General features: G+C 67.7%; 51 protein-coding genes, 3 tRNA genes and 1 pseudogene (1 of these 55 running past the window's edge). 14 read left to right on the plus strand and 41 right to left on the minus strand.

All coding sequences use genetic code 11. The features are described 5' to 3' along the window. Nucleotides 1-67: 67 nt before the first annotated feature. From MIAR_RS09765 to MIAR_RS09775, 3 genes are read left to right on the plus strand one after another with little or no spacing between them, the layout of a single operon-like run. The gene (locus MIAR_RS09765; protein ID WP_285634826.1) at nucleotides 68-1,378 is read left to right on the plus strand and encodes a UDP-glucose dehydrogenase family protein; all 1,311 of its coding nucleotides are present in this window, start codon (nucleotides 68-70) and stop codon (nucleotides 1,376-1,378) included. Continuing rightward, a complete protein-coding gene (locus MIAR_RS09770; protein ID WP_285634829.1) occupies nucleotides 1,378-2,478 on the plus strand; it encodes a glycosyltransferase in 1,101 nt (366 codons plus the stop codon). The genes MIAR_RS09765 and MIAR_RS09770 overlap by 1 nt, the downstream gene beginning before the upstream one ends. Further along, nucleotides 2,475-3,554: a glycosyltransferase family 4 protein gene (locus MIAR_RS09775; protein WP_285634832.1), complete on the plus strand. Its 1,080-nt coding sequence runs from the start codon at nucleotides 2,475-2,477 to the stop codon at nucleotides 3,552-3,554. The genes MIAR_RS09770 and MIAR_RS09775 overlap by 4 nt, the downstream gene beginning before the upstream one ends. Here the strand turns inward: MIAR_RS09775 and MIAR_RS09780 are convergent. The 6 genes from MIAR_RS09780 to MIAR_RS09805 form a co-directional block, all read right to left on the minus strand. Continuing rightward, a complete protein-coding gene (locus tag MIAR_RS09780; protein ID WP_285634835.1) occupies nucleotides 3,489-4,778 on the minus strand; it encodes a hypothetical protein in 1,290 nt (429 codons plus the stop codon). The two genes, MIAR_RS09775 and MIAR_RS09780, sit on opposite strands and share 66 nt — an antisense overlap. Beyond that, nucleotides 4,775-5,998, minus strand: a complete 1,224-nt coding sequence (locus MIAR_RS09785) for a polysaccharide biosynthesis protein (protein WP_285634838.1) — start codon at nucleotides 5,996-5,998, stop codon at nucleotides 4,775-4,777. Before MIAR_RS09785 ends, MIAR_RS09780 begins: the two co-directional genes overlap by 4 nt. Nucleotides 5,999-6,027: 29 nt before the next feature. Beyond that, the gene (locus tag MIAR_RS09790; RefSeq protein WP_285634841.1) at nucleotides 6,028-7,227 is read right to left on the minus strand and encodes a glycosyltransferase family 4 protein; all 1,200 of its coding nucleotides are present in this window, start codon (nucleotides 7,225-7,227) and stop codon (nucleotides 6,028-6,030) included. Beyond that, on the minus strand, nucleotides 7,224-8,096 hold the full coding sequence (locus MIAR_RS09795; RefSeq protein ID WP_285634843.1) for a glycosyltransferase family 4 protein: 873 nt from the start codon (nucleotides 8,094-8,096) through the stop codon (nucleotides 7,224-7,226). Before MIAR_RS09795 ends, MIAR_RS09790 begins: the two co-directional genes overlap by 4 nt. Before the next feature lie 197 nt (nucleotides 8,097-8,293). Further along, nucleotides 8,294-8,827, minus strand: a complete 534-nt coding sequence (locus MIAR_RS09800) for an acyltransferase (protein WP_344288875.1) — start codon at nucleotides 8,825-8,827, stop codon at nucleotides 8,294-8,296. A gap of 43 nt (nucleotides 8,828-8,870) precedes the next feature. Beyond that, nucleotides 8,871-9,788, minus strand: coding sequence for a glycosyltransferase family 2 protein (locus MIAR_RS09805; RefSeq protein WP_285634845.1), 918 nt, complete (start codon nucleotides 9,786-9,788; stop codon nucleotides 8,871-8,873). Nucleotides 9,789-9,975: 187 nt separating this feature from the next. Here MIAR_RS09805 and MIAR_RS09810 point away from each other — a divergent pair. The 4 genes and pseudogenes from MIAR_RS09810 to MIAR_RS09825 form a co-directional block, all read left to right on the plus strand. Further along, nucleotides 9,976-10,149 (plus strand): annotated as a pseudogene (locus MIAR_RS09810) (GDP-mannose 4,6-dehydratase); the annotation flags it as partial. A gap of 246 nt (nucleotides 10,150-10,395) precedes the next feature. Beyond that, a complete protein-coding gene (locus tag MIAR_RS09815) occupies nucleotides 10,396-11,862 on the plus strand; it encodes a sugar transferase (protein ID WP_285634848.1) in 1,467 nt (488 codons plus the stop codon). 299 nt (nucleotides 11,863-12,161) lie between these two features. Then, on the plus strand, nucleotides 12,162-12,599 hold the full coding sequence (locus tag MIAR_RS09820) for a hypothetical protein (RefSeq protein ID WP_285634851.1): 438 nt from the start codon (nucleotides 12,162-12,164) through the stop codon (nucleotides 12,597-12,599). Nucleotides 12,600-12,966: 367 nt separating this feature from the next. Further along, on the plus strand, nucleotides 12,967-13,884 hold the full coding sequence (locus tag MIAR_RS09825) for a glycosyltransferase family 2 protein (RefSeq protein ID WP_285635743.1): 918 nt from the start codon (nucleotides 12,967-12,969) through the stop codon (nucleotides 13,882-13,884). Nucleotides 13,885-13,903: 19 nt separating this feature from the next. Here MIAR_RS09825 and MIAR_RS09830 read toward each other — a convergent pair whose 3' ends face one another. Continuing rightward, nucleotides 13,904-14,635 (minus strand): alpha-1,2-fucosyltransferase, encoded by a 732-nt coding sequence (locus MIAR_RS09830; protein WP_285634854.1) that lies wholly within the window; start codon nucleotides 14,633-14,635, stop codon nucleotides 13,904-13,906. A gap of 104 nt (nucleotides 14,636-14,739) precedes the next feature. Then, the gene (locus tag MIAR_RS09835) at nucleotides 14,740-15,630 is read right to left on the minus strand and encodes a glycosyltransferase family protein (protein ID WP_285634857.1); all 891 of its coding nucleotides are present in this window, start codon (nucleotides 15,628-15,630) and stop codon (nucleotides 14,740-14,742) included. A 134-nt stretch (nucleotides 15,631-15,764) separates the two neighbouring features. Here MIAR_RS09835 and MIAR_RS09840 point away from each other — a divergent pair, with 134 nt between their 5' ends. After that, nucleotides 15,765-16,985, plus strand: coding sequence for a heparan-alpha-glucosaminide N-acetyltransferase domain-containing protein (locus MIAR_RS09840; RefSeq protein ID WP_285634860.1), 1,221 nt, complete (start codon nucleotides 15,765-15,767; stop codon nucleotides 16,983-16,985). A 6-nt stretch (nucleotides 16,986-16,991) separates the two neighbouring features. On the opposite strand, the gene MIAR_RS09845 is transcribed toward MIAR_RS09840, so the two are convergent. From MIAR_RS09845 to MIAR_RS09865, 5 genes are all read right to left on the minus strand, one after another. Further along, complete coding sequence (locus tag MIAR_RS09845) at nucleotides 16,992-17,663, minus strand: VanZ family protein (protein WP_285634863.1); 672 nt, start codon at nucleotides 17,661-17,663, stop codon at nucleotides 16,992-16,994. Between the two features lie 48 nt (nucleotides 17,664-17,711). Beyond that, on the minus strand, nucleotides 17,712-19,073 hold the full coding sequence (gene glmM, locus MIAR_RS09850; protein WP_285634865.1) for a phosphoglucosamine mutase: 1,362 nt from the start codon (nucleotides 19,071-19,073) through the stop codon (nucleotides 17,712-17,714). A gap of 17 nt (nucleotides 19,074-19,090) precedes the next feature. Continuing rightward, entirely contained in the window at nucleotides 19,091-19,576 is a 486-nt protein-coding gene (gene rpsI / locus MIAR_RS09855; RefSeq protein ID WP_285634868.1) for a 30S ribosomal protein S9, read from the minus strand. A 29-nt stretch (nucleotides 19,577-19,605) separates the two neighbouring features. Beyond that, entirely contained in the window at nucleotides 19,606-20,052 is a 447-nt protein-coding gene (gene rplM, locus MIAR_RS09860; protein ID WP_285634871.1) for a 50S ribosomal protein L13, read from the minus strand. Between the two features lie 184 nt (nucleotides 20,053-20,236). Then, nucleotides 20,237-22,177 (minus strand): DUF4012 domain-containing protein, encoded by a 1,941-nt coding sequence (locus MIAR_RS09865; RefSeq protein WP_285634874.1) that lies wholly within the window; start codon nucleotides 22,175-22,177, stop codon nucleotides 20,237-20,239. Between the two features lie 93 nt (nucleotides 22,178-22,270). On the opposite strand from MIAR_RS09865, the gene rfbA reads away from it, so the two are divergent. The 3 genes from rfbA to MIAR_RS09880 are packed head-to-tail and all read left to right on the plus strand — an operon-like array spanning nucleotide 22,271 to nucleotide 25,553. Continuing rightward, a complete protein-coding gene (gene rfbA / locus MIAR_RS09870) occupies nucleotides 22,271-23,140 on the plus strand; it encodes a glucose-1-phosphate thymidylyltransferase RfbA (protein WP_285634877.1) in 870 nt (289 codons plus the stop codon). Continuing rightward, nucleotides 23,140-24,138: a dTDP-glucose 4,6-dehydratase gene (gene rfbB / locus MIAR_RS09875; RefSeq protein WP_285634880.1), complete on the plus strand. Its 999-nt coding sequence runs from the start codon at nucleotides 23,140-23,142 to the stop codon at nucleotides 24,136-24,138. Before rfbA ends, rfbB begins: the two co-directional genes overlap by 1 nt. Further along, a complete protein-coding gene (locus MIAR_RS09880; RefSeq protein ID WP_285634883.1) occupies nucleotides 24,135-25,553 on the plus strand; it encodes a sugar nucleotide-binding protein in 1,419 nt (472 codons plus the stop codon). Before rfbB ends, MIAR_RS09880 begins: the two co-directional genes overlap by 4 nt. 20 nt (nucleotides 25,554-25,573) lie before the next feature. Here the strand turns inward: MIAR_RS09880 and MIAR_RS09885 are convergent, their stop codons facing one another. Continuing rightward, nucleotides 25,574-26,242: an endonuclease/exonuclease/phosphatase family protein gene (locus MIAR_RS09885; RefSeq protein ID WP_285634886.1), complete on the minus strand. Its 669-nt coding sequence runs from the start codon at nucleotides 26,240-26,242 to the stop codon at nucleotides 25,574-25,576. A gap of 120 nt (nucleotides 26,243-26,362) precedes the next feature. Further along, nucleotides 26,363-27,226 (minus strand): tRNA pseudouridine(38-40) synthase TruA, encoded by an 864-nt coding sequence (gene truA, locus MIAR_RS09890; protein ID WP_285634889.1) that lies wholly within the window; start codon nucleotides 27,224-27,226, stop codon nucleotides 26,363-26,365. A gap of 57 nt (nucleotides 27,227-27,283) precedes the next feature. On the opposite strand from truA, the gene MIAR_RS09895 reads away from it, so the two are divergent. Continuing rightward, nucleotides 27,284-29,122, plus strand: a complete 1,839-nt coding sequence (locus MIAR_RS09895; RefSeq protein ID WP_285634892.1) for an acyltransferase family protein — start codon at nucleotides 27,284-27,286, stop codon at nucleotides 29,120-29,122. Nucleotides 29,123-29,160: 38 nt separating this feature from the next. Here the strand turns inward: MIAR_RS09895 and MIAR_RS09900 are convergent, their stop codons facing one another. From MIAR_RS09900 to MIAR_RS10010, 23 genes are all read right to left on the minus strand, one after another. Beyond that, nucleotides 29,161-30,633, minus strand: coding sequence for a sodium/solute symporter (locus MIAR_RS09900; protein WP_285634895.1), 1,473 nt, complete (start codon nucleotides 30,631-30,633; stop codon nucleotides 29,161-29,163). Then, nucleotides 30,630-31,046 (minus strand): heavy metal transporter, encoded by a 417-nt coding sequence (locus tag MIAR_RS09905; RefSeq protein ID WP_285634896.1) that lies wholly within the window; start codon nucleotides 31,044-31,046, stop codon nucleotides 30,630-30,632. The genes MIAR_RS09900 and MIAR_RS09905 overlap by 4 nt, the downstream gene beginning before the upstream one ends. Beyond that, a complete protein-coding gene (locus MIAR_RS09910) occupies nucleotides 31,043-31,771 on the minus strand; it encodes a LytR/AlgR family response regulator transcription factor (protein ID WP_285634899.1) in 729 nt (242 codons plus the stop codon). Before MIAR_RS09910 ends, MIAR_RS09905 begins: the two co-directional genes overlap by 4 nt. After that, nucleotides 31,768-32,958 carry a sensor histidine kinase gene (locus MIAR_RS09915; protein ID WP_285634902.1) on the minus strand — a complete coding sequence of 397 codons (1,191 nt, stop codon included), beginning with the start codon at nucleotides 32,956-32,958 and terminating at the stop codon, nucleotides 31,768-31,770. Before MIAR_RS09915 ends, MIAR_RS09910 begins: the two co-directional genes overlap by 4 nt. 32 nt (nucleotides 32,959-32,990) lie before the next feature. Then, the gene (locus MIAR_RS09920) at nucleotides 32,991-33,227 is read right to left on the minus strand and encodes a YbdD/YjiX family protein (RefSeq protein ID WP_285634905.1); all 237 of its coding nucleotides are present in this window, start codon (nucleotides 33,225-33,227) and stop codon (nucleotides 32,991-32,993) included. Then, nucleotides 33,227-35,479: a carbon starvation CstA family protein gene (locus MIAR_RS09925; protein ID WP_285634907.1), complete on the minus strand. Its 2,253-nt coding sequence runs from the start codon at nucleotides 35,477-35,479 to the stop codon at nucleotides 33,227-33,229. The genes MIAR_RS09920 and MIAR_RS09925 overlap by 1 nt, the downstream gene beginning before the upstream one ends. Nucleotides 35,480-35,590: 111 nt before the next feature. After that, nucleotides 35,591-36,985, minus strand: a complete 1,395-nt coding sequence (locus MIAR_RS09930; protein WP_285634909.1) for an aminotransferase class V-fold PLP-dependent enzyme — start codon at nucleotides 36,983-36,985, stop codon at nucleotides 35,591-35,593. Between the two features lie 12 nt (nucleotides 36,986-36,997). Further along, a complete protein-coding gene (locus MIAR_RS09935; RefSeq protein ID WP_285634911.1) occupies nucleotides 36,998-37,522 on the minus strand; it encodes a RidA family protein in 525 nt (174 codons plus the stop codon). Between the two features lie 207 nt (nucleotides 37,523-37,729). Next, complete coding sequence (locus tag MIAR_RS09940) at nucleotides 37,730-41,074, minus strand: ATP-binding protein (RefSeq protein WP_285634913.1); 3,345 nt, start codon at nucleotides 41,072-41,074, stop codon at nucleotides 37,730-37,732. After that, a complete protein-coding gene (locus MIAR_RS09945) occupies nucleotides 41,071-41,901 on the minus strand; it encodes a DUF4194 domain-containing protein (protein WP_425561573.1) in 831 nt (276 codons plus the stop codon). The genes MIAR_RS09940 and MIAR_RS09945 overlap by 4 nt, the downstream gene beginning before the upstream one ends. After that, nucleotides 41,894-43,384 (minus strand): DUF3375 domain-containing protein, encoded by a 1,491-nt coding sequence (locus tag MIAR_RS09950; RefSeq protein ID WP_285634915.1) that lies wholly within the window; start codon nucleotides 43,382-43,384, stop codon nucleotides 41,894-41,896. The genes MIAR_RS09945 and MIAR_RS09950 overlap by 8 nt, the downstream gene beginning before the upstream one ends. A 50-nt stretch (nucleotides 43,385-43,434) precedes the next feature. Beyond that, the gene (locus MIAR_RS09955; RefSeq protein ID WP_285634918.1) at nucleotides 43,435-44,280 is read right to left on the minus strand and encodes an NAD-dependent epimerase/dehydratase family protein; all 846 of its coding nucleotides are present in this window, start codon (nucleotides 44,278-44,280) and stop codon (nucleotides 43,435-43,437) included. After that, a complete protein-coding gene (locus MIAR_RS09960; RefSeq protein WP_285634920.1) occupies nucleotides 44,277-44,603 on the minus strand; it encodes a nuclear transport factor 2 family protein in 327 nt (108 codons plus the stop codon). Before MIAR_RS09960 ends, MIAR_RS09955 begins: the two co-directional genes overlap by 4 nt. A gap of 43 nt (nucleotides 44,604-44,646) precedes the next feature. Next, nucleotides 44,647-45,390, minus strand: coding sequence for an SDR family oxidoreductase (locus MIAR_RS09965; protein WP_285634922.1), 744 nt, complete (start codon nucleotides 45,388-45,390; stop codon nucleotides 44,647-44,649). Between the two features lie 25 nt (nucleotides 45,391-45,415). Next, nucleotides 45,416-46,078, minus strand: coding sequence for a TetR/AcrR family transcriptional regulator (locus tag MIAR_RS09970; protein ID WP_285634925.1), 663 nt, complete (start codon nucleotides 46,076-46,078; stop codon nucleotides 45,416-45,418). Nucleotides 46,079-46,177: 99 nt separating this feature from the next. Beyond that, nucleotides 46,178-46,251, minus strand: a tRNA-Met gene (locus MIAR_RS09975). A gap of 33 nt (nucleotides 46,252-46,284) precedes the next feature. Further along, nucleotides 46,285-46,356: transfer RNA gene (locus tag MIAR_RS09980), tRNA-Thr, on the minus strand. A 112-nt stretch (nucleotides 46,357-46,468) separates the two neighbouring features. Beyond that, nucleotides 46,469-47,737 (minus strand): M23 family metallopeptidase, encoded by a 1,269-nt coding sequence (locus tag MIAR_RS09985; protein ID WP_285634928.1) that lies wholly within the window; start codon nucleotides 47,735-47,737, stop codon nucleotides 46,469-46,471. A 214-nt stretch (nucleotides 47,738-47,951) separates the two neighbouring features. Next, nucleotides 47,952-48,752: an inositol monophosphatase family protein gene (locus tag MIAR_RS09990; RefSeq protein WP_285634931.1), complete on the minus strand. Its 801-nt coding sequence runs from the start codon at nucleotides 48,750-48,752 to the stop codon at nucleotides 47,952-47,954. Further along, nucleotides 48,749-49,828: a hypothetical protein gene (locus MIAR_RS09995; RefSeq protein ID WP_285634934.1), complete on the minus strand. Its 1,080-nt coding sequence runs from the start codon at nucleotides 49,826-49,828 to the stop codon at nucleotides 48,749-48,751. The genes MIAR_RS09990 and MIAR_RS09995 overlap by 4 nt, the downstream gene beginning before the upstream one ends. An 85-nt stretch (nucleotides 49,829-49,913) precedes the next feature. After that, a complete protein-coding gene (locus MIAR_RS10000) occupies nucleotides 49,914-50,720 on the minus strand; it encodes an enoyl-CoA hydratase/isomerase family protein (RefSeq protein WP_285634936.1) in 807 nt (268 codons plus the stop codon). Nucleotides 50,721-50,785: 65 nt separating this feature from the next. Next, nucleotides 50,786-51,277: an FBP domain-containing protein gene (locus MIAR_RS10005; protein ID WP_285634939.1), complete on the minus strand. Its 492-nt coding sequence runs from the start codon at nucleotides 51,275-51,277 to the stop codon at nucleotides 50,786-50,788. Between the two features lie 104 nt (nucleotides 51,278-51,381). Next, a complete protein-coding gene (locus MIAR_RS10010) occupies nucleotides 51,382-52,083 on the minus strand; it encodes an ankyrin repeat domain-containing protein (RefSeq protein WP_285634942.1) in 702 nt (233 codons plus the stop codon). Between the two features lie 182 nt (nucleotides 52,084-52,265). Here MIAR_RS10010 and MIAR_RS10015 point away from each other — a divergent pair, with 182 nt between their 5' ends. Beyond that, complete coding sequence (locus MIAR_RS10015) at nucleotides 52,266-53,681, plus strand: hypothetical protein (RefSeq protein ID WP_285634945.1); 1,416 nt, start codon at nucleotides 52,266-52,268, stop codon at nucleotides 53,679-53,681. A 55-nt stretch (nucleotides 53,682-53,736) separates the two neighbouring features. Here the strand turns inward: MIAR_RS10015 and MIAR_RS10020 are convergent. After that, nucleotides 53,737-53,820: transfer RNA gene (locus MIAR_RS10020), tRNA-Tyr, on the minus strand. Nucleotides 53,821-53,950: 130 nt separating this feature from the next. Next, on the minus strand, nucleotides 53,951-54,871 hold the full coding sequence (locus tag MIAR_RS10025) for a carbohydrate kinase family protein (protein ID WP_285634948.1): 921 nt from the start codon (nucleotides 54,869-54,871) through the stop codon (nucleotides 53,951-53,953). Nucleotides 54,872-54,987: 116 nt separating this feature from the next. Here MIAR_RS10025 and MIAR_RS10030 point away from each other — a divergent pair, with 116 nt between their 5' ends. After that, a complete protein-coding gene (locus MIAR_RS10030) occupies nucleotides 54,988-55,596 on the plus strand; it encodes a hypothetical protein (RefSeq protein ID WP_285634954.1) in 609 nt (202 codons plus the stop codon). A 70-nt stretch (nucleotides 55,597-55,666) separates the two neighbouring features. Here MIAR_RS10030 and rpoC read toward each other — a convergent pair whose 3' ends face one another. After that, nucleotides 55,667-56,925: the 3' portion of a DNA-directed RNA polymerase subunit beta' gene (rpoC, locus tag MIAR_RS10035; RefSeq protein WP_285634956.1), read on the minus strand. 2,608 nt of this gene lie beyond the right edge of the window; the window shows 1,259 of its 3,867 coding nt (coding positions 2,609-3,867); its start codon lies beyond the right edge, outside the window; it ends in the stop codon at nucleotides 55,667-55,669.

Here is a 56,925-nt window from a genome sequence, read left to right on the forward strand (position 1 = left end):
CACGCGACAACGCCGGCCCCTCCGATAGGGGATGATGGAGGCGTTGCTTTCTGGGGAGGAAAAGTACATGCGTCTTTCTGTGTTCGGCTGCGGCTATCTCGGTGCGGTGCACGCGGCTGCGATGGCATCCATCGGCCATGAGGTGGTCGGTGTCGACGTCGATCCCCGCAAGATCGAGTCGCTCGCCAAGGGCGAGGCGCCGTTCTTCGAGCCCGGTCTGCAGCAGCTCCTCTCCGAGGGCATCGCGTCCGGCCGCCTGTCCTTCACGACGGACGCCTCCGCCGCCGCGGGCGCGAAGGTCCATTTCGTCGGAGTCGGCACCCCCCAGCAGGCCGGCGGCCACGCCGCCGACCTCACGTACGTGAACACCGCGATCGACGATCTGCTCCCCCACCTGTCCGCGGGCGACATCGTCGCCGGCAAGTCGACGGTGCCCGTCGGCACAGCGGCCGAGCTGGCGCCGCGCATCGCCGCCTCCGGCGCCGTGCTCGTGTGGAATCCGGAGTTCCTGCGGGAGGGGTGGGCGGTGCAGGACACCATCGACCCCGACCGCCTGGTCGCCGGCGTTCCCTCCGGTGAGGAGGGACAGCGCGCAGCAGAGGTGCTGCGCGAGGTCTACCACCCGGCCGTCACGAAGGGCACCCCGTTCATCGTCACCGACTACGCCACCGCAGAGCTGGTGAAGGTCTCGGCGAACGCGTTCCTCGCCACCAAGATCTCGTTCATCAACGCCATGGCCGAGATCGCCGAGGCGACCGGGGCGGACGTCACGCAGCTCGCCGACGCGATCGGCCACGACGCGCGGATCGGTCGCAAGTTCCTCGGCGCAGGCATCGGATTCGGCGGCGGATGCCTGCCGAAGGACATCCGTGCGTTCGCCGCGCGGGCCGAGGAGCTCGGGCGGGGCGAGTCGGTGAACTTCCTGCGCGAGGTCGATGCGATCAATCTGCGCCGCCGTGATCGAGCGGTCCAGCTCGTCGTCGACGGACTCGGCGGCAGCGTGTACGGCAAGAAGGTGGCCGTGCTGGGTGCCGCGTTCAAGCCGCACAGCGATGACGTGCGCGACTCCCCCGCCCTCGACGTGGCCGTCCGGCTCAACGGTCTGGGTGCGGATGTCGTCGTGACCGATCCGCAGGCGATCGAGAACGCGCGCCGACTGCACCCGCAGCTGACGTTCGAGGCGGACCGCGATGAGACGATCCGCGGCGCCGCGGCCGTGGTGATGGTGACCGAATGGGACGAGTACCGTCGTGAGCTGTCACCCGAGCACGCCGGGTCACTGACCGACGGACGCGTGGTGGTCGACGGTCGTAACGGTCTGGATGCCGCTGCATGGCGTGCCGCCGGCTGGTCGTACTTCGGGATGGGACGACCCTAGTGACAGGCCTGCTCGTCCACGAGTGGATCGAGTCCTCGGGCGGAGCGGAGAACGTGCTCGAGGCCATGGCGCGGGCCTTTCCCGACGCCGACATCCAGTGCCTGTGGGACGACGCTCCGCACCGTTTCGCCGATCGCACTGTTCGCGAGACGTGGCTGGCGCGCACACCGCTGCGTCGGCACAAGGCGCTGGCGCTGCCGTTCACCATCGGCGCCTGGCGAGGGCTGCCGGCATCGCGCGATTACGAGTGGATGCTGGTGAGTTCGCACCTGTTCGCCCACCACGCGACGCTCGCGGGCCGTGACGTGCCGAAATACGTCTACGCCCACACGCCGGCGAGGTACATCTGGAATCCCGAGCTCGATGAGCGCGGCAACAGCCTGGCCGTGAAGGCCGTGTCACCGCTGTTCCAGCGCATCGATCGCCGGCGCGCGCAGGAGGCCACCGCCATCGCGGCGAACAGTGCATTCGTGCGAGACCGGATCGCCCAGGCGTGGGGGCGTGAGGCTATCGTGATCCATCCTCCTGTCGCGGTCGAGCGCATCCTCTCGCAGAACGACTGGCGCACCCAGGTGACGGATGCCGATGAGCTGCGCCTGCTCGAGCAGCTGCCGACCCCGTTCATTCTCGGCGCCTCCCGGTTCATCCCCTATAAGCGACTGGACCTGGTGATCGCCGCCGGTGAGCGGACCGGTCTGCCCGTCGTGATCGCAGGTCGCGGCCCGGAGGAACAGCGCCTGCGCGCGATCGCCGCGACCGCGAAGGTGCCCGTGCGGATCGTCGTCTCTCCCTCGGATGCGCTGCTCTACGCGCTCATGCAGCTCGCCAGCGTGTTCGTCTTCCCTCCGGTGGAGGATTTCGGCATCGTCCCTGTCGAGGCGCAGGCCGCGGGCACACCGGTGGTGACCGGTCCGGTGGGTGGGCAGGTGGAGACGTTCGTGGACGGTGTGAGCGGGGTCGCAGCCGCATCGACGGATGCCGCGGACCTTGCGGATGCCGTGCGACGAGCGGCCTCCCTGCCGGCATTCGAGGCGCGGGATGCGACCGCACGATTCGACGAACCTGCGTTCCGCGAGCACATCGACCGGTTCGTCTCATGATCGCCGTCAACTGCCGGTTCCTCACTCAGGACCTCACAGGTGTCCAACGCTTCGCTGAGGAGATCACGGCGGAGCTCGCGAGGACTCGAGACGATGTGCGACTGTTCGCACCGCCGGGCGCTCTCCGTCACACGGCTCTCGGCGGACGCGAGGTCGAGCAGGTCGGAACAGCGAGCGGTCACAGGTGGGAGCAATGGGACCTGCCACGCCTGCTTCGCCGCGAGCACGGTTCGCCACTGCTCCTGTCGTTGATGAACACCGGCCCCGTGCTGTACCGGAACCAGGTCGTCACGCATCACGACGTGACATATGTCCGGTTCCCGCAGACGTACACGAAGCGATTCCGCATCGCGTATCGGATGCTTTCGTCGTTGACGCTTCACCACGCTCGCCAGGTCATCACGGTGAGCGAGTTCTCCCGCCGGGAGATCGTGGACGTGTACGGCATCGACTTGGAGAAGATCAGAGTCGTTCCGAATGCCGCTGGATCCGGGTTCCGCCGCCCGCATCTGGAAAGCGGACCCGCGTACTTCCTGGCCGTCGCCTCGTTCCTCCCGCACAAGAACATCGATCGGCTGGTGGATGCCTTCGAGCGATATCGGGCGGAGTCGGGAAGCACGACGGCACTGCGACTCGTCGGAAGTGCACGCCCGGCGTCGATGGCGCGATCGGATGGTTCTCCTCGTCCGACCCCCGGCGTGGAGCTCCTCGGTCGCGTAGACGATCAGCGGTTGCAGGAACTCTATGCAGGCGCCCGCGGGTTCATCTTCCCCTCCTTGTACGAGGGATTCGGCGTGCCGCCTCTTGAGGCGCAATCTGCGGGAGCACCGGTCGCGGCTGCTGACATCCCGCCCCTGCGAGAGGCGCTCGGGGAGTCCGCGCTGTTCTTCGATCCAGGTGACACGAAGTCCATGTCCGACGCGCTCCTGACACTCGACGCTGATGCCGATGCGCGCCAACGGCTCCGCGCCGCGGGACATTCGAACATCGAACGTCAAAGCTGGGAGCGCTCAGCGGGCGGCGTCTCCTCGCTCCTCGACGAGATGATCCGGAGCAATCGTTACGACCGCAATTGATCCCCCCCATTTGGCTGTCATAGCAACCAGAACCATCGCGTAACTGAAGTCCCAGGTCATCACGTCATAACTCGCCATGAACACGCACATTGCGAGCAGGACGAGCTTCCCCCCAGCGTCGACTCGAACAAACCCATTGACCAGGGCGATCGCAAGCAAGACGATGCCAATCACTCCCGCGAACGCAAGGATACGAACATATTCATTGTCGAAGAAGTAGTAGCCAGGATATCCTTGCATGGTACCCGAATTGAAGAGTTCACCACCCGACGCGACGCCCGAGCCGAACATTACTGACATCGGATCACGGTCCAGCAGTCGTGGAACCGAACCAATAACACCGCTCCTATGCAAATAGGACGACGTCTGCTGGACGCCGCCGAATCCTAGCAGTTCGAGGACATCGACAGTGGTGACGGCGACCCCGACTCCCAGAGCCACGACAATGCGAAGCAGCAGCGCCCTTCCCGGCATAAATGCAAACATTGCCGCGGCCACAAGAATCAACGCGACGGCTGCGCTTCTCGTCCCCGATAATGCGACGATCGGAGGTACGCAGAGCAGAAGTAGAAGATACCTCTTCTGCTTCGTGTTTCGATAGAGAATCATGCACCCGATGAAGGCAATAACTGCGAATGTGCCCAGCAGGATGGGATGCCCCATAGTCCCTAGCGAACGGCCAGCCAATTGAGGCACAAGCTCGTTCACACGCCGATGGATATCATCGAATCCGACGTCTCCACGCGGCCATGCGTTGGCCCATGAGAAGCGCTGTTCCGCCACCGTGATGATCAACTCGATCGGAAGCAACCATACGAGGGACTTGAAGACCGTGCTCCGACCCGCCGAATGGTCAGCGAATGCAGCCATTGCGAGCGTCAGGAAGAACGCGAGGCGGACCCATTCACTGATGATGTGTCCAATACCCGAGCCCAGCGATTCAGAAATCGCGAGATAGACTGCGAAGATGACCGCGAATGCCGGGAGTGAAACCTTTACTCCCGGCGCAGAGGTTCCTCGTGCAAGCGAGATCAGAAGCACGAGCGTAAGCAACGCATTGATGGTAATGACGAGTTCTGCGCGAACACCAAAAGTGGGGATCAACACAATCGCTACGACCGCCACCGTCAGTGACGTCTCACGGACGCGATCCGCACGGGAGAAAAGTGCCCGCACAGCCAGCAACAGCACTACTCCAAAGATCAAGACCGCCAAAGGAGTCATGCAGAGCCCAACCGTCCATGAAGCAACATTTGCCTCCTACGAGTAGATACAACGCCGACGATCTGAACTGTCAGCACCACAAGTTCGGCGGAAAGCTCACCAATTGCTCCCCCAATCGGTCCGAGCAGGTGGGAGAAGACCAGGATCGACGGAACGCCCACTATCGCGCCCGCAATCGCGCTCCACATGATGATGCGCACTCGAGACAGGGCAACCAGAGCAAGATTCCCGGTCGCTCGAGAAGTGCTTACGATGACGATGACAAGCGCAAGTACCCAGGCAAGCTCGCTCGGGATGGTCGCGGAACCGGAAAACATCAGACTGGATGCGACCGGCGCAAGAAACCCGAAGCACGCTGCAGCCACCATTCCAAGTAGGACATTCAAAAATATCGCGCTTCGCACTCGACTCCAACGTCGCATTCGGTCCGGCTCCGAACCGACCCACCCCTGCATTCCGTTTGGAACCGATGCCATTGCGCCCAATCCGAGCCTCATCAGCCGCTCACCTGCCGCAAATACTGCAACGCTCGCCGGGCTCACGATGCTCACCAATGTCACCGGGAGCGCGATGTAGAGCGCACTCACGAGCCTTGCAGTAAAGGCACTCGACTGCGCGAATATCGCGCTGATGACCTGGCGCGGCCGATGCTGAACCCGAGGACGTGTCAATCCCGTGCGCGCGACCAGCAGGCCTAACACTGGACCGACCACGCAAGGCAGGAGAAGGCCGACAAGTGCGTACACCATCAACGGAGCCCCCACCAGGAGCAATCCAGCCGCGACGAGTACGCCGATCATGCGGGGAAGACCGTCGGTAACGATCGCGACCCACGGCCGCGATTTTCCCAGATAGAACCATACAGCGTTGAGACCGGCGGCCAGAGATGCGATGGCGATGACGGCGGACTCACTGCGGTATTCCGGCGAGAGAGTATATGCGCTGACTGCAACAATCACGGCCAACGGCGCGAAGACGACCAGTTTTGATTGAATGGACAGAACAAGTATCTGATACGAGTTGCCGGCGGCAGCCCGCGCCACGCGTTGAGGTCCGTTCAGCCCCCATCCCAATTCTCCAATCGCACTTGCCGCCATCCCGATGGACTGACCAATTGCTATTGCGGCCCATGCGGCCGCACCATATTTGAAAGTTACCGCGGGCAGAGCGATAAGGGGGCTAAGTAGCCCTGTGAACGGCAAAGCCAGGTAGCCTACCATCCGCCATCCGCGGACCTTTCGGGAGCTGGTCATTCTAGATATTGCCCATCAACATGGGGCGAAGCCTCCACCGCGCGCTGGAGGTCCTGCGCGACGGACACGGCGCTGAAATCATCGACCTGAATTGCCGCTCTTTGAGTTAAGGCCCTCATTTGCTCCGGGTCTTCGAGCATCTCTGAGACTACGTGCGCCAATGCGCGCTCGTCCGCTGGCGGTACGACCCTGGCGTCCACGCCGTCTTGGCAGAAGTCGTCAAAGCCGCTTCCACTTGTGACAACCAGCGGCGTGCGGCTCGCCTTGACTTCGAGGGCGATATTCCCGAACGCTTCCCAGAGCGAAGGGACCATACAGACTTCAGCCTGAGCCATGGCTCGATACAGGGCGTCGCCACGAACATTTCCAAGGAAGACGACTCGATCTCGAAGGTCAGAATCGATCAGGGACAGGACCCCGTCCGTGCCCCATTCTGGGAGGGTATGACCTCTCGCACCGGCGAACACGAGCTGTAAGCCAGGATGTTTCCGCGCTATGAGGTTGAAGGCGAGTGCTGATATATGTGCCCCTTTCCTCGCTTCCACCCTGCCAGCATGCATGAGTACCGTGCCTTGTGCTGGCCATCCATCCGGCAATGGAGCAGTCGAAGCCCCCGCCCTGACGCGCTCAACATCGATACAGTTGCGTACGACTTGCGCATCGTCCGGCATCTTGAATCTTGCCTTGTACCAGTTGGTGATGGCCACCGAACAACCAATGGTTCTTGACGAGCACCGGACTTGCCGCCGCTCGAGCGCACCCTGTATGCGCGTTTGAAGACTCCGTCGCCACGAACCCGCGACACCCGCAGAGTCTTCGACCTCTGTCATGAGTTCGATCCCGGTCACCAGATTTGTCACGAGCGGAATTCGCGATGGCGCGAACGCCGCGGCTCCCAGCCACTCGGGCGCGAAGATGAGGTCAGGGTTGATCTTGGCGGCCCGACGCCGAAACATGACGGCACGAAGAACTGGTCGAACAAAAGAAGGTAGCCAGGACCACCTACGGTCGACATCCAACTGAATTCCGGGGGGAAGCTCCGGGTTCTCGACCAGCCTCGTGTCGGGGTAGAGGGCAACGATCGGTTCGACTCCGAGGGCCGACAGTTCCGCCAGAACTGCTGCGTACCTGCGCCCTACTCCTCCGGTGAGTTCTGTGACGCCCGCCAACTCTGATAGTGGAATCAGCCACTTCATCGACTTCCCTCCCGTGCACGTGCGGAGCGCTGCACTGCGTCCTCGCAGATCTGAACAAACCTCTTCGCGTTGACCGCCTCCCCAAACTCCGAAACAGCGCGGGCGCGAGCACGTGCGCCGAAATGAACACGCTGCTCCGGCGATGCGAACTGCTTGATCACATTTACCAGTGCTTCGATATCCCGCGGAGGGACGATCAGCCCACCGTCGCCGAGTGCCCAACGCATCGGGCCCACGTCCGTCACCGCAATCGCACGACCAGCCATCATTGCGTCGATCAACTTGGCGGGCAACTGCCCTTCCGACCAGGGATCGGGATGGCTCGGCAACAAGACGACATCGCTACGGTTAACAATGCTCCGTCCCTCTTCGAACGTTGTCCGGCCACGCCATTCCTCCCAGACCCGAGCATCGTCAGGCGCAGTATCGGTGACGACGAGCCGCGTACCCAGGTTCTGAGTCGCTCGAACCGCCTCACGAACTTCGGGCAGACCCTTGTGCGGATGGTTAGTCCCCACGAACGCGATGACGGGAGCGGTCCGGGTATGCGCTTCACCCTGAATCTCTTCAGAGCGCGCGTGTGGAATGATCATGCCGCCGTGCCAGTTCTGGAGGACAGGATTGCTCACGATATGCGGATATCGATCGACAGCGAGTCGAATCTTCGTATCTGCCCAGTACTTGCGGGGTTTGAGGATCTGGCGGGCTGCGAGACGGATGAATGGCAGCGGAGGGAGATCCGGATCATCGATGTCTACGATGAGTGGCTTGTGAAGTCGACGCGCCAGGGGCTCCACAATTCCCATGGAGGCAGGCACCGGCTTGACTGCGATCACCAGGTCGGAACCAGCGATCGTCTTCTCAAGCAAGGCAGCACCGCCTGCTTCCCCAACTCCAACGCAGTCCGCAACCAGCTCCTCCTCAGCTAGGGGAGCCCAGATCTCTCCTCCTCCTGCTGACGCTACGACGACTTCCATCCCGCTGAGCCGCGCGAGACGCCATAGAACGTGGGTACGCCCGAGGGAATTGGATGAAAAGTTCGGCGTCACCAGTGTCACCCGACGGATCAACCGCGCCTCATTTCAGGACGGAATTGTGTTTCGCGGACAGAATCGACCTTCTCGTGGTAGGTGGAACCACGCTTGTCCGCCTCCGTCGGCCACTCCGCTACTCGGCCCATCAGATCATCCCGTGAAGCAACGATTCGGGCTGGGTTGCCTGCCACTACGGATCCAGGAGGAACGGACTTGGTGACGACCGAACCCGCGCCGACGATGCTTCCGCTTCCGATGCGGACGCCCGGCATGAGTATGGCTCGCGCGCCAATGAAGCAGTCGTCGCCAATTGCCACCGGCGCGTATCGATAACGTCGGCCTCGATCGTCCGAGTACAACCAGCCCGTTCCATCGTGTGTGAGTACAGTCACTCCAACGCTGACAGTTGTTCGATCGCCCACGCTCACCAGCCACGGTTCGCTCGCCGCGAGATTCGAATATATCCGACAGCCGACGCCGATCGTGACCCCTGCGTCTCGCGACGCAAACTCATCCCCCTTGAGCATCTTCAGTAGGCGATACCGAAGAAATTTCCAATCTGCCATCGTTCAGCCTCCGCCCATCCCCCAGTGATTCGAAGACGATCAGTCAGCGATCTCTCCCCTGAGCATCCGGCCTTCGTGTTGTTTCTCGCATCGCAGCGATCAGTCCATCCAGCCTACCCAGTGCCGACTGGACCCCGACTCGCCACCTCAGTTGACGCCGCAGCGACAGGATGATCGGTCCGATGATGGCGCGTATGCGACGCCCCACTGGGAAGCGCCAGTGTTGCAGTAAGTAGCCGTACCCGTATCCATAGCCTCGGGCTTTGCTTGCCTCTGCGCCTGGAGACAGCCCGTACCCTTGGGTCACTCCCATGACTCGGAGTTCTGGAAGCCACCGGACACTCAGTGGGCCTCGTTGCATCATTCGCAGAAGCAGATCCGTGCCTTCGCCGCTCTGCCGCTTGCCCGATGAGCCTGTGCCGATCATCTCGTCGAAACCTCCGACTTCAAGTAGCCGCCGCGCCGAGACAGTCATGCCAGCCTCGATGATCGAAAACACCTCGGCCAGTGTCAGCTCGGGTGGGCGAACAGCCGGTGCTGCATTCCTGACACCGAGACCATCCACGTAGCTCATCGCGCCGACATCAGCACCCCCCAAGTATTCACCGAGCCGCTCAAGAAGTCGCTCTGGGTAGGTCGAGGTGTCATTCGGGAACAAGTAGTGGGTGATATCTGACGGAGATGCATTGATCGCATCGTTACGCCCGGCGGAGAGCCCACGACTTTCCGTCCTGGTCAGGTGGATAGGCAACCGGGACTCGAACTCCCTAACAACATCGGCGACAAGGGTAGAAGTCCCCTGGTCTGCGATTCCAACCGCGTAAGGGGGTTCGGTCTGTGTAGCGAGGCTCTGAAGGAGCTCGCGAAGTTCCGGGCGCATACCCAGAGTCGAGATCATCACGCCGAATCGCGGACGCGAAGCTCCGTCGGTCTGTTCTTGTCTCGCCGCTTCCTGGTTCATAGCAATCGATCAGATCGTACCGACGTTCACCTCATTCAAACGTCTCGTGGCGCGATCTTGTCACGCTCAGACGCAAAACCAGTCGCTCGATTGCTCGCCCATCGCACTGCGCGGAGGAACTCAGCACCCTCAGCGACCTTGACTGATCCCCCATCCGGACAACGATCATCCTGTAGAGGAGCTATCAGTGGAACGCGCTCTCATCGCGAGCATCACTGGTCAAGACGGCGCGCCCGATGACGTTTACAACCTGGCCGTGCAGTCCCACGTTCGGGTCTCGTTCGGCGAGCCGGAGCACACTGCCAACACCGCCGGCACGGGAACCATCCGATTGCTCGAAGCAGTAAGACTCCCCGCGGTTGTTTCCCTGACTCTCAGTTGGGCCAACCTCATCTTGATCGAGTTTCTGAGGTGTGCGGCTGCAGAGCATGCTGTTGAGGAGATATGCATGCCGCCGACTCACGTGCGAGAATGAGCGCGATGCTGAGCGCACCCGTTGCGCGGCGTCATCGCGAGGCCGACCGAGGGGGTCGCCGCTTCGAACCACCGACGCGCGAGGGAAACGCGTTGTGCCTTGGGGACGGCTGAAGATGAGTGAGCACACAGTATGAGCGTCATGTCACACGCGGCATCCGCGACGACACGCGTGGAGCGACAGCAGCGCCGGTACAGCACCCGCCTTGCGATGACCGACACCGCGGTTGTGATTCTTGCAGTGTTCGGAGCGCACCTTCTGCGGTTCGGCTTCAACAACGAACCGCTGACGATCGGCGATCGCACCTTCGATGTCGAGATCGGCTACGTCGTCACCTCACTTCTGTTCGTACTCGGATGGCTGGTCGCGCTCCAAATGTTCGGCACGCGCGAGCCGTCCGTGCTCGACGGCGGCTCGACCGAGTATCGACGCATCGTCGACGCGACCATGAGAGTCTTCGGCGGGATCGCGATCCTGGCACTTCTTTTTCAAATCCAGTTCGGCCGGTTCTACCTGCTGATCGCGCTGCCGTCAGGCTTGCTACTGCTGATACTCACTCGATGGCTGTGGCGAAACTGGCTGCGTCATCAGCGGAATGCCGGTCACTTCCTTCAGCGCGCGATCGTGATCGGCGACCGCGAGAAGGCGACTCACATCGCCGACAAGATCGTCAGAGAGCCGCAGTCCGGCATACGCATCATCGGCGCCGTGACCACTCACGGCACCCAGGAGCCGCTTCTGAGGGACGTGCCCGTGCTCGGCGACTTCGATGAGGTTCTCGACATCATCGACTCTCACAACGTCGACTCAGTGATCCTCTCCACATCCGATGCGATCACTCCCAAGCGCACCCGCAAGTTCGGCTGGGCGCTCGATCAGAAGCGCATCGGCCTGATCGTCGCTCCGGCACTCACCGACATCGCCGGTCCTCGCATCCACACCCGACCGGTCGCCGGCCTCCCGCTGATCCATGTGGAGTACCCGCGCTTTGAGGGCCGCCAGCGCATCGCCAAGCGCACCTTCGACATCGTCGGCTCTCTCGGGCTGCTCGTCCTGTTCTCTCCTGTGATGATCGCCGTCGCCCTTGCCGTGAAGTTCACCAGCAAGGGCCCGATCTTCTACGCGCAGGAGCGGATCGGCCTCCATGGCAAACCGTTCAAGATGTTCAAGTTCCGTTCCATGGTCGTCGGCGCCGACGACCAACTGAAGTCGCTGCTCGATCAGCAGGGCACCTCCGACAAGCCGCTGTTCAAGGTCAACGACGACCCGCGCATCACGCCCGTCGGACGGTTCATCCGCCGGTACTCGCTCGACGAACTGCCGCAATTCGCGAACGCCCTGATCGGCACCATGAGCCTCGTCGGGCCACGCCCGCAGCGTGAGGCCGAGGTGGCTCTCTACGACGAGGACGCGCACCGCCGACTGTTCATGAAACCCGGCATCACCGGCCTCTGGCAGGTCAGCGGACGCTCGGACCTCTCCTGGGACGATGCGATCCGACTCGACCTCTACTACGTCGAGAACTGGTCGATCACCACCGATATCGTCGTCGTCGCGCGTACGGCGGCCGCCGTGGTCAAGCCCTCCGGGGCGCACTGAGGACCGGCAGCTCCCGCGAAGCGGAAAAGCGGGGCACCAGATCCCAGGGGGTGTGACCTGATGCCCCGCAGATGGTGCCCGCAGCGCAGAGCGCTCCCCACAGCAGCTCCGCCCGCTCCCGCTGGGAGGGAGCGATTCGCAGTCCCCCAACTGTCGGCCGTGGACACTCACCTCATGAGACGCCGACACCGCCGTTCCGTGACGCACGGTCGCAAAGGTCGCCCGATCCTGTCGCGAATCGAGCCCAACTCGCGATGGGCAGCGCGTGATGAAACGCTGTCAGCGCACTCTCTTAAGGCATGACCATCCTCGGCGAGCGCAGTGAGGCGCTCTCGCACGCCCAGACTCGCGCGTCCATCGCCGGCCACCGCGCGAGCTTCGACGCCAGCATTGAGCGCGAGCTGCGCCGCGGGGCGGCTCTGGGCATGAGTCTGCCCAGCCCGATGTGGGATGTGCTGAACGTGCTCGTGGAGCGCGAGCTGCGCCTTGCCACGACCACCACCGAGCAGACCCTGCTCACCGCGGTGCCGATCTTCGGCCTCTTCCGCAGCGCCCGCTGCGAACGACGTCTGAACTGGCTCATCCAGCGCGGCTTCGTGCGTCGCGAGCGCTCCGTGCTCCGCCCTACCGTGGCGGGCATCGCGGCGGTCCGGCCCATCTCATCTCTTCCGGGATCGCAGCGCCCCTCCATGGAGCTCTTGCGCGAACTGCGGCGCGGGGAGATCGGAACCGTCTGACCAGGAGAGACGGGGCGCCGATTGAGGGATCGGCGCCCCGTCGGGTGCTCCCCGCGGCGGAGTCCCCCAACTGGCCGCGGGGTCTCCCCTGGGACGGGAGTGGGCTCGATGCTCCCCCGAGCTACGAGCGCGCAGCACCCATGGAAGAGACCCGACGGGGCGTGATTCATTACGCGGGTCGCGGGAATCGGGTATCCGAGTGATGAAGTTCTCCCGTCTTCCCGCGCCCTCCGCCGCCCGCTAGCATGAACTCACTGGGTCGAGGGGACGTCCGCATGGGTTCTGTGGTTGAGCGCGCCTCCGCGCGAGACGGCCGCGCTCCCGCTCTCGACGCGCGCCGGCGACCGGTCGCGGAGGAGGTCACGTGATGCACGATGCAGATGCTGAGCCGAATACCGCGCCCGCGGTGTCCGTGATCATCACCTCCTACGACTCCGGCGACTTCCTGGCCCGGGCCGTTCGGTCCGTGCTCGCGCAGACCGTCGACGACTACGAGATCATCGTCATCGACGACGGCTCACGCGTCCCGCAGCCCGAGATCGCGCATCTCGACCCCCGTATCCGCTTCCATGCCCAGCGGAATCGCGGTGTGTCGGTCGCGCGCAATGTCGGCGTCTCACTGGCCAGAGCCGAGCTGATCGCATTCCTCGACCACGACGACATCTGGTATCCGACCAAGCTCGAACGCCAGCTGAGACAGGTCACGGAGTTCCCGGATGCCGCGTTCTGGTGCACGGGATTCGACTGGGTGCGCGGCGACTCGATCACGCCCAGCGGCATGGGAGAGCTCGACTACCCGGCCATGCTGCGAGGCACCACCATCCTGCCCAGCACGGTGATGATCCGCCGCAGCGACTACCTCGCGATCGGCGGCCACAACCCGCTGCTCACCCACGCCGAGGACGGCGACCTCTTCCTGCGCCTGGTCATGGACGGCGCTCGCCCCGCCGTCATCCCCGACTCGCTCGTCCGCTACGAACTGCACGAGGCCAATGCCTCTTCCGACTATCGCTCCATCGCCGACACCGCGTTCGATCTGCTGCGCCGGCACGGCGAGCGTGCCACGCGCCGCGGCGACGCCGACGTACTGCGGGCGGTCGCTGCAGGCCGTGCGCGCGCCCGGGAGCTGTACTCCTACCAAGCGATCGACGCCGCGCGCAGCGCGCACGGCGTCGATCGCCTCCACCACTTCGGCTTCGCGCTGCGGACGAGCCCGCGAGTCGCCGTGCACGCCCTGCGCAAGACGTTCCAGACCCGCCTTCTGCGTCTTCTCCGGCGCGGCTGATCCGCCACGTCGGTTCTGTTCAATGGAAGCCGTCCAGCGCCGTCCAGCCCGGATCCAGCTGGAACGCGTCGCTCTGCTGCGCCATGCGTGCATGGAAGCGGGGCATCACGATGCACACGTCGTCGTGCAGCGCATCGGCGATGTACGCGCCCCAGTAGGAAAAGGTCGAATTCGCGCCGATCAGCGTCCGGGCGCGCGCGAGCACGAGAAGGTTCTGAAGAGCATCCGGGGTGGCGTATTCGACCTCGCCGACGGAGTGACGAACCATCCGGTCCAGATGCTCTCGGCACCAAGCGGCATCGTCCGAGACGATCAGCGCCCCTGTCGCCGGTGGGATGCGCTGAAGCGCCTCCTCGAGGTAACACTCGATGTCGAACCCGTGCTTCGGCTCGAATTCGGTGCCGTAGAAGTCCCCGCGACGCACATTCACCACGAGCCGCTCCTCGCGAACGGAGCCGACCCGATCTGCGAACACATCACGTATGAACGCGTGCAGCTGATCCCGCGAATAGTCGACGCCGAACCGCTGGTAAAGCCAGTCGCCGTCCCACTCCCGCCGATCCGAGAACCGCACCTCTTGCGCCTGCGCGGTCAGCGGGCGCAGCGCGGGGAACGTCGCCCACCAGTCCGCCATTCCCTGCGACTCGCGCACCACGACGTCCGACCCGCCTGAACGCCGAAGGTGCGCCTGCAGCCACAGATACAGCAGATTCCCCAACCGCATACCGGCGGGCGGGGCATCCAGCAGCACACGATCTCCTCGCCGGAACGCGTCCACGGTCCGGCCGATACCGCTCTCCGCGACGTCGAGAGTGCGTCTGGCCAGTCGCCTCGCCGCCCGCAGCGGACTCGGCATCAGACGGTCTCGCCGTCGGCTATCACGCGGATCGGCTCGCCACCTGGTGGCTCCGGGATGCGCGAAAGACGGTAGCGTCCGTCGTCCCGCCGTCGCAGCGGCGTGGTCACGGCCGTGAGAAGCGGATGCCGGGTGCGCCACACCCAGCGGCGATACACCTCCGGGGGCTGCATGTGCTCGCTGTGCCCGGACCAGCCGAACTTGCGCTTGATCACGTCAGGCTCGCGCACCCAGGAGAAGTGCAGCACGCCCTTGTCCGGGGTGATCACGGCGTGCACCTCGGCATCCGGGGGCCGCCAGGGATCGGTGTTCCGCGGAGCGAAGTCCACGCGGAACAGATCGATATCGGCCTGTCTCGCGTGCCGCAGAGTGGTGCCTGCACGCACCGCGAGCGGCCCCGGGTAGGACGCGGCCACACCCCAGAAGCGTCGCGTGACCTCGAGATACCTCCCCGGACCCGTGCGCGTGTACAACCACCGGGAAGGAAAGTCCAGACCACGTGCACCGGCGCTCTCGGCTCTGTTCAGCATGTCGAAGAAGACGTCGGGCGAGACCATCACCTCATCGGTGTCGAGCTGCAGCACCCAATCGGATCCCTCGGACGCCTGGTCCAGCGCCACCTGACGCTGGTGAGTGTCGTTGGCGAGCCCGGTCTCCCCCGGCCTGGCGAAGTCCCCCGGGGCGAGGACCATCTTGCTATCCCTGTCGAGGTCGGATATCAAGCGCAGGCACTGCTGCAGCGGGAGCGGCGTGCCCGTCCAGGAGGTGTGGCTGCGGTCGTACGACACCACGATCCGGTCCACCCGGTCGTAATAGGCACCGATGCTCTCGCGCAGGTAGCTCGGATCGGCCAGCAGCACGTACGCCGTGCGCCTCGTGCGCGTCCCCATGGCTGCAATCCTAGCGAGCGGTACAGTGGCGCAGAAGCCGCCACACCCTGCATATGGACCGGCATCCATCGCCCCGTCTCCCCCATGGGAGTCACTGTACTGGTCGTCATCGGCTCGATGCGATGATGGGAGCCATGACGACCGCCGATGCTCTGCTCGCCCGGCGCCGCATCGTCGGCATCGACCTCGCCAGATTCGCGGCCATCCTCGGCATGATGGCCGCGCACCTCGTGCGCCCGGGCACCGGAGTCGGTGCGGTCGACGACGCAGTTTCCAGGCTGATCGGCGCCACCGTCAGCAGCACGTCGGCTACCACCTTCGCCGTGCTCGGCGGGTTCAGCCTGGTACTGCTGTTCCGTAGCATGCGCGGCAGATCCACGGGACGGATGCTGGTCAGCATCCTGCTCCGCGGTCTCCTCATCTCCCTGCTCGGGTTCGCCCTGGAACAGCTGAACGGTCCGATCAGCGTCGTGCTCACCGCCTACGGCGTGGCCATGATCCTCGCCGCCCCCGCGCTGCTGATGCCGTCGTGGGCCGTCGCCGGCATCGCCGGAACGCTCTGGCTGTTCGGCGGCGCGGTCAACGCCGGCATCCGATCCGGGCTGGCGCCACTTCCCGCCTCCCCCGGCCTCTCCGACGTCGTGCCGAGGTTCCTGCTCGATCTCGTGCTCACCGGGCACTATCCCGCCATCACCTGGGTCGCGTACATGCTCACCGGCATCCTGCTGGCCCGGCTGATGCTGTCGATCACCGACCGCGGCGCGCTGCGCCGCCTCTGCGTCCGGATGCTGGTGACGGGCGCGATCCTGTACATCGGGATCACGGTCGCGGGGCGCATCGTACGCATGCGCCCCGGCTGGTTCGGGCTTCCCGACCTCGGAGAGCGGATGCTGAGCTCGGGCTACGGCGCCCCGATCGGCACCGATTTCTGGATGTTCCTGATACCCACTCCGCACAGCGGGAACCCGGCCGACATGCTGCGCACGGTCGCCGGCGCCTGCCTGCTGATCGGACTGCTCGTGCTCCTGTTCGACGTGCTGGCCCTGCGCGGCGGCTTCGTGCTCGCCACCGTGCGCGCGGCCGGCGCGGCACCCCTCACGATCTACACCGCGCACGTCATCGTCACCGCGGCGCTGCAGGCACGAGCAGTTCAGGCGGTGTCGACGGGCGAGGCGACCTGGCCGGTCTGGTACGCGCAGGGGCTCGGCATCCTGCTCCTGCAGCTGGCCGGCGTGCTCACCATCGGCGCCGTGCTGACGCTGCTGCACCGACGCGGCCCGCTCGAAGCGCTACTGGGCTGGCTGAGCGGGTCCAGCAGGCGTCGGACGCCGCAGGTGTCACCCGCGGCGGTCTGACCTCGGTCAGTCCCCTGCATGGTCGGTGGGGCGCCGGCGCACCGCTTCGACCACGACCAGCACGATGAGGCCGAGAGCCGCACCGGAGACGTTCGCGAGGATGTCATAGAGACTCGGCGTGCGCTGGGCGAGGAAGATCGCCTGCCCCGACTCGATGGCCAGCGACACGAGCAGAGCCGCCGGCAGCACGAGATACCGCAGCTTCGGCAGCAGCAGTGCCAGTCCGACGCCGAACGGCACGAACAGCAGGATGTTCGATCCGAACTCGATGCGCGCGTACGTGAGGACCGGGAAGTGCGCGGTGACCCAGCGCAGGAACCCTCCGGAGCCCGAGTCGACAGGAACGGGCCAGAACGCGATCAGCGCCAGCACGACGCCGTACACGGCCACCCACGTGGAGATGCGGTGCCACAGCGGAGCCGGAGGGCGTGGGGCATCCGCGTCGACCACGGACATCCCCGTCAGCCCGAGGGCGACAAGATCGGCATCCAGCAGGGGCGAGCCGGCCTGCACGTCGTCAGGCCGTACCGCGGGCAGGGGCGGCCTCGGCGGAATCGCCATCGGATGCACAGGAGGCAGGCCCGCCGGACGGGGCGGCGCCGCGGGAGGCGGCGGCGGGAAGCCCGCGCCATCGAAAGGCGGTGCGACCATCAGCTCCCCCTCCCCCAGGTTCGTCATCCCCAGGATGAGCTTATGCGGCGGCCCTGTGAGCCGCCGCACAATGCGTCAGAGTGCCAGGTGCTTCCGCACCACGTCGGCGAGGTTCTCGGCGTGAGCGTTGGCGGTCTCGGCATCCGCTGCCTCGACCATCACACGCACAAGCGGCTCGGTGCCCGACTTGCGCAGCAGCACCCGGCCGGAATCGCCCAGCTCGGTCTCGACGGCCTTCACGGCGTCCTGCACACCCGCGTGATCCGAGACGGCGTCCTTGTCGACGCCCTTCACGTTGATCATCACCTGCGGGTAGACCGTCATGATCGATGCCAGCTCGGCCAGGGACTTCTTCTGGCGCGCCATCTCGGCCACCAGGTGCAGACCGGTCAGCACGCCGTCACCCGTGGTGGCGAACGCGCTCATGATCACGTGACCCGACTGCTCGCCGCCGAGCGCGAAGCCGTTGGCGTTCATGTCCTCGAGCACGTAGCGGTCGCCGACGCTGGTCTGGCGTACGGTGATGCCGTGCTCGCGCATGGCGATGTGCAGGCCGAGGTTGCTCATCACGGTCGCGACGAGGGTGTCGTCGGCGAGCTTGCCACGGCTCTTCATCGCCACCGCGAGGATCGCCATGATCTGGTCGCCGTCCACGACGTTGCCGTCGGCGTCGACCGCCAGGCAGCGGTCGGCGTCGCCGTCGTGCGCGATGCCCACGTCGGCCCCGACGCGCACGACCTCGGCGGCCAGCTTGTCGAGGTGAGTCGAACCCACGCCGTCGTTGATGTTGATGCCGTCGGGGTCGGCCCCGATGACCGTCACCTTCGCGCCGGCGGTGCGGAACGCCTCGGGCGACGCTCCGGATGCCGCGCCGTTGGCGCAGTCGAGCACCACGTGGATGCCGTCGAGCCGATGCGGCAGCGACGCCAGCAGGTGCAGGACGTAGCGGTCCTCAGCATCCGCGAACCGGCGCACGCGACCGACGTCACCGGCGGTCGGCTGCAGCATGGGACCGGCCATCGCCGCTTCGATGCGCTGCTCGACCTCATCGGGCAGCTTCACGCCGCCACGGGCGAAGATCTTGATGCCGTTGTCAGGAGCCGGATTGTGGGATGCCGAGATCATCACGCCGAAGTCGGCGTCGATGTCCGAGATCAGGAAGGCGGCCGCCGGAGTCGGCAGAGTTCCTGCATCCAGCACGTCCACGCCCGAGGAGGCGAGGCCCGCCTCGACAGCCGCGCTGAGGAAGTGGCCCGAGATCCGCGGGTCGCGAGCGACGACCGCGGTGAGACGCTTGCCTGCGGCCTTGCGAGCCTCGGCAATACGGCCCTGGCCCAGGACGACGGCAGTCGCCTGGGCCAGGGTGAGCGCAAGTCCGGCGGTGAGGGTCTCGCCGTTGGCGAGACCCCGCACGCCGTCCGTACCGAACAGTGCCATATGACGAACTGCGCGGATCAGCGCTTCGAGTACTGAGGAGCCTTGCGGGCCTTCTTGAGACCGGCCTTCTTGCGCTCGATGACGCGGGCGTCACGAGACAGGAAGCCTGCCTTCTTGAGGGTCGGGCGGTTGTTCTCGGCGTCGATGTTGTTCAGCGCGCGAGCGATGCCCAGGCGCAGGGCGCCGGCCTGGCCCGAGTCGCCGCCACCCGAGATACGGGCGATGACGTCGTACGCACCCACGAGGTTGAGGGCGGTGAACGGGTCGTTGATCAGCTGCTGGTGCAGCTTGTTCGGGAAGTAGTCCTCGATCGTGCGACCGTTGATCGTGATGGTGCCCGAACCGGGAACCAGACGCACGCGGGCGATGGCCTGCTTGCGACGGCCCACGGCAGCACCCGGCACGGAGAGCACGGGGCGGGGAGCGGACTCCACGACCTCGGTCTCGGGGGTCTCGGTCGAGAAGTTCTGCGGGAATTCGGTGGTGTCCTGGATTTCAGCCACGAGTATGTCCTTTGAAATCTAAGGGGCGCTTACTGCGCGACCTGGTCGAGGGTGTACGGCGTGGGCTGCTGAGCGGCGTGCGGGTGCTCGGCACCGACGTACACCTTCAGCTTCGAGAGCTGCTGGCGGCCCAGGGTGTTCTTCGGGAGCATGCCGCGGACGGCCTTCTCCACGGCGCGAACCGGGTTCTTCTCAAGGAGCTCGGCGTAGGAGGTTGCCGTCAGACCGCCCGGGTAACCCGAGTGGCGGTAGGCCTTCTTCTGCAGGAGCTTCTGACCGGTCAGGGCGACCTTGTCGGCGTTGACGATGACGACGAAGTCGCCGGTGTCGACGTGGGGAGCGAAGGTCGGCTTGTGCTTGCCACGCAGGATTGCGGCGGCGTGCGAAGCCAGGCGACCGAGAACGACGTCGGTGGCGTCGATGACGATCCAGTCACGCTGGACCTGCCCGGCCTTCGGGGTGTAAGTGCGCGTCACGATAGTGCTGCTTTCTTGAATCGAACGGAGAGGTTCGTGAATCCCACTCCGGGGTGGTTCCTGCCTCTGATCAAGACCGGGAACACGCCAGTGGAGGGCTCACGTTCGTCGTACCAGTGTCTCGGCGAGCCGAAGCACAGGCACCAAAGGGTTAGCTTACAGCATCCGCCGCTGCTCCCCCAATTCAGGATGCGGGGAACATCGTCCCGCAGGAGCCGTCGATGGTGACGGGCGTCTCGCCCACGGTCGGCGAGTACCGCACCTGCAGGGGCTTGGTCGCGTCATCCGGAACGGTCGACGTGAACGAGACCTTCTTCGAGCCGCCCATCGGCACGTTGACGAGCATGCTCTTCGCCTCGCGCCCCTTGTAGAGTCCGCTGCGCTCCTGATCCTTGCGCGCGCCCTTCTCGGGCGAGGAGCCGACGAGCTTGCCTCCCGGCAGGGCGATGCCCACGACGTCGAGCATCATCGTTGTGCGGGGCTGACCCCAGCGGCCGTTGCGAGCGCCCAGCGTGTAGTGGCTCAGGTCCGCGCGCGGGACGGCGTTGTGCAGCTCGATCGTCGTCGTCACCGTTCGCTTCTCCGCGGAGCAGGTCACCATGATCTTGCTGGACAGGTAGTACTCCAGTTTGGAGTGCGACGAGTCGTTCAGGTAGATGCCGGTCTGCGTCACCGTCTTGTTGTCGGTGGTGATCTTGCCGTCGATGCCCAGCTGCGTCGCCATCGCCTGCTGCTTCTCGTCGGCGAACCAGGCGTAGACGCGCTGCTCGCGCGTGGCCTTCTGCAGCTGCTCGACCATCTTCAGCGGATCCCATCCGCCGCTCATCACCTTGCTGAACACGGCGGCCGAGACCTTCGCGAAGTAGAGGTCAGCCAGGTCGCCCTTCGCGCCGAAGCGCTCGTAGGTATCACTGAGCAGCAGCTTCACCGCGTTGTCCGCGGTCACGGGCGTGGTCTCGTCCGGCACCTGCACGGGGCCGGCCACCTGGAGCATGTAGGAGAGCGTGATGGGGTCGATGGAGATGACTCCGTCCAGCTTGCCCCCGACCGTCTGATTCCACAGGCCGCCGACCAGGTGAGCGGTGTCGGCGAAGTCGGGCGTGCGGGTGTAGTTCTGCGAGTGCGACCAGGTGTCGCCCTCGAACAGCTTCTCCTCCGCAGGATCCGCGAGGTGCTGCGGGAATCGCCCCTTCGGGCCCAGCAGCACGAAGTTCAGAGCCGCCTGGTCCTGCCGCATCGTGACTTTGCCGTTGTCGACAGTGAGAACGGCGCCCGCGCCGGGGTTGCCGCCCGTCGCGCGGATCTCGGCGTTGTTCTGGAACAGCAGCGCGTAGTTGCGCGGGCCATCGGCACCGAGGGTCGACAGCAGCACGGGCAGGTTCTCCTGCGCGAACGAGAGAGTGGGTGCGGCCGTGTCGACGATGTCGACGATCTGACTGATGTTCGACTTGATGTACGGGTGGATCGCTTTCATGTCGATCCTGTCGATGTGCGTCTTCGCGTTGTCGAAGATCGCACTCAGCTGCGGCAGCTTCGGCTCGGCCTCGCGGAACGGTGCGAGGTTGATGCCGCCGCCCTCGACCTTGAAGTTCGCGGGGTCGGCAAGCGGGAGCAGCGAGGATGCCAGAGGCAGGGCGTCGCGCACCAGGATGTGCGTCGCCTTGGTGGTCTCGCTGACGGCGACGACGTTCGCGCCGACGCCCGGCACGATGCTCGCGATGTCCCACAGCGGACCGGCCACGATCTTGTCGGCGTCGCTGGTGAGCTTGAGCACCTGCTTGCTCAGTGCCTCGACGCCCGCGGTGTCGCCCTTCTTCATGAGCGGCACGACCGCCGAGATCTTGCCCTTCGCGGCCTGCAGGTCGTCCTTGACCTTCAACGCCTGGATCGCGAACACGCCGCCGACCACGACGATCGCGATCAGCAGTAGGAAGATGACCAGGACGATCCACGGCCAGACGCGCCGCTTGCGCGGGCCCTCGACGTACTCGTCGACCTCGAAGTCCGGGTCGAGGTCGCTGATGGACCCGTCGTAGCGTCGCTCCCGTCGGCTGCGTGGTGCGTTCGAATCGGTGATGGCAGCCCCCTCGGTCGCCTCGACGCGCGCCACCCAGTCGGCACGCACCCTCAGGATACTGAGTATGCCTGGGGCGCGCCCTGAGGACTTGCTCTCCGATGAGTCGCTGGAGGGTGGCCTCCGCTGTGCCACGATGGACGCATGAAGGGGATCATTCTCGCGGGCGGCTCGGGGACCCGTCTGCATCCGATCACGCTGGGCGTCTCCAAACAGCTGATACCGGTGTACGACAAGCCGATGGTGTACTACCCGCTGTCGACGCTGATGCTGGCGGGCATCGACGACATCCTCGTGATCACCACACCTCACGACGCTGCGCATTTCGAGCGCCTGCTCGGTGACGGGTCGCAGTTCGGCGTGCGGATCACGTTCGCCCAGCAGCAGTCGCCCGACGGTCTGGCACAGGCATTCACGATCGGCGCGGACTTCATCGGCGGCGACTCAGTCGCGTTGGTGCTCGGCGACAACCTGCTCTACGGCCCGGGATTGGGCACCCAGTTGAAGCGGTTCGCCGACGTGCAGGGCGGAGCAGTGTTCGCGTACTGGGTGTCGGAACCTTCCGCATATGGAGTCGTCGAGTTCGACTCTGAGGGCCGCGCTGTGTCGCTGGAGGAGAAGCCGGCGCGGCCGAAGAGCAACTACGCGGTTCCCGGACTGTACTTCTACGACAACGACGTGATTTCAATTGCACGTTCACTCCAGCCGTCAGGTCGCGGGGAGTATGAGATCACCGACGTGAATCGCGAGTACCTTCGGCGCGGCGAACTGCAGGTCGAAGTGCTGCCCCGCGGCACCGCCTGGCTCGATACCGGCACGTTCGATCAGATGACGGACGCCACCGACTACGTGCGCACGATGGAGCGCCGCACGGGCATGAAGATCGGTGCGCCGGAGGAGGTCGCCTGGCGGCAGGGATTCCTCTCGGACGCCGAATTGCGCGAGCGCGCCGAGAAGCTCGTCAAGTCGGGGTACGGGACGTACCTGCTCGAGATCCTGGAGAGGGGACGCTGATGTCGCGTCTGCTGGTCACCGGTGGCGCGGGATTCATCGGATCGAACTTCGTGCACCACGTGGTCGCGCATACCGATCACCACGTGACGGTGCTGGACAAGCTCACATACGCGGGCAACCGTGCGTCCTTGGAAGGGCTGCCCGCCGACCGTGTGGAGTTCGTGCACGGAGACATCGCGGATGCCGAGCTCGTGGACTCGCTCTTCGCCGGTACGGATGCCGTTGTGCACTACGCCGCCGAGTCGCACAATGACAACTCGCTGCACGACCCTCGGCCGTTCCTGGACACGAACATCATCGGCACCTACACGCTGCTGGAGGCCGCACGCCGCCACGGCACTCGACTGCATCACATCTCCACCGACGAGGTGTACGGCGACCTGGAGCTCGATGATCCGGAGCGGTTCACCGAGGACACCCCGTACAACCCGTCGTCGCCGTACTCGTCGACCAAGGCCGGCTCCGACCTGCTCGTCCGAGCCTGGGTGCGCTCCTTCGGGGTTCAGGCCACGATCTCGAACTGCTCCAACAACTACGGGCCGTACCAGCACGTGGAGAAGTTCATCCCCCGCCAGATCACGAACGTGATCCGCGGCATCCGGCCGAAGCTCTACGGCGCAGGGCGGAACGTGCGTGACTGGATCCACGCCGACGACCACTCCTCAGCCGTGCTCACCATCCTCGAGAAGGGCCGGATCGGCGAGACCTACCTCATCGGCGCCGACGGTGAGAAGGACAACAAGTCCGTCGTCGAGCTCATCCTGGAATTGATGGGCCAGGATCAGGCGGCGTATGACCACGTGGCCGACCGCGCCGGGCACGATCTGCGGTACGCGATCGATTCCACCAAGCTCCGCACCGAGCTCGGCTGGACGCCCCAGTTCGGCGACTTCGAAGCCGGTCTTGCCGCGACCATCGACTGGTACCGGGCGAATGAAGCCTGGTGGGCCCCGTCCAAAGACAGCACGGAGGCGTTCTACGCGGGCAAGGGACAATGAGCATCGAGTTCGGCAAGAAGCTGGCCCGCACGGAGACGACGATTCCTGGGCTCGTCGTCTTCGACCTGCCCGTGCACGGCGACAGTCGCGGGTGGTTCAAGGAGAACTGGCAGCGCGAGAAGATGATCGCCGCCGGACTCCCGGATCTCGGACCGGTGCAGAACAACATCTCCTTCAACGACGCAGTCGGAACCACGCGTGGCATTCACGCAGAGCCCTGGGACAAATTCGTCTCGCTCGCGACCGGACGCATCTTCGGCGCCTGGGTCGACCTGCGTGAGGGTCCCACCTTCGGTACGACGTTCACGACGGAACTCGACCCGTCGAAGGCGATCTTCGTCCCTCGGGGAGTGGGCAACGCCTATCAGACGCTCGAGGCGGGCACCGCTTACGTGTACCTCGTCAACGACCACTGGTCGCCTGACGCCGAGTACGCCTTCCTGAATCTCGCTGACGAGACGGCCGCGATCGACTGGCCCATCCCGCTCGCAGAGGCCGAGCTCTCCGACAAGGACCGCGCGCATCCCCGGCTCGAAGCTGTGACCCCGATCCTGCCGCGCAAGATTCTCGTCCTCGGTGCCGGCGGGCAGCTCGGCCGCGCCCTTCGCACTGTCTACGGCGACGCGCCCCACGTCGAATACGCCACCCGCACCGACCTCGACCTCACCTCGCCAGACCTCACGAACGCCCGGAGATGGCGCGACTACGGCACGATCATCAACGCCGCCGCCCACACCGCCGTCGACGCAGCAGAGACCACGCGGGGACGAGCTGACGCCTGGGCCGTCAACGTCACCGCCGTGTCCGCACTGGCCGGCATCGCGGCCGCCAACGGCATCACCCTCGTCCACGTCTCCAGCGACTACGTGTTCGACGGTTCCAAGGCGGAGGCGTACGCAGAGGAGGACGCGTTCAGTCCCCTCGGCGTCTACGGCCAGACCAAGGCCGCCGGCGACGCGATCGTCGCCGCCGTGCCCCGGCATTACATCGTGCGCACATCCTGGGTCATCGGTGACGGGTCGAACTTCGTTCGCACCATGGCATCCCTCGCCGACAGAGGCATCGACCCGAAGGTCGTCGACGACCAGACCGGCCGGCTCACCTTCACGGAGGACATCGCCCGCGGCATCCGCCATCTGCTCGAGTCGGAAGCCCGGTACGGGACATACAACCTCACCAGCAGCGGCCCCGCGCAGACCTGGGCCGACATCGCCCGGGACGTCTACCGCCTCACAGGTCACGACCCCGAGCGCATCACCCGAGTCACCACGGCCGAGTACTTCTCGTCGGTGTCAGGGTCCGTTGCACCGCGCCCAAGCAACAGCGTCCTCGATCTGAGGAAAGTCGAGCAGGTCGGGTTCATCCCTCGGGATGGCCCAGCGGGCCTGGCACAGTACCTAGGCTCACAGACCTGACGGGTTCGACGGCTCGATCGCTACGCGGCCTCGGCCGTGATCAGGATCGGACGGTGATCGCTGGTGCCCTGCGGGAGCGTCGTGATGTCGGCGATGTCGAAGCCGTTCGAGGTCGCGAAGTCGTAGTGCCCGCGGAAAACGCGGTACCGGGTGTAGGTGCGGTCGTCGCTGAGCGTCAGCCGGTAGCCGTGCTCGCGCACCGTCTGCCCGAGGTTCTCCTTGAACACGGGGTAGTTGTAGTCACCGACCATCAGCACCGGCTTGCCGGGAGCGAGCGCCTGCAGCGCGTCGAGACCGGCGCGGATCTGGTTGCGGCGCAGCGAGTTCAGCGCGGTCAACGGGGCTGCGTGGAAGGATGCCACGATCAACTGGCGTCCGCTGTCGATGTTCGTCAGCAGCGCCCCGAGCACTCGCTCCTCGGCGGGCTTGAGCACGCGATCGTGCAGGGACTTCTTCAGGCCGATCGTGCGCACCCGCTCCACCCGGAACTGATTGCTGCGCAGGTACATCGCCAGGCCGAGCCTGTTGCCGCTGGTGGCCCGCACCAGCGAGAGGCCGTCGATCGCCTCGGGCAGGGCGGCGGTGTCGCACTCCTGCAGGCACAGGATGTCGGGGTCATGTCGGCCGACCAGCGCCACCAGCTCGGATGCCGCCCGATGCTTGCGCAGGTTGTACGAGATGAGCCTCATGCGTTCACGTTACCGCCGCACGCTGAACGCGTCGTGGGGTTGAAATGGCGAGTGCGGCCCGTTATGCGTCCTCGTCGTCATCGCCCGAGATGTCACCCGGATGCGGGCATCCGTCGCGGCTCACGCCTCCTCTGCGTCATCACCGTCCCGGTCGCGGCGCGCGCGGGTCTGCTCGGCGCGCGCCGCCAGGAGCTCGTCAGCCGGATAGCCGACCTCGGCGAGCGTCAGGCCGCGCGCCGGGAGCACCTTGAACGCGCTCGTGCGGGTGAGCTCGTCGCGCAGCCGCACGACGTCGTCGACGGACAGCTTGCCCTCCCCCACGGCCGCGCAGGCGCCGACGAGGGCGCGCACCATGCTGTGGCAGAACGCGTCGGCCTTCACGTCGGCTACCAGCACGCCCTCGGCATCCCGCGCCCAGCGGTAGTCCAGCAGGGTCCGGATGGTCGTCGCCTCCTCGCGCGGCTTGCAGTACGCCGCGAAGTCGTGCAGGCCGATCAGGGTGCGGGCGGCGGCATCCATGGCATCCACGTCCAGCGCGGCGCGGATCGTGGTGGTGTCGTTGCGACGCATCGGGTCGTAGCCCACGGTCGTGTCGGCGAGCCGGTACCGATACCGGCGCCACACCGCCGAGAACCGGGCGTCGAAACCCTCGGGCGCGAGGCTCGTGCGGGTGACGGTCACGTCGGGGTACTGACCCAGGACCCCACGGATGCGACGCGCGAGCGAACCAGCCGGATCGGAGGCAGCCTGTCCGTGCCGGGCCGTGACCCGCGACCACTGCGCCTCGTCCAGATCGACATGGGCCACCTGGTCGGAGGCGTGCACACCGGCATCCGTCCTTCCGGCGACGACGAACTGCACGTCGGACCCGACGATGCGTGCCAGCGCGGTCTCGAGCACACCCTGCACGGTGCGCAGACCGGGCTGCTTCGCCCACCCGCGGAAATGGGTGCCGTCGTAGGCGATGTCCAGGCGAATGCGCACCGGTCCAGCCTAAACTGGAGCTTCCCCTCTCTTCGAAATGCGCCTTCTTCTGCTGTGATGTCTCCGTCTTCGCCCCACCTGCCGCGGTACGCGGGGCTCGACGGACTCCGCGCGATCGCCGTCGGGCTGGTGCTGATCTACCACCTCTTCCCCGGGCTCGGTCTGCCCAGCGGACTGGTCGGTGTGGACGTCTTCTTCGTGGTGAGCGGGTTCCTGATCACCTCGCTCATGCTGCGGCCGACGCGGCATCCGCTGCGGCACCGCCTGCTGGACTTCTGGCGTCGTCGGGCACGCAGGCTGCTGCCCGCGCTGGCCCTGATGCTCACCGTGTGCGCGACCGTCGCCTGGCTGATCGGCGGCGATGTGCTGGTCGGCATCGGCCGGCAGCTGCTGGGAGCCTCGACCTTCAGTTACAACTGGGTGGCCCTCGCGGGCGGATCGGACTATTTCGCCGCGACCGAGCCGGAGCTGTTCCGCAACGTGTGGTCGCTCGCCGTCGAGGAGCAGTTCTACCTGCTCTGGCCGCTGCTCCTCCCCCTGCTGCTCGTCGTGCTGCGCGTGCGCTGGGCGCTCGTCGCGTTCGCGGTGGCCGCGGCCGGTGCTTCCGCATGGTGGATGTCGGTGCTGGTCTCGACCGGCTCCGTCACGCGCGCGTACTTCGGCACCGACTCGCACGCGTTCGGGCTGCTGCTCGGCATCGCCCTGGCCTTCGGCATCCGGCGCATGCCCGAGCAGGAATGGATGCTGCGCCCCAGCGCCCGCGCCGGTGGTGTGCTGCTCGGCGTGCTCGGGGTCGGCGCCATCGTCGCGGCCGCGCTGAAGCCGTCGGAACACACGGGGGCAGGATTCCCGGGAACGCTGCTGCTGGCATCCGCGGGAACGGTGCTCGCGGTGTTCGCGGGCGTCATGCCCGGTTCCTGGTTCGGCCGCGCCATCGATGTGCAGCCGCTGCGATGGATCGGCGACCGCTCCTACGGCATCTACCTGTGGCACTGGCCGGTGCTCGTGCTCGTCTCCGCCGCGAGCGGCCTGGGTGTCTCCGCACAGGTCGCCGGAGTGCCGGTCTGGGCGGGCTGCACGGCCCTGGTGCTGTCTGTGGCGGCTGCGGCCGTGTCGTTCCGTGTCGTGGAGACGCCGCTGCGGCGGCTCGGATTCCGCCGCTCGCTGCGCGCCGTGCGGGTGCGCTTCGCACGCGGTCCGGTCAGCAGGCTCGCCATGGCGACGAGCGCCCTGGCGGCTGTGCTCGCGCTGGGCGGCACGACTGCCGCCGTCGCGAGCGCACCGCCGATGACGACTTCCGAGATGGCCATCCGCGCAGGTCAGGAGGCCCTGAAGAAGGTCGTGCCTACTCCCGCACCCACGACACCCGCAGCGATCTCAGGCACGGACGTCACCGCCGTCGGAGACTCGGTGATGCTGGCATCCGCTCCCGCCCTGCAGCAGCAGTTCCCCGGGATCGAGGTGGATGCCAAGGTGTCGCGCTCGGTCTGGGCCGGGCCGCGGATCATCGACGCGCTGGAGGACTCCGGGAATCTGCGCGAGCACGTCGTCGTGGCGCTCGGGACCAACGGCTCGGTCGACGAGGACGTGCTGCAGAAGATCGCCGACACGGTCGGTCGCAACCGTGATCTCGTGCTCGTGAACGCCTACGCCCCGCGCGACTGGATCCCCGGGGTGAACCGCGACCTGCAGTCGTTCGCCGCAGGGCGCCTCGGCGTGGTCGTCGCCGATTGGGCGGGCGCCATCGCCCCGCACGAGGATCTGCTCGCCGGCGACCGCATCCACCCCGGCGACGCCGGCGGGCGCATCTTCGCCGAGGTCGTCGAGAAGGGCATCCGCGACGCCGAGGCCGAGCGCGCCGCCCGCCCGCGCATCACGCCCGAGCCCGTCCAGTAACAGGGCGTGCCGGAGACCCGCCGAAGTACGAGCGACTCTCAGCCGGGGTCGCCGCTGCGCTCCGGCAGGTGCAGGCGTGTGAGATACCACTCCGCGCGGCCCGGGATCCGCCGCCGGTCCCACCGCGAGACCAGCACGATCACCACGACGACCAGCGGGATCGCCCACGCCGCGGGCTGCACGATCCAGGAAGCCGCGGCGCGCGCCTGCGGGTCGAGGGCGATCGACGCGATCAGCGACGCGCCCACCGTGAGCGCGCCCACCAGCATCCCCGCGAGCGCCCCTCGGGCGGTCAGACCGCGCCACCACACGCCGAGCAGGATGACCGGAGTCAGGCTGGTCGCCGCCACCAGGAACACCGTGCCGACGCTCGACACCAGGGCTTCCGGTCCGGTCAGCAGCGCCACGATCAGCGGTGCGACGACGCACAGCACGGCCGACAGACGGAACGACCGCACCGACCCGTCGAAGAGGTCCTGGCTGATCACGCCCGCAAGAGAGACCACCAGACCTGACGACGTCGCCAGGAACGCCGCGAAGGCGCCGGCGACGACGATCGCCGTGACGATGGTGCCGAGCGGCTCGGGCAGCAGCCGGGCGGGCAGCGCCAGAACGACCGTGTCGGCCACCCCCGGGAGCGCCAGATCGGGTGCGGCGACGCGCGCGATCAGCCCGAGCGTGCCCGACACCGCGTAGAACAGGCCGATCATCGCGACGACGAGCACCGTCGTCCGCCGCGCAGAGGCCCCGTCCGGGCTGGTGTAGAACCGCACCAGCACGTGCGGGAGGCCGATCGTGCCCAGCAGCAGCGCGATCATCAGGGATGCCGTCGAATAGGGATCCGCCGCCACCGGCCCCAGCTCCGCGGGGAAGGCGACCACCGGGTCGGACGACGGCTCCCGCCCCGACAGCACGATCAGCATGAGCACAGCCGGAATGGCCAGCGCGCTGAGCTTGACCCAGTAGTGCATGGCCTGCACGACCGTGATCGCGCGCATGCCACCGGCCGCCACGATGCCCGACACGACGACGGCGACGACGACCGCGCCGACCCAGGGCGGCAGATCCGCCACGACGCCCAGCGTCAGTGACGCCCCGTGCAGCTGCGGGACGATGTACAGCCAGCCGATCACCAGCACCAGCAGGCTCGTGACCCGGCGCACGGTGCGGGACTCCAGCCGAGCCTCCACGAAGTCGGGGATCGTGTACGCGCCGCTGCGTCGCAGCGGCGCAGCCACGAACAGCAGCAGCAGCAGATATCCGGCCGCGTACCCGATCGGGAACCAGAACCCGTCCGAGCCGACCAGCAGTACGAGCCCGGCGAGCCCCAGGAACGTGCCCGCGCTGAGATACTCGCCACTGATCGCGGAGGCGTTCCACACCGGTCGGGCGCTGCGGGACGCCACGAAGAAGTCGCTCGTGGTGCGGCTCATCCGCACGCCCATCACCGCCAGCACGACGGTGGCAACGAGTACGAGCACGAACGCCGAGAGATCGAGAACGACGCTCATCCGTCGGCACCGCCCTGCACGGAGTCCGCGTCCGCGAGCATCCGGAATCGGCGCTCGTTGCGCGCCGCGTTGCGGGCGAACACCACCGCGAAGCCCAGGATGATCGGATAGTACGCATACGCCTGCAGCAGCCACGACAGCGGCACCCCGAAGACCGGCAGGTCGATCGTGTTCGCGATGATCATGATCGCGACGGTCAGCGTGAGCGAGACCAGCACGAACCCGATCAGGCAGGCGCCGGCCAGGCGCAGCTGTGCGCGCATCAGATCGGTGAGGAACACCGACTCGACCTCGCGGACCGGCCGCACCGCAGGTGCGGCGCCGCTGGACGCCCGCGCTGCGTCGGCAGAACGGGCCGGAGACTGGAACGAGACCCGAACGCGCGCCGGACGACCGCCGTCGCCGTGACTCATCGGCTGTCCACCTTCACGAGTCGGCTCCGCACCGCGGGGATGAGGCGCCGGCTGACGGGCAGCTCGACCTCGGGCAGCTCCACCACCGGCAGCGGGCCGGTCAGCCGCACTCCCGTGATCGCGTCGGCCTGGACGAGGTACGAGCGGTGGATGCGCACGAAGCCCGCGGCCTCCCAGCGCTCCTCCAGTTCGGAGATCGGGATGCGCACGAGGTGCGTGTCGCCCGCCTCCGTCCACAGCCGCGAGTAGTCGCCCTCCGCCTTCACCCAGCGCACGTCGGCGCGGCGCACCAGCCGTACGGACTGCCCGACCGGAACGGCGACCGTCCCGGTGTCGACGTCGTCGGCGGCCTCCTTCGCCCGTGCGTCGGCGAACACCCGGTCGATCGCGCGACGCAGGCGCTCGGGACGGACGGGCTTGAGCACGTAGTCGAGCGCGTCCAGGTCGAAGGCCGTCACAGCTCCGGCGTCGTCGGCGGTGACGAACACGAGGGCCGGTCGCTGCGCGAATCGTCCCAGCGCCCGCGCGAGATCGAACCCGTCGACTCCGGGCATGTGGATGTCGAGGAAGACGGCCTCGACGGCCTCGCTCGAGAGCATCCGCAGCGCATCGGCGCCGGTGGACGCCGCGTGGATGGCGCCGATCCTGGCATCCGCCTCCAGCAGCGCGACGAGCTCGGCGAGCGCCGGCGGCTCGTCGTCCGCGACCAGCACGTCGATGATCATCGCTCCTCCGTCTCGTGCAGCGGCTGCGACTTCGGGATCCGCATCCGCACCAGCGTCCCCGCGTCGAGGTTCGTCTCGATGATCAGCCCGCCCTCGGGTCCGTACAGCCGGCGCAGACGCGTGTCGACGTTGCGCAGCCCGACGTGCGTGCCCTGCGCGCTCTCCTCGGCGAGCGCGCGCCGGACCGCAGCCGGATCCATGCCGGCTCCGTCGTCCTCGACCGAGACCTCGGTGTGCGTGCTCTCGTCGGCGGCGGCGATGATGATCCGGCCCCCGGATGCGAGAGGCTCGAGCCCGTGTCGGACCGCGTTCTCGACCAGCGGCTGCACCGACAGGAAGGGGATCACGGTCGAGAGGGTCTCGGGGGCGATGCGCAGCTGCACGTCCAGCCGGTCGCCGAACCGCGCCCGCTCCAGTTCGAGGTAGTTGCGGATGCTGCCCAGTTCCTGCGCGAGGGTGGCGAACTCGCCCTTCTTGCGGAACGAGTAACGGGTGAAGTCGGCGAAGTCGAGCACGAGCGTTCTGGCCCGCTCGGGATCCGTGGTGATGAACGAGGCGATCGCGGCCAGCGAGTTGTAGATGAAATGCGGGCTGATCTGCGCGCGCAAGGCCCGCAGCTCGGCCTCGGCGAGGCTGGCACGCGAGGCCTCCAGCTCCGTCAGCGCGATCTGAGCGGCGCACCACTCCGCGACCTGGCCGGTGGCGCGCACGAGCCGTCCGCGCACCTGGTCGGAGTAGGCGATCAGGATGCCGCGGCTCTCGCCGTCCACGGTCATCGGGGCGCCCACCGCCTCGAGGGTCGTCCGATCCTGGGCTCCGGTCCCGGGGAACACCTGCCTCCGGCCGGTCTCCTGCACGCGTGCGGCGATCTCCCGCGATGCCGTCTCCAGTCCTGCGACGGCGCCGTCGGTGGCGACGGAGCCGTCCGGCGCCACGAACGCGACGGCGTGCACACCGAGAAGATTCCGCAGATGCCGGGCTGCGCGCACGAGCTCAGGGCCCTGATCAGCACGGAGCTCGGCGGCGGCGAGGCCGGCGAGGTGGAGCGTGCGGCTCGTGGCCCGCTCGGCCTCTCCGCCGAGATCTCGGGATCCTCGCGCGAAGCGTCGCGCCCACAGCAGTACGAGTGTCAGCAGCCCCCCGATTGCCGCTCCCAGCCCGCCCGAAAGCAGTACCTGGTCGGTCATGCCTTCACCATACGGTCGCCAGCGGGGTCCTGTCAGCAGCACCGCGCCCCGGGGTTCGCATCCTGCGCCGCCATCCGGTCCCGCCAGAACTCGCGTTCGGTGGGGATCGCGGCATCCGGATGCTGTGCCCGGCAGTGCCCGACATAGACGTCGTACGCACGGTCACCCATCAGAGTCGTGAGATACCAGCGGATGCTGGAAGCCCAGCCCCGCACCCGCCGCCAGAAGGCGACGGGTGCGGGGACGGCGTCCACCGGGGACACGGCCATCAGCGGCCATGCCCGGCGCCGACGTCGCGCCACTGCGCTTCGAGCTCGCGCTCGGCGCGCGTGGTGATCAGACCCGCCGGCGCGAAACGGCGGGACGGCTGAGGAGCGTCCTCGCCGTCGTCTTCGGCGCCACGGCGGATCGCCGAGATCGCGACGACCGCAGCGACGATGATCACGACGATCGTGAGCACGACGAACACGATCGACAGCGTGCCCTGCACCGCGGTGTTGCGGATCACGGCCTCGATCACCTCAGGGGCGCCCAGCGCGTCGTCACCGGCGGCCTGCGCGGCTCGGTACTTCGCGTTGTTGGCCCAGTACCCGATGCTCGGCACCGGCGAGAAGATCTTGTACATCGAGGCCGTGATGGTGATCACCGCGGTGAAGACCAGCGGCACGCCGATGATCCACAGCCAGCGCACGTAGTCCCGCCCGCGCTTGGCGACGATGGCGAACACCACGGCGAGCGCGATCGCGGCCAGCAGCTGGTTGGCGATGCCGAACAGCGGGAAGAACGTGTTGATCCCGCCCAGCGGATCGGTGACTCCCAGGATCAGGATGTACCCCCACCCGGCGACCATGATCGCGGTGCAGATCCAGACGCCCGGGCGCCAGCTGTTGTCGCGGAACCTCGGCACCCAGGCGCCGATCGAGTCCTGCAGCATGAAGCGCGCGACACGGGTGCCGGCGTCGACGGCGGTGAGGATGAACAGCGCCTCGAACATGATGGCGAAGTGGTACCAGAAGCCCATCATCGCCGTGCCGCCGCCGATCTGGTGCATGATGTGCGCCAATCCGAGCGCGAGCGTCGGCGCCCCGCCGGTGCGGGAGATGATGCTCTCCTCGCCCACGGCCGCGGCCGTCGACGTGAGCACGTCCGGAGTCAGGCTCGGACCGGTCAGGCCCAGCGAGTTGACGAAGGCCACGGCGCTCTCGGCGGTGCCGCCGGTGAGTGCGGCCGGCGCGTTCATCGCGAAGTAGATCCCCTGGTCGATCGAGATCGCGGCCACCAGTGCCATGATCGCCACGAACGACTCCATCAGCATCCCGCCGTAGCCGATGAAGCGGGTCTGGCGCTCCTTCTCCACCAGTTTCGGGGTGGTGCCGGAGGAGATCAGCGCATGGAAGCCGGACAGCGCACCGCACGCGATCGTGACGAAGAGGAACGGGAACAGCGGTCCGGAGAACACCGGCCCGAGGCCGGTGAACGCGAAGTCCGTGAAGGCGGGGACCGTGATCTCGGGCCGGACCAGGACGATCGCTCCCGCGAGCATCACGATCACGCCGATCTTCATGAACGTGGACAGGTAGTCGCGGGGCGCGAGCAGCAGCCACACCGGGAGGATCGCGGCGATGAAGCCGTAGACGATGATGCCCCACGCGATCACGGAGCGGTCGAGGTGGAACATCGCCTGTCCCCACTCGGTGCCGGCCACCGCGCCTCCGCCGACGATCGCGGCGATCAGCAGCACGAAGCCGATCAGCGACACCTCGGTGATGCGCCCCGGGCGCAGGAACCGCAGGTAGAGGCCCATGAAGAGCGCGATGGGCAGGGTCATCGCGACGCTGAACACGCCCCACGGGCTCTCACCGAGGGCGTTGACGACCACCAGCGCGAGGATCGCGATGATGATGATCATGATGAGCAGCGAGGCGATGATGGCGGCCGTTCCGCCGATCCTGCCCAGTACGTCGCGCGCCATCTGTCCGATGGAGCGGCCACCGCGCCGCATGGAGAAGAACAGCACGGTGTAGTCCTGCACCGCGCCGGCGAGCACGACGCCGACGATGATCCAGATCGTGCCAGGCAGGAATCCCATCTGCGCGGCGAGCACGGGGCCGACCAGGGGGCCCGCCCCGGCGATGGCGGCGAAGTGGTGGCCGTAGAGCACGCGGCGGTCGGTCGGGACGTAGTCCTTGCCGTCCTCCCGGATCTCGGCGGGGGTGGCGCGACGGTCATCGGGTCGCAGCAGGTGCCTCTCGATCACCTTGGAGTAGAAGCGGTAGCCGATGAGGTACGTGCACACCGCGGCGAACACGAACCAGATGGCGTTGACGGTCTCGCCGCGCACGAACGCGAGCATCGTCCAGGCGACGGCGCCGAGCAGGGCGATCGCCACCCAGATCAGGATCTTGGGAAGGGTCCAGCGGGAGTCCCGCCGCCGGTCCTCCTCGGTGACGGCTGTGGGCGGTGTGTCGAGCGCCTGTGCGGCGGAGTGGGTGCCGTCGCCGGCTGCGGAAGGTGTGGTCATGGTCTCCTCCTTGAGACGCGGGCAGGTCGGGTGCGCTGCGAGTGCGCGAGGTCGGGCGACGTTCACGGCCGGCTCATCCGCTGGGCGGATGAGCCGGCCGCGTCGCCGAGGTCAGGCCATCCGCTTGGAGAGCTTCCAGGCGGCGTCGATCATGCGGTCGACGTGCTCCTGCTGATGGAACAGGTGCGTCGAGACGCGCACGGGACGGTGCAGGACGGAATCACCGATGATCGGCACCGCGGTGTTGCGGATCTCGACCCGGTACTCGTCCAGGAGCCGCGCGACGAACTCGGACGACTTGTTCGCGTCCTTCACATCGGCCGGGTTCTGGAACGGGTTGAACCCGGTCAGTGCGCAGGTGAGACGCTGGTCGGACTTCGCCGAGTACAGCGCGTCGATCCCCCACCGCTCGACGATCTGCTCCTTCGCGTAGTCGCCGAGGCCCACGACGTGATCGTGGATGCGCTGGCGCCCGATCTCGTTCCACACCTCGACCGCCTTCTGCACGCCGGCGTTGAGGGCCTTGGTGCCGTTGCCGACGGACTGGAGGTACTTGCCGATGTCCTGCGAGGGGTCGCGGTGCCGCAGGTCGACCGACCCGTTCGTCGGGTACCCCGACGATACGATCGGCCAGAACTCCGGGAGCGGATTCGGGTTCGCGGCCGTGATGCGGTTGCGGATGTAGAGGATGCCGGTGCCGCCGGGTGCGCACTGCCACTTCGCGGCGGATGCCGCGAGGAAGTCGACCCCGAGCTCGCGGAAGTCGTAGTTCATCATCCCGGGGATGTGCGCGCCGTCGACGAGGGTCGTGATCCCGTGCTCCTGCGCCAGCACCGCCAGCTCCCTGATCGGCAGCATCGTGCCGGTGAGGTAGGTGGGCGCGGAGAACATGATCAGCTTGGTGCGGCTGGTGATGCCGGCGCGGAAGAGCTCCACGTAGTCCTCGGCGGTCTGCTTGTCACCGATCGGCAGCTCCACCCGCTTGATGACGACGCCCTGGCGGTCCTGCAGCAGGGCCATCGGGGTGTTGCCGCCGCCGTGCTCGTGGTTGGTCGTCAGGATCTCGTCGCCCTCGCGCAGGTTCAGCCCGAGCAGTGCCTTGGACATGCCGTCCGAGGTGTTGTGCGTGATGACGATCTCATCCTTGTCGACGCCGTGCGCGGTGGCGATCACCTGGCGCACGTCCGCGAAGTCGCTGTACGAGGCCTCGGCATCGCGGGCGACCTGGCGGTGCACGGCATCCACGACGTCCAGCACCTGACGCGGCGGCGAGCCGACCGTGCCGACGTTCATGTAGAGGATCCTCTTGTCGAGCACGAACATCTGCTCGACCTTCCTCCAGAATCCCGCGTCGCCGGCAGCCGGGACGACCGCGGGAAGCGGCGCGGCGGCAGCAGGCTGCGCGAGTCCGAGCGCGCCGAGGCCCGCTGCGCCGACGCCGGCGCCGAACAGCCTGAGGGCACCGCGGCGCGAGAAACCGCTGATCTGCGTGTCATGCGTTTCCATGGTGTTCATCTCCTAGTGGACGGCGATCGCACTGATCTCGACCTTTGCGCCCTGAGGCAGCGCGGCGACCTGGACGGTCGCGCGAGCCGGCGCGGATTCGGTGCCGAAGTACTCGGCGTAGACCGTGTTGAAGGCGGCGAAGTCGTTCATGTCTGCGAGGTACACGGTCGTGCTCACGACGTCGTCGAGCGTCAGCCTCGCCTCTTTGAGCACCGCCCTGATGTTCTTCACCGACAGCGCGGTCTGCTCCGCGATCGACTGGGAGTTGTCGATCTTGCCGACGGTCGGGTCGATGGGCAGCTGCCCCGACACGTAGACCGTCCTGCCTGCGGCGATCCCCTGCGAGTAGGGACCGATGGCGGCCGGCGCGTCGATGGTGTGCAGCACCCGCTTCGAGGAGCTGGAGGAATGATCGGATGGGGACGATGCGCCCTGCGCGGCACCGGCCAGCAGGCTGGTGGACGCGAGGCCCGTGACGAGGATCGTCCCGGCGACCAGGAGGGCCGTTCTTCGGGACCGGGGGGCGAAGTTGAACATCTACTCTCCTTCGAGTCAGACGAGCACCCGGCGTTCTGTGCTCATGCGCGTCATCGCGTCCTGTCACGGTAGGGAGCAACGTCGTCGGGCGGGAGAGTCGCCGGCCGACTGTGCGCGTTCATGCGACGAACGGTGCGATCGGCGCGACCAACGGCAGAGGCCCGGGGGCGCTTCGCTCCCCCGGGCCTCCCCTGTCGCCGCTTCGCGTCAGCCCTCGACGGCCACCTTCGGCTTGGCCCAGGACCTGCCTCGGGTGTCCTTGAGGATCGTGTACTCCACGTCGACGTGCGGCTCGATCGCGCTGTACTTGTCGTTCGGGGCGCCGATCACCAGCTGGAAGCCCAGGCCCCGCCAGGCGCCGATCGCGCGCTTGGTGAAATGCGCGTCGGCCTTGATGAGGGCCTCGTCCATGAACACCGGCGCATAGCGCGGGCGCTCAGCCCCGGCATCCCCCAGCTGGTAGCGCAGCGCGGCGCCGACGATGAACGCGACCAGCTCCTGCGACTCGCCACCGGACTTCTCGCCGATGTGGTCGTACAGGGCGACGTGCTCGCCCGTCGCCGCGACGACGCGCTCCGCCGACACCCGCACGTGGTTGCGCACGTCGATCAGCTCGGCGAAGTCGGGCGCAGTGCGGCGCATGCGACCGATCAGCCTGCTCATGCGGCGGTACGCGTTCTCGCGCTCCTCGTCGGTGGAGGCCGCCTCGATCAGCCCGCGCACCTCGCGCAGGTCGCGGCGGAAGCGCTTGCGCGCTTCGGACTGGTTCTCCCGCGGCGAGATCTGCAGCCGATGATCGTCGTCGTAGAACGGCAGCTCGCGCATGATGCTGTTGATCGGCTCGATGCGCTCCCTGATCTCGCGCACCGACCGGCTCAGCGTCGAGTCCAGGCTGGTCAGATCGTTGCCGGACAGACCGAGCAGGCTGTCGCGCCATTCGCTCTCCAGCTCGTGCAGCCCGCTGGTCTTCAGCGCCTCCAGGATGCCCTCGAATTCGGCGACCGACTCGTCGGGGTCGGGCAGCAGGTTGAGGTTCGGCCAGCGCTCCAGGAAGGATGCCATCAGCTGCCGCATCCGCTCTCGCTGCTCCTCGTACGCCTCGGATGCTGCGCGCCGATCGCCCGCGAGCCGCGCCGCGGCCGTCTTCAGCGCGACGTCGAGTCGCGCGAGGCGGTCGCTGGCGGCATCCTCGGACTCATCGGCGAGGATGAACCGGTCGTCGAGGAACGCGGTCTGGCCGGCATCCAGCTCCATGCCCTCCGCGGCATCGATCACGCGCTGGCAGTCGTCCACGTCGTCGGTCACATCGCCCCAGCGCTCGGCGACCTGGTCGCGCTGCGCGCTCAGCGAACCGATCTCGTCGCGCAGCACGGATGCCTTGAGCTTGAGCGTCTCGGCCTGCTCCTTCAGCTGCGCGATCTCGGGGTTCGCCCCGGTGACCTCAGCCTCGACGGATGCCCAGCGCTCCACCTCCTGGGCCAGGGCGTCGACGTCGATCTGCTCCCAGGTCACGTCCTGGATCTTCGCGAACGCGGTGAGCCGGTTCTCGATGGCATCCATCGCCTGCTCGGCCGCATCCGCGGCATCCGTCGCCGCGACGATCTGCGCATCGAGCTGCTCCAGCTGCCGCTCGAGGTCGTGCAGACGGCGTTCGTTCGAGAACCCGAGCACGTTGTCGCGGTCGTGACCGCCGTGCGCCCCGCGGTTGCCCTGGGACATCTGACCGGTGATGGTGAGAGCCATGCTGTGGGCGGAGAGCTGCGCGGAGGAGTCCACGCAGACGAAGCCGAAGCGCTCGTCGAGGCGCTGCTGCAGCCAGCCCGTGAACGGCGTCGGGCGGAAGTCGAGCCGTCCGGGAAGAGTGCGCCCGTCGGCGCCGGCCGACGTCGCGAGACCGGTGTTCACGCCCTCGTAGCGCAGCCGGATCGGCGTGCGCACCTGGTCGATCGCTGCCCGGAACGCGGACACGTGCTCCGCGTCGATGAGCAGCGTCGTCGCGAATCCGCCGAGCGCCAGGTTGAACGCCTCGCGCCAGGGCTCGAACTCCGTGCGCACCTCGATCAGCTCGCCGACGAACGGCAGGTCTTCAGCATCGAGCCCGGCCGCGCGGGCCAGCAGCATCCGGGCCTCGTGCAGGGGCGAGGGAATGCTGCCGTGCACGGCATCCGCCTTCTGCCGCTCGGCGTCGAGCTCGCCACGACGACGCATCAGCGAGCGCCGCGCGGTCTCGGCGTCGGCGAACGCCGCGCGGGCGGCGCGGCGGGAGGAGTTCTCGCCCTCGGCCTCGTGCGCGGATGCGAGCACCGCCGCGAACTCCTCGGCCGTCGTGGCCGACAGACCGAGCTCGTCGAGCACGGCATCCACCCTGGCCCGCTCGCGCTGCACCTCCGCCAGCCGACGTTCGACCGCCCGCAGCTCGCGCTGCGCGGTCTCGAGGCGATCGCCGCCGGACTGCCGCAGCACGTCGAGCAGTCCGTCTCGCTCCACCTCTGCCGCGTCGACGAGCGCCTTCTTCTCGCGGATGCCGGCGTCCAGCGCGCGCTTCCGATCTCCGAGCTCGCTCTCCACCTCGCGCAGCAGATCGAGCCGGCGCTGCGCGCGCCACAGCGCGGCGCGGGAGTCGGGGTCGGCGAAGTCGCCGATCTCATCGATCAGGCGGGTCTGCTCAGCGGCATCCGCGATCCGCTCCCGGATGCCGGCGATCGGCTCCAGCGCGTTCACCTGCTGCCGCGCGGTGATCATGCTGGTGCGGGTGCTCTCCAGCTCGTCGAAGTGCGCGACCACGGCATCCGCCGTCGCCATCGTCTCGGGCTCCTCGAGCACGAGACGCTTGTACAGGTCGTCGACGGTGGTGATCTGCTGGCCGGCCTGGATGCGGGCGAGCAGGCTCATCGCCTTCGCGCCGGATCCCGCCGCGCCGATGCCGAGCACGGCGTGCAGTCGGGCGGAGAACTCGCGGTCGGTGCCGAGCGTCTCCAGACCGAGCTCACGCAGGCTCGCGTCGCTGAGGCGCTGGGATGCCGCGGATTCGAGCCTGGCCAGGTCGAAGTCGCCGTCGATCGTGGCGCGCACGCGCACCGTGTCCTCGAGGATGCGGGCCCCTGCGGGGATGTACCAGGCGCGGATCGCCGTGAAGCGCGAGTCGTCGTGGTCGCGCCAGGTCATCGCGATGGCGGTCCAGGTGTCCTCGCCGTCGCCGCGCAGCACGCGCAGCTTGGTACCCTCCTCGGTGCGGGACTCGTCGATCTTGCCGCGGCCGTAGGACAGGATGTTGCGCTGCTCGTCACCGCGCGGACGGCCGGTGACGCCGCCGTTGGACGCACCGTTGAAGGGCGTGGTGTGCGGCATCATCAGGGCGATGTAGGCGTCCATCAGCGTGGACTTGCCGGAGCCGGAGCCTCCGCACAGCAGGGTGGCGTTCGGCGAGAACCGCACCCGGTGCGGGCCGCCGTCGTAGCCGCCCCAGTTCACGAGCTGCAGGTCCTCGGCGACCCACTGCTGGCCTCGGGACTCGGCGGGGATCAGGCCGAAGAGCGTGTCGAGCATGGTCATCCGGCGTTCTCCCTCTTCTGCTCCTGCTGCTGGCGGCGCAGCCAGGCGCGCAGCTCGGCGAGCTTCTCGGCACTGAGCACCACCTCGACCAGCGCGCTGATGCGGTAGCGTCCGGTGGTCTCCTCGTCGATCACGCCTTCGCGGTCGAGCCTGTCCAGAGCCGCGCGGATGGCCTTCTGCTGACGCGCGGGGCTTCCATCGGCATCCGTCAGGTAGCTGAGCACGGTCTGCTCGACGTCCTCGATGTCGATGCGTGGGGCGGACTCCCCCGCCGCCGACTCCCGCTGGAACACCGTGCGAAGGTGCACGAGCACCAGCGTCTCGGTGCGGTTGTACGGGGCGTCCTTCAGCAGGATCGGCACCTCGAACTCGTCGGAGCGCACCTGCTGCTTGTACGCCAGGCCTCGGCCGAGGTCGACGACCAGCCGCAGGTACAGGTCGTGCATGCGCGACTCGATGATCTGCTGGTGCTCCAGCAGCAGCTTCCACTCCGCGCGGTTGCCCTCGGCGCTGAGGAAGCGGCGCTGCAGCACGTGCACGAGCACGCGGCGGATCTCGGCGTCGAGCGTGCCGCGGTCGCCGGGGAACAGCTCGTCGAGGTCGTCCTCCATGGCGACGGGCGCGATGAACGGGTCGTCGGGGAGGTCGGCGCCTTCGTCTTCGGCGCTGCCGGGGTCGGCGCTGTCAGCGCGGGAGGTAATCGTCGGTTCCGAGGCCTCGGAACCGACGATCTCCTCCTCGGCTCCGGTCTCGCGGGTGAAGGCGGCGGGTGCGGCTGCATCCGCACCGGCATCGATGCGACCCGGGTCGGTCGTCGTCTCAGGCATCCTGATCCTCCTTGGTCGCGTCGGGCACGGTGGCCGCAGAGCGGGCCGTCACCGCCCCGAACGCGAATCGTCGCGTGGTGCCGTCCGGACGCAGGGTGTCGGCGGTGGAGATCTCGTCGTGCTCGGTCATTCCGTTGCGGTGCGCGATCTCCAGCAGGCCGACCAGGTCGACGGGCCGGCGGGTGTCGTCGGGGGCGTGGGCGAACGCCTCTCCGAGGTCGAACTCTGCGCCGAGCCCGGCGACGAACGCCTCCAGCTCGGCGTAGTGCGGGCCGCCCCACGAGCGGGAATCGGCCTCGAGGTACTCCACGTCGTCGGCATCCGTGAGCGGTGCGGGTGCGCCCGGAGGACGGACGTCGCCGACGGTCTGCCGCAGCCGGCCGAGGTCGATCAGCGGGAGGCTGCGGACGGGGTCGACGGATGCCGATGACGGCGCGTCCTTGGACCATTCGTGCAGTCCGGCGATCACGTCGCGCAGCAGTTCGTCGATCTGCCGGTCGCGCAGCGGGTCGTGGGTCTTCACCTGGCCGGTGATGACGTGGGATGCCCGCCGCTGCGCCGCCAGCACCTCTTCGACGCCGAGTTCCACCCGGCGTCCGATCGCGTCGAACTCGATGCGCTGCGCCGGGTCGAGGAAGCGGGCAAAGGGCTGCGCGAGCAGGCCGTGCAACTGCTCGGTGAGGGCGTCGATGCGGTCGGCGTCGCCGATCAGCCGCAGGGCGCCGGCGAAGGCACGGCCCTCCGGCGTGGACTGCATGACGTCCTTGGCGCGCTGCAGGTACTCGCGCAGCACGTCGCCGGTCGGCCGGTCGTCTCGGCGCAGGTGGGAGACGACATCGCGCTGCATCTGCTTGAGCGACTCCGCGACGCGCGTGAAGTCGGCCGGCAGCTCGCGGGCGAGGTGCAGCACGTTCTCGGCCTCTTCGTACAGCTCCTCGTCGTCGAGGGGCACCGCGCCGTTCGCCTGGATGTTGAGGATCTCGGCGTCCAGGGCGTCCCGCTCGGCGGTGAGCCGGGCGATGCGCTTGACCGGATCGGCCTCGGCGTCGTCCGAGAGCCGCTCGACGGCCTCGAGCAGCGTGCGCACCCGTGAGTTGGAGACGCGGGTGCGTCCGCCGCCGGTGCGCCCGGTGATCTCCAGTGCCTCGACGGCGTGCGCGGAGAGCCGGTAGACCTCCACGTCGTCGTCGATCTGCTGCACCAGCCAGCCCTGCTTGGCCCAGGTGCGACACACCTCGCGGCCGGTGCCGGCCGGGATGCGGCGGTCGTCATCGTCGTAGCCGGCGGCCCGCAACTCGTCCAGAGCCTCGGCGACCTCGGCATGGGCATCCGCGATCGGGACGGAAGGCCGGTCGGCGGAGAAGAGCATCGACAGCGCGGCGATCACGAAGGGCGCCTGACGCCCGTGCAGCAGCCCCAGGGTCGGCGTTCTGAACGCTGCCAGAGAGCGGGAATATGCCGCCTCGGCGCGCGTACCAGTCATCCTCACGAGTTTATCGGCCCCGGTGAGCGACGCCGTTCACGGCCGTCCGCTCACGGGTGACGCGGGCGGGGATCCTTCAGCAGGTGCGCGTAGCCGGCACGGTGATCGGGGAACGCGAACCGGAATCCGGATGCCCGCAGCAGGGCGTTCGAGCAGCGCCGAGCTCCCCCGCGCGTGCGCTCCACCTCGCCGGCGGGCGGCTCGGGCATGCCGAGGCGGTCGGCGATGAACCTCAGCACATCGCCGAGCTCGGCGGGGGCGTCGTCGACGCCGAGGTACAGCTGCTCGGGCCTCTGCGGGCGGGTGAGCAGGTGCAGCACGGCGGCCGCCGCATCGTCGCGGTGGATGCGATTGGTCACGGCCGGGGTCCGCGGGATCACGGCTCGCCCCTCGCGCACCTGATCGATCAGCCGCGTGCGGCCGGGACCGTAGATGCCGCCGAGGCGCAGCATCACGGCATCCGTCTCGCTCCCCGTGAAGAAGTCCAGGAAGCGGCGCTCGGCCTCGAGCAGCACGGCGGCGCGTCCCTCGGGCGCCGCGATCGGCGTGGTCTCGTCGACGTCGCCGGAGGTGGAGCCGTAGACGGCGGTGGATGAGACGAGCAGCGCACGCCGGGGCGCGGCGCCGGCAGCATCCATCGACTGCAGCACGTGCTGCAGCCCGGTCAGGTAGGTGTCCTCATAGCCGTCGTCTCGGCCGGGCGCGGCGGCGATCACCAGAAGGTCGGCCCCTGGCCATTCGCAGCCCGCCACGATGTCGACGGCGGCGAACTCGATGCCCGGCTGCGGGCCGGCAGGCGGGTTGCGGCGCCAGCCGATCACCTGCTCCCCCGCCGCGTGCAACCGGAGCCCGACCTCGGTGCCGAGGTCACCGCAACCGAAGATGAGGGCAGTCATCCGCTGATGATCAGGCTCGAGATGAGCCCGTCGCGCAACTCGAACACCATCGGACCGGTCCCGTTGTATCCGTTCCCCGAGACGGTCAGCGTGACGACGAACGCGCCGGTCGCCTCGCCCGGCTCGGCCGAGACGAGCTCGAAGTGCGACTGCTTGCCGATGTTGTCCGTGCGGTCCCAGGAGCGCACGCCGTCTCGACCGTGGAACTCGCGACCCCAGTCATTGAGGTAGGCGTCCGTGGTGAACGCGGCGACGAACGCGTCGGTGTCGCCGTTGTTCGTCGCGTCGATGAAGGCCTGGATGGCGGAGGGAAGGGTGGTCATGAGATGCTCCTCGGTCGGCTGACGGTGACGCTGATGACGGTCTTCACGCCAGACCGCCGTTCGTGAAGATGACCTGGCCGTTCACCCATCGCGCAGGACCGGCGAGGAAGGCGACCGTCTCGGCGATGTCATCCGGCTGGCCGAGGCGCTCGAGGGGCACGGCCTTCGCGAGACCCTGCACGGCCTCATCGCTCTTGCCCTCGAGGAACAGCGGCGTGGCAGTCGGGCCGGGTGCGACGGCGTTCACCGTGATGTCACGGCCGCGCAGCTCACGCGCCAGGATCAGCGAGAGGCTCTCCACCGCCGCCTTGGTGGCGACATAGGGGCCATAGGCCGGGAACTGCGTGCGGGTGACACTGGTGGAGAAGTTGATGATCGCGCCGCCGGCGCGCACTGTCCTGGCTGCCAGCTGCGAGACGACGAACGTGCCGCGCAGGTTGGTGCGCACGATGCGGTCGAAGTCGTCGAGCGAGTAGTCCGCCACAGGGCCCAGGATCATGACGCCTGCGGTGTTCACGACGACGTCGACGCCTCCGAAGGCCTGCGCGACGGCCGCGAAGGCGGTCTGCATGTCCTGCTCGTCGGCGACGTCGCCGCCGACGGCGATGGCCTGTCCGCCGTTTGCGGCGATCTCGGCGACGACGGACTCGGCCTTGGCCTTGTTGCCCGCGTAGTGCACGGCGACGGCGAACCCGTCGGCCGCCAGGCGCGAGGCGACGGCCTTGCCGATGCCGCCGGAGCCGCCCGTCACGAGGGCGACACGGGAGGTCTGGGTGGTGGTGCTCATGATGCTTCTCCTTGTGTGTCTGTGCTCAGGCGAGTCGCTGCAGCCATTCGGCGAGCAGGCTGCGCTCTGCAGGTGTGAACGTCTCGGCTGAGCCGAGGTGGGCGGCGAGCGTGGTGGCCGCTGCTGCGAGAGGGTGGCCGGGTGCGGCATCGGTGATGAGGGCGCCGAACACGGCATCCCGCGTGGCGACGGACGCCGTGGCCTCCGGGTAGCTCTCGGGGCGCAGGATGAGGCCGAGTGCGACGCCGCTGTTCGCCGCCATCACGATGCGGGCGGCTTCGGCGGGCGCGACACGCAGCCGTCCGGCCTCGGCGAGTCGGTTCAGGATGCCCTGGAGAAGCCCCATCGCCTCGGCGAACGCCGCAGGGCGGGTGGCCAGCGACGACGCGAAGACGAGGCGATAGGCATGCGGATGCCGCAGCGCGAACGCCGTGTGGTTGTCCCAGCCGGTCCGCAGATCGTCGAGCGGGTCGGACGAGGGCTCGGCCGCCCGCTTCATCTCGAGATACTCACCCCACACCCGGTCGGCGACGGCGGCGAGCAGGCCGTCCTTGTCGCCGAAGAGCCGGTAGAGCACGGGCTGGGTGACCCCGGCCGCCTCGCACACCGCGCGTGTGGAGATCTCGCCTGAAACCGATTGGGCGAGCAGCTCGGCGGCCTTCGCGAGTATCACTGTTCTCGTCGTCACGTATCAATGATACATCCAAATTGGTATCAGTGATACGGAAGCCCAGAAGAACGCTCGTGATACGACAAAACCCCCGGCTTCACCGGGGGTTTTCATCTGTAGCAGGAGCGGGGCTTGAACCCGCGACCTCACGATTATGAGTCGTGCGCTCTCACCAACTGAGCTACCCTGCCGCAGCGCATCCGCTTCGAAAATCGAATGCTGCGAGCCCCGAGTCAGGATTGAACTGACGACCCCTTCCTTACCATGGAAGTGCTCTGCCACTGAGCTATCGGGGCGTGCTGTCCTCTTCAGGACAACCAGATGAGCTTATCATCCGCGACGGCCAGCCACGAAATCGTGACGGCAGTTCGCGTCGGCCGGGCGTGCCTGCGCGGCAGACGCGAGCCGTCAGTACGAGTACCGGCCCGCGTTCTTGCGCATCCACGCAAGCGGGTCGACGGTCGAGCCGTTGATGATGATCTCGAAATGCAGGTGCGCACCGTAGGAGCGGCCGGTGTTGCCGACCTTTCCGATGGTGTCGCCCACCTTGACCTTCTGGCCGGTCTTGACCGCCAGCGAGCCGTGCTGCATGTGCGCGTAGTGGCTCGTGACGACCTGGCCGTCGATCACGTGATCCACGTACACGGTCACGCCGTAAGCACCGCCGGACTCGGTCGCGATGCGGACCGTTCCGTCGGCGATCGCCTGGATCGTGGCACCTGCGCCGGGCACGAGGTCGATGCCCGCGTGCATGCGGCCGTTGCGCATGCCGTAGGGCGAGCTCATGGCCACGCCGACCATGAACGGCCACTGGATCGCGGCGTTCGGGTCGTTGGTGTAGAGGCTGTTGGAGACGCGCTTGATGCCCTCTTCGGCAGCGACGTCGAGCAGCGAGACCGTGGAGTACTCGCCCTCACGAGCCAGATCCTCGTCCTCCACCGCGGCGGAGGCGACGTAGGCCTGGATCTCGTCGTCGGCGACCTTCTTGGCGGGCGCGGCTGAGGCGACCAGGGATGCGGTCGCGCCGGAGCCGTTGTTCTGCACCGCAGCGACCGCGCTGGCGGGCAGGGTCATGGACACGGCGATCATTCCTGCGACACCCATGACGCCGAGGGACGCGCCCGCGGCGGCGATGCGACGGCGGATGATGCGACGGGGAGCGATGTGAGCAGGCGCCTTGGCCGGGCGACTCGCCTTCGGGGCCTCGGATGCCTGATGCGAGTCCTCCACGGGCGAGAAACCGAAGGCGTCGGATGCCCGGGCGAAGACGTCCTCGTCGGAGGCGGGCGCCGGCTTCGTGACGACGGGCTGCACGGGCGCGGCGACGAACGTCTCGGCGTCGACCGGCGCGGTCGCCTCGGCGAGCACGGGCTCGTCGGTGACGGCGGCCTCAGGGGCGATGACGAACTCCGTCGTGGCGGCCGGGTCGGCTTCGACCGGCGACGCAGCGTCGGCATCCTGCGCGAGCTTCGGCGCCGGCTCGAACAGGGACCGGACGTCCTCTTCGGCGAGCGGGCCGGCAGGCGACGGGATGACCGGGGTCTCGGTGGACTGCGACAGGCGGCGCGCACGGCGGCTCAGCGGAGCACCGGTCACGGCATCGGCCGGGGTGGCGGCATCCGTGGGGGTGACGACCTGCGCGGCGGGCGACATCGCCTGCACCGCATCGGGGGTCATCGGAGTCTCGTGTGCTGCAACGCGGAGCCGGTTGGAACGACGCGTGGGCGCGGCTTCAACCTCAGGACGTACAGGTGACAAGTCAGATCTCTCGGGTCATGTTCAAAGCTCGGGGGCGCTTGGTCACTTCCGCCTTCGGGCGACGAAAGTAACGAACAGATAAACACTGTACAGGCACATGGCTGGGAAAGCCATGGGTCTGAACAAACTCGCGTCAGCCGCCCGCCCCAGCACCGGACACGATCGACCGCAGCCGATCGTGCACGGCCGCGCCTCCGGCGACCAGCATCGGCCGTGCGGCGTCGAGCTCGAGTCGGCTCACCGCGCCGCCGGCCTCACGGACGAGAATCGCCCCCGCCGCGAAGTCCCACGGGTTGAGACCCCGTTCGAAGAATCCGTCCAGCCGGCCCGCCGCCACATAGGACAGGTCGATCGCGGCGGATCCCATCCTGCGCAGGTCGCGCGCCATGGTCATCACCCGGCGCACCATCGCCAGGTCGCCGTCGTGCGTGGCCGGGTCGTAGCCGAACCCGGTGCCGAGGAGGGCACCGGCCGGCGTCTCGTCGGTCACGCGAAGACGGATGCCGTCGAGCCAGGCGCCCTCGCCGCGGGCAGCCGTGAAGAGCTCGCCGAGCGCAGGAGCGGACACCGCGGCCGCGACCCCGTCCCACTGCTCGGGATCGGGCTCGCCCTCGACGACGGCGATGCTCACCGAATAGGCGCCGATGCCGTAGGCGTAGTTGACGGTGCCGTCGATCGGATCCACCACCCAGGTCAGGCCGGTGGAGCCTCGCTCTGCACCCGTCTCCTCCCCCAGGAACCCGTCGCCAGGGCGCTCGGTGCGCAGACGTTCGCGGATCAGCTGCTCCACCTCGCGATCCGCCTCGGTCACGATGTCTGCCAGCGTCGACTTGGTGGCTGCCAGCGAGACCCCCTCGCCGCGACGGCGCTTCGCGAGCTCGCCGGCCTCGCGGGCGATGTCGGCCGCGAGTGCGCCGAGCTCGACCGCGCTCACAGACCCGCCCCCGGAGCCGCGGGAGGCGGCGGCGGGAACGCGTCGTACGCCGGTGGCGACTGCGGCGCGGCGTCCGGCGGGGACGGCTCAGCGGATGCCGGCGCGACGGGCGCCTGGAACGGCTGAACCGGAGCGGCCGGAGGCGTCGCGTCCTGGATCGGGAAGGACTGAGGAGCGGCACCCGGAGCGGTCGGCGCCGCAGCATCCGGTACCTGTGCCGCCGGCGCCGCGGGCGGGAGCGTCGGGAAGGACTGCGCCGGTACCGCGTAGGTCGGGTGTCCCGTGTAGTAGGCGTTCCAGTCCGGCGAGCCGTCGGGCAGGACGGGCAGCGGGGTGCGCCCGTCGGCGTAGGTCGGCCACGCGGTGACGCCCTGGGCCGTCTGCGGAGCGACCGCCGCGCCTTGCGGCGGACCCACCGGAGCCACGTGCGGCGCGAACGAGGGCTTCTTCTTCGGAGCGAACAGGGCGTTCAGCAGCGGAATGAGCGTCGTTCCCACAGCCACCAGGATCGCGAGTGCGATCACGATACGCCAGTACAGGTCGTCGTAGCGGAAGAGGTCGGGGAAAGTCAGGTAAAAGACCAGCAGCGCCACCAGCAGCGCGAGCAGCGCGATGGTGACGATCGCGATCACGCGCGTGAAGGTGGTGACGTAGCGCTTCGACGCCGGCAGGAACAGGCGCACGTGCACCAGCGCGAGCTGCATGATCCCGACCACGAGGAGCAGCTGCCAGAAGCGCAGCAGCGACCATCCGCCGAACGGGTCGTGCTCCGGCATCCAGATCTTCACCGCACCCACCAGCAGCGCGACGATCCAGGTGATCATGCTCGAGAGGGCCAGCCACTCCGGCCGATGCTCCGCGAGATGCGACTCCATGATCGCGATGCCGGCGAACACCGCGAGCAGCAGGATCGTCAGGAACGCCCGGCCGATGATCCCGTCCTGGTCGCCGATCAGCACCCAGACGACGCAGACCAGGGCCGCTGCGATCAGCGATCCGATCGCGATCCAGATGGCCGAGCGCATGAGCTTCGACGACATCTGCTGGACTTCGGAACGTGGCGTGCTGTCGGACATGCTGATCCTCCCGGCGATGGTCATCCCATCCTGCCATGCGGCGCCATGACGGCCCGCCGGCTGTGGATAACCCGGCCGGTGCGAGTCAGCGCGCGGACTTGCTGGATGCCGCGGCGAACGCGGCGACACGCGCCTTGGCATCAGGCGTGTCGAACGCCTCGCCGATGGAACGCGCCTCCTCCGCGACCTGCTCGGCGAACGTGCGCGTGGGCTGCGAGCGGATCAGGCGCTTGGCCTGCCCGTACGCGCCGGAGGCACCCTTCAACCAGAAGCGTGCGACCTGCTCGGCGCGCTCGCGCACGGCATCCGCTTCCGCCTCGGCATCCGCACCTTCGGTGCCGGCGACGGCCTCAGCGACCAGACCCCATTCCACGGCCTCGTCGGCGGACAGCATCCGGTCCTGCAGCACCAGCTGCAGTGCGCGGCGCTCGCCGATCGCCCGCGCCAGCTGCGCGGTGACCGACAGGTCGGGCGTGAGTCCGATGTTGGCGTACAGGCTGCCGATCTTGGACCCCGCGCCGATGACGGCGTAGTCACTGCACATCAGGATTCCGAGGCCGCCGCCGGCGGTCGTGCCGTGCGCTGCCGCGACCACCGGGATCGACGAGGTGGTCAGCGAAAGGATGCCCTCGTTGATGACGTGCGCGAGCGCGGTGATGTCCTCACCGCTGCCCATTTCGCTCGCCATCGCGAGCACGTCCCCGCCGGCGCAGAAGGCACGGCCGTTGGCATCCAGCAGGATCGCACGCACATCGTCGCGTGCGACGGCCTCGGCGGTGACGTCGCGCCAGGCGTGGGCGAGGTCGGCGTCGAACGCGTTCAGGCTGGCGGGGCGGTTCAGCGTCAGCCGGGCAAGCCCCTGGTCGACCGTGAACAGGATGGGATCGGTCATGGCTCTCCTTCGACGCTCCAACACGCAGATCTTGAGTCTCAGCCTAGCTGGGACTGAGGTTCATGTCAGTCCTCAGACAGGACCCGCACGACGAACGCCTCCATGCGGTGACGCGTGCCGTCCAGGCGCGTGTCGACCTGTCCGGGCGCACGCACCTCGTTCGGAGCCAGCGGATGCGCCAGCCGCACGTTGTCATGGCACGAGAGGTCCGCGCAAATATAGGTGCCCGCGCTGTCGCCGCGGCGGCCCTTCGCTCCCCCACGGCGCGCAGTGAGCAGTGCCACCTGGTTGCCCGGCTGGAGCGTATGGCAGATGTTGCACATGCCCGACCGCACCCGTGCGGGGTCGGTGGCGCGCAGCACGATCCCCATCGGTTGGCCCTCGTGCTCCACGATCACGACTGCACGGCGGCTGGACTCCGGGTCGCGCCAGGCGAGGAAGTCGAGATAGTCCCAGTCGGTCAGGATGAAGTCGTGCGGCATCCCGATCTGGGCGATCTCATCGGCATCCGCGTTGCGGATAGACGCGCGGATCTGGTCCTCGGTGAGTGGTCGCATCGATTCAGTCTAAGAAGGATCCGCCACGAAGGGGTGTCGCGCGGCCGGGGACGCAACAGCCGGCCGCGCGAGCCTGTGGGGCGATCAGCGGGGACCCGACTCGCTCACGCCGCCGCGTCGATCACGGCCACGATCTCGTCGTAGCCCTTCTGCTCGGCGAGCTCGCGCGCGGTGAATCCGCCGTTCTCGGTGATGCTCGGGTCCGCTCCCGCCTCGAGCAGCAGGCGCACGGCCTTGACCTGATCCGGGCCGCCGTCGTTCAGGACGATCGCCTCGTGCATCGCGGTCCAGCCCAGGTCGTTCACATGGTCGAGCGGCACGCCTGCGGCGATCAGGATGCGGATCGTGCTGACATGCCCGTGCTCGCTCGCCGGGATGAGCGCTGTGCCGCCGTAGCGGTTGGTGCTCTTCACGTCGGCGCCCGCGTCGATGGTCATCTTCAGGATCTCGTCGAGGCCCTCAGCGCCGGCGTAGAGGAATGCGGAGTCCTGGATGCCGTCCTTGGCGTTCACGTCGGCGCCCGCGTCGATGAGGACCCGGGCGACTCGTGCATCGTTCTTCTTGGTCGCTGCGATCACCGGGGTCGCGTCGTTCGGGCCGCGCGACTCGAGATCGGCGCCGTCGTCGATGGCCTGCCGGGCGGCGTCGGCATCCCCGGAGTCGACCGCGCTCCACAGCGCCTTGGTCGCGTCGGACCCGCTGTTGCCGGACCTGCCGGATGCCGGAGAGCACGCCGTCAGGACGCCGACGGCGAGCGCGGTGATGAGCGCGATCACGCCCGTGCGGATGGTGCGATTCGTGGTCATGTGCGCCTCCTCAGGTCAAGATCGAAATGGTATACCAAAACTCCTGAGGGTGACCTGGGAGCGTCTGCCGCAGCCCCATAGGGAGCAGCATGGTTCGAGTCAGCGACGATCACCACAGGAGCATCCGAATGATCGCGCGTGGTGATTCTTTGATGTCGTAGGCCCGCTCTACCGTGGGCGGCATGAGAGAGCAGGAATCCACGGAGCCAGCGGACGCGTCTCCACCTCCCGGGGCGACCCCCGAAACGGCGCAGGTGCGGGTTGCCTACTTCGCGATCCATGGCATCGGACGCCAAGGAGAGGGTGAGACGGCAGGCGACGTGGCGAGTGCCTTCAGCGACGCCGCCAGCACATTGGGCATTGACCTCGAAGAAGCCGGATCGCCCGCATCCGAGGACTCCTCAGTGCTGCGGTCCACCGACGGCAGTGTCCTCGTGCGATTCATCGACGGCTGGTGGGACGGACATGTCACGCCCCCACCGCTCGGCCGCGTGCTGCGCTGGATGCTGCGAGTGACACCGTTCATGACGCTGATGGTGATCGCGGGATGGATGCTGGATCTCCAGGCTGCGGCTCAGACCGCGCCGCGGCGGTGGAAGTATCCGTGGGAGGTCCTGGGCATCGCGGCGGCGGCCTTCGCTCTGCTGTTCCTGCCGGCCCTGATGATCGTCCTGGTCATAGCGAACCTCGTGATCATCAGGAGGCCCGATGCCTGGCCGAGACTGACCGACATCGTCCTCTCGACGATGGGAGACGCGTGGCTGTACCGCTCCGACGAACTCGACGACGACGTTCTCTCGCGGCTGCGCGCGCAACTCAACGATGTGCGCGATTCTTCCGATCACGTGGTGCTCGTCGGACATTCCCAGGGTGCGGAGATCGGTCGCCGGCTGGCTCTGGACGGCGGGATCGACGCGTGCATCTGGGTGGGCGGCGCGCTGATACCGCTGGCGGTCGCACGCACAATGCGGCGCAGCCGGTCTCTGCCCTACGTGCTGTGGTGCTACGTGCTCATCTCGCCGCTGCTGTTCAGTCTTCTCGTCGCCTCTCTGCTGCAAACACTCGGCGGCTTCATCTGGACACTGCTGGATTCGTTCCTCTCCGTCGTCTCCGGCGCGGTTAAGCCGACCGCGGGACTCGAACCTATGCGTCAGGCGCCGTGGGACCTGACGGGATCCTTTCTCGCGCACCTACCACTGCTGCTCGGTTTCGCCACGTTCTCGCTCCTGTCGGCACTGCTGCTCCGGAAGCTCGCGCGGTGGCCGTCCGACCTCACGCAGTCGCCAGACTGTCCTGTCATCATGGTCAAGTCGCTCGCTGACCCGGTGTGCTTCGGGCACCTGGACACCGCGGCGGCTGTGCGCTATGTGCCGATCCGCGCGGGACGCGCGGTGTGGCGCGAGCACGTCGCCTATTTCGAGAAGCCAGAGACCGGGTCAGCCCTGTGGGAGCCGCTGCTCGGGCCCGAGGATGCTCCTCCGCCGTACGAACCGAGATTCGGCGTGATGACGAAGATCGTCGCAACCGTCGCAGCTGCCGGCCTGATAGCGGCAGCCTATGCCCTAGGTTCTGCCGTGTTGAACGCCTTCGGATGGTGAGTGATCCGGACGAGAAAGACTGAAGGCCCCCGCTACGCGAGGGCCTTGAGTCACATGGTGGCAAGTGAGGGATTCGAACCCCCGAAGCTTACGCGGCTGATTTACAGTCAGCTCCCTTTGGCCGCTCGGGCAACTTGCCAGTGCACCCCCGTCCGGCTTGTCCAGTCAACCGGGGGCGCGAAGATCAAGCATACCTGCCGGAGTCGCCCGGTAAGAAATCGAACCTCGATCCCGCGCGCGCCGCTGCTCGTGGCGGCCGCGCCCTGGCGTCAGCTGCCGAAGACGCCGCGCTCCGACTCGGCCAGCGACTCGGGCGTGCGCAGCAGGCCTCCCTCGGAGCGCACGGTAGCGGCGGCGATCAACATCGCCCGATCGAGCAGCGCCTGCCACTCCGCGGCCGACGACGGATGTCCGTCGACGAGCCCCTCGGCGACCCCCGCCAGCGTGGCATCACCCGCGCCGACGGTGTCGACGACACGACCGGGCAGCGCGGCGATCGGGGCGGTGAGCTCACCGGCCTCCGTCTCCAGAACCGCGCCGTAGGCTCCCGCCGTGGCCAGCACCGCGCGCACGCCCAGGTCGCGCAGCCGCCGACGCAGAGCGTCCAGGTCTCCGTCGTACAGCAGCGCGGCGTCGTCGGCTCCCACCTTCACGAGCTCGGATCGCGCGGCGAGCGTCTCGAAACCGCGCACGAACTCCGCGCGGTCGTGCAGCATGCCCGCACGCGGGTTCGGGTCGATCACCAGGCGCGCCCCGCCGACGGCATCCGCCAGCGATCGCACCTCGGCCTCGACGTCGAACGGGAAGCAGCTCACGGCCACCAGCGCCGCCGCGGCGATCGCATCGCGCGCGGGATCGGAATAGCGGATGCTGCGTCGCTGCGCGGCCTCGTTGAACACGTACTCGGGCTCGCCGTTCGCCGCACGCTGCACGATCGCGCGCGACGAGCCGTGCGCGGACGGGCTCTCGATGAGCGTCACGTCGTGGTCCGAGAGGTACTCGCGGATGTGGTCGCCCGCGGCATCCGCCCCCACCATCGCGATCAGCGTCGCCGGCACGCCGAGCCGGCGCAGCCCGACGGCGACGTTCAAGGCGGCACCGCCGACCAGCTCGCGGACGCCCGAAGCGTCCCGGATCTCGTCGATCAGCGCGTCGCCGATGACGACGACCCCACGGTGTTCAGTGCTCACGTGGCGAGACTACCGCGCGAGGCAGCCCTGCATCCGCCGGATGAACGGCATCCGGTCGCGCGCACCGGACGGCGCGGCGCGCTCTCCCGGGCTTCCTCCAGTCCTACTCTGTGGGCATGAAGCTCCGCGACGGCGCGGCGGCCGCGCTCATCCTCGCAGGCGTCGTGATCCTCGCGGCCTGCACGCCCTCCGCTGACGACGCGACGCCGTCCGGCAGCGCGAAGCCAACGGCATCCGCCTCCTCGTCCCCGGAGCCGACGAAAGAGCCCTCGACGAAGCCGACGCCCTCTCCCACCTCGACCGTGAAAGCCATCGCGCTGCCGAAGGACTGCAAGGCGATCCTCTCCGAGCAGGTGCTCGCGCAGCTCGAGGACGTGCCAGTGAACGACCCCGCCTTCGGCGAGAGCGGCACTCTCAAGAACGGCACGCTGGTGTGCATCTGGGGCTCACCGCAGGCCGACACCACCGGTCTCACGACCCGGATCGAGCGGATGCCCCGCGGCAAGGCACTCGACATGCTCAACGCCCTCGCGGACACCGAGGGGTACTCCTGCTTCACGCCCTCGGGCGGCACCCGCTGCGAGAAGACCTGGCAGAACGAGAAGTACCCCGTTACGGACGGCCGCACCCTGTTCTGGCGCGATGACGTGATGATCGACACGCGCTACTCGAACCTCGCGCCGAAGGGCTACACCTCCGCGATAGTCAAGTCGATCTGGGGCTGAGCGCCCGCCCGGGAACGCGAAAGGCCCCGGCCCTCCTGAGAGGGTCCGGGGCCTTCAATCACGTCAGAACTCAGTTGTAGGTGCCGGGCGTGATGTCGTCGGTCGAGAACGCGTCGAAGTCGACGTAGCCGAAGTCGCCGTCGGCGTACGCACCGTCGGATGCGAAGATCCGGTTCGGGTAGCGCTCGCTCTTGGCCTCCTCGGTCGCCTCGACCGTGATGTCACGGTACTTCGACAGACCGGTTCCGGCCGGGATGAGCTTACCGATGATGACGTTCTCCTTGAGACCGACCAGCGGGTCGCGCTTGCCCTCCATGGCGGCCTGCGTGAGCACGCGGGTCGTCTCCTGGAAGGACGCAGCCGACAGCCACGACTCGGTCGCGAGGGACGCCTTGGTGATACCCATCAGCTCCGGGCGACCGGACGCGGGGCGCTTGCCCTCGGACACGGCCTCGCGGTTGATCTGCTGGTAGCGCTTCAGGTCGACCATCTCACCGGGGAGCAGCGTGGTGTCGCCGTGGTCGACCACGGTGACCTTGCGCAGCATCTGGCGCACGATGACCTCGATGTGCTTGTCGTGGATCGGCACGCCCTGCGAGCGGTACACGCCCTGCACACCGCCGACGAGGTACCTCTGCACCTCGCGGGCACCCATGACACGCATGACCTCCTTGGGGTCGAGCGTGCCGACCTGCAGGGGCTGACCGACCGTGACGTGCTGGCCGTCCTCGACGAGAAGCGTCGCACGCTTCAGCACCGGGTAGACCACTTCCTCGTCACCGTTGTCGGGCGTGAGGATGACCTTCTTGGCCTTCTCGTTCTCCTCGATCGTGATGCGGCCGTCGGCCTCGGCGATCGGGGACGCGCCCTTCGGCGTACGAGCCTCGAAGAGCTCCTGCACACGCGGCAGACCCTGGGTGATGTCACCCGCGGATGCCAGGTGGAAGGTACGCATCGTCAGCTGGGTACCGGGCTCACCGATCGACTGGGCCGCGATGATGCCCACGGCCTCACCGATGTCCACCGTCTTGCCGGTGGCCAGCGAGCGGCCGTAGCACTGCGCGCAGACACCGACGGCCGAGTCGCAGGTCAGCACGGAGCGGACCTTGATGGTCTCGACACCGGCCGCGACGAGCTTGTCGATGAGCACGTCGCCGACGTCCTCACCGGCGGTGGCGAGAACCTCGCCGGCCGCGTTGACGACCTCGGATGCCAGGGTGCGGGCGAACACGGAGTTCTCCACGTTGGCCTCGCGGACCAGCTCACCGGCGGCGTTGCGCACGGCGATCGGAAGCTCCAGGCCCTTCGACGTGCCGCAGTCGTCCTCAC

It is taken from the genome of Microbacterium arabinogalactanolyticum, from assembly GCF_030268005.1.
GTDB classification, from domain to species: Bacteria; Actinomycetota; Actinomycetes; order Actinomycetales; family Microbacteriaceae; genus Microbacterium; species Microbacterium arabinogalactanolyticum.

Bases quoted from the DNA above. Each gene is read 5' to 3' on its own strand.
- MIAR_RS09765 (WP_285634826.1), top strand. From the start codon at position 68: ATGCGTCTTTCTGTGTTCGGCTGCGGCTATCTCGGTGCGGTGCACGCG.
- MIAR_RS09775 (WP_285634832.1), top strand. From the start codon at position 2,475: ATGATCGCCGTCAACTGCCGGTTCCTCACTCAGGACCTCACAGGTGTC.
- MIAR_RS09780 (WP_285634835.1), bottom strand. From the start codon at position 4,778: ATGACTCCTTTGGCGGTCTTGATCTTTGGAGTAGTGCTGTTGCTGGCT.
- MIAR_RS09785 (WP_285634838.1), bottom strand. From the start codon at position 5,998: ATGGTAGGCTACCTGGCTTTGCCGTTCACAGGGCTACTTAGCCCCCTT.
- MIAR_RS09790 (WP_285634841.1), bottom strand. From the start codon at position 7,227: ATGAAGTGGCTGATTCCACTATCAGAGTTGGCGGGCGTCACAGAACTC.
- MIAR_RS09800 (WP_344288875.1), bottom strand. From the start codon at position 8,827: ATGGCAGATTGGAAATTTCTTCGGTATCGCCTACTGAAGATGCTCAAG.
- MIAR_RS09805 (WP_285634845.1), bottom strand. From the start codon at position 9,788: ATGAACCAGGAAGCGGCGAGACAAGAACAGACCGACGGAGCTTCGCGT.
- MIAR_RS09815 (WP_285634848.1), top strand. From the start codon at position 10,396: ATGAGCGTCATGTCACACGCGGCATCCGCGACGACACGCGTGGAGCGA.
- MIAR_RS09820 (WP_285634851.1), top strand. From the start codon at position 12,162: ATGACCATCCTCGGCGAGCGCAGTGAGGCGCTCTCGCACGCCCAGACT.
- MIAR_RS09825 (WP_285635743.1), top strand. From the start codon at position 12,967: ATGCACGATGCAGATGCTGAGCCGAATACCGCGCCCGCGGTGTCCGTG.
- MIAR_RS09835 (WP_285634857.1), bottom strand. From the start codon at position 15,630: ATGGGGACGCGCACGAGGCGCACGGCGTACGTGCTGCTGGCCGATCCG.
- MIAR_RS09840 (WP_285634860.1), top strand. From the start codon at position 15,765: ATGACGACCGCCGATGCTCTGCTCGCCCGGCGCCGCATCGTCGGCATC.
- MIAR_RS09845 (WP_285634863.1), bottom strand. From the start codon at position 17,663: ATGACGAACCTGGGGGAGGGGGAGCTGATGGTCGCACCGCCTTTCGAT.
- glmM (WP_285634865.1), bottom strand. From the start codon at position 19,073: ATGGCACTGTTCGGTACGGACGGCGTGCGGGGTCTCGCCAACGGCGAG.
- rfbA (WP_285634877.1), top strand. From the start codon at position 22,271: ATGAAGGGGATCATTCTCGCGGGCGGCTCGGGGACCCGTCTGCATCCG.
- rfbB (WP_285634880.1), top strand. From the start codon at position 23,140: ATGTCGCGTCTGCTGGTCACCGGTGGCGCGGGATTCATCGGATCGAAC.
- MIAR_RS09880 (WP_285634883.1), top strand. From the start codon at position 24,135: ATGAGCATCGAGTTCGGCAAGAAGCTGGCCCGCACGGAGACGACGATT.
- MIAR_RS09885 (WP_285634886.1), bottom strand. From the start codon at position 26,242: ATGAGGCTCATCTCGTACAACCTGCGCAAGCATCGGGCGGCATCCGAG.
- MIAR_RS09895 (WP_285634892.1), top strand. From the start codon at position 27,284: ATGTCTCCGTCTTCGCCCCACCTGCCGCGGTACGCGGGGCTCGACGGA.
- MIAR_RS09900 (WP_285634895.1), bottom strand. From the start codon at position 30,633: ATGAGCGTCGTTCTCGATCTCTCGGCGTTCGTGCTCGTACTCGTTGCC.
- MIAR_RS09905 (WP_285634896.1), bottom strand. From the start codon at position 31,046: ATGAGTCACGGCGACGGCGGTCGTCCGGCGCGCGTTCGGGTCTCGTTC.
- MIAR_RS09910 (WP_285634899.1), bottom strand. From the start codon at position 31,771: ATGATCATCGACGTGCTGGTCGCGGACGACGAGCCGCCGGCGCTCGCC.
- MIAR_RS09915 (WP_285634902.1), bottom strand. From the start codon at position 32,958: ATGACCGACCAGGTACTGCTTTCGGGCGGGCTGGGAGCGGCAATCGGG.
- MIAR_RS09920 (WP_285634905.1), bottom strand. From the start codon at position 33,227: ATGGCCGTGTCCCCGGTGGACGCCGTCCCCGCACCCGTCGCCTTCTGG.
- MIAR_RS09925 (WP_285634907.1), bottom strand. From the start codon at position 35,479: ATGACCACACCTTCCGCAGCCGGCGACGGCACCCACTCCGCCGCACAG.
- MIAR_RS09930 (WP_285634909.1), bottom strand. From the start codon at position 36,985: ATGGAAACGCATGACACGCAGATCAGCGGTTTCTCGCGCCGCGGTGCC.
- MIAR_RS09935 (WP_285634911.1), bottom strand. From the start codon at position 37,522: ATGTTCAACTTCGCCCCCCGGTCCCGAAGAACGGCCCTCCTGGTCGCC.
- MIAR_RS09940 (WP_285634913.1), bottom strand. From the start codon at position 41,074: ATGACCATGCTCGACACGCTCTTCGGCCTGATCCCCGCCGAGTCCCGA.
- MIAR_RS09945 (WP_425561573.1), bottom strand. From the start codon at position 41,901: ATGCCTGAGACGACGACCGACCCGGGTCGCATCGATGCCGGTGCGGAT.
- MIAR_RS09950 (WP_285634915.1), bottom strand. From the start codon at position 43,384: ATGACTGGTACGCGCGCCGAGGCGGCATATTCCCGCTCTCTGGCAGCG.
- MIAR_RS09955 (WP_285634918.1), bottom strand. From the start codon at position 44,280: ATGACTGCCCTCATCTTCGGTTGCGGTGACCTCGGCACCGAGGTCGGG.
- MIAR_RS09960 (WP_285634920.1), bottom strand. From the start codon at position 44,603: ATGACCACCCTTCCCTCCGCCATCCAGGCCTTCATCGACGCGACGAAC.
- MIAR_RS09965 (WP_285634922.1), bottom strand. From the start codon at position 45,390: ATGAGCACCACCACCCAGACCTCCCGTGTCGCCCTCGTGACGGGCGGC.
- MIAR_RS09985 (WP_285634928.1), bottom strand. From the start codon at position 47,737: ATGACCCCCGATGCGGTGCAGGCGATGTCGCCCGCCGCGCAGGTCGTC.
- MIAR_RS09995 (WP_285634934.1), bottom strand. From the start codon at position 49,828: ATGTCCGACAGCACGCCACGTTCCGAAGTCCAGCAGATGTCGTCGAAG.
- MIAR_RS10000 (WP_285634936.1), bottom strand. From the start codon at position 50,720: ATGACCGATCCCATCCTGTTCACGGTCGACCAGGGGCTTGCCCGGCTG.
- MIAR_RS10005 (WP_285634939.1), bottom strand. From the start codon at position 51,277: ATGCGACCACTCACCGAGGACCAGATCCGCGCGTCTATCCGCAACGCG.
- MIAR_RS10010 (WP_285634942.1), bottom strand. From the start codon at position 52,083: ATGACCACGAATCGCACCATCCGCACGGGCGTGATCGCGCTCATCACC.
- MIAR_RS10015 (WP_285634945.1), top strand. From the start codon at position 52,266: ATGAGAGAGCAGGAATCCACGGAGCCAGCGGACGCGTCTCCACCTCCC.
- MIAR_RS10030 (WP_285634954.1), top strand. From the start codon at position 54,988: ATGAAGCTCCGCGACGGCGCGGCGGCCGCGCTCATCCTCGCAGGCGTC.